Source organism: uncultured Candidatus Thioglobus sp. (genome assembly GCF_963981275.1).
GTDB lineage: Bacteria > Pseudomonadota > Gammaproteobacteria > PS1 > Pseudothioglobaceae > Thioglobus_A.
Map to the genome: position 1 here is coordinate 1 of NZ_CAXCCZ010000005.1, position 49,989 is coordinate 49,989.

At 38.6% G+C, this 49,989-nt stretch carries 49 protein-coding genes and 1 pseudogene; 13 read left to right on the forward strand and 37 right to left on the reverse strand.

Annotation, left to right across the window (positions count from 1 at the left end):
- Window positions 1–243: 243 nt before the first annotated feature.
- The 7 genes from ABNR88_RS01435 to ABNR88_RS01465 form a co-directional block, all read right to left on the reverse strand.
- Window positions 244–414: a hypothetical protein gene (locus ABNR88_RS01435; RefSeq protein WP_291927013.1), complete on the reverse strand. Its 171-nt coding sequence runs from the start codon at window positions 412–414 to the stop codon at window positions 244–246.
- A gap of 76 nt (window positions 415–490) precedes the next feature.
- A complete protein-coding gene (locus ABNR88_RS01440) occupies window positions 491–1,054 on the reverse strand; it encodes a class GN sortase (RefSeq protein ID WP_348669838.1) in 564 nt (187 codons plus the stop codon).
- Window positions 1,051–3,117, reverse strand: coding sequence for a marine proteobacterial sortase target protein (locus ABNR88_RS01445; RefSeq protein WP_348669840.1), 2,067 nt, complete (start codon window positions 3,115–3,117; stop codon window positions 1,051–1,053). Before ABNR88_RS01445 ends, ABNR88_RS01440 begins: the two co-directional genes overlap by 4 nt.
- A 135-nt stretch (window positions 3,118–3,252) precedes the next feature.
- Entirely contained in the window at window positions 3,253–3,657 is a 405-nt protein-coding gene (locus ABNR88_RS01450; RefSeq protein WP_291926995.1) for a hypothetical protein, read from the reverse strand.
- 77 nt (window positions 3,658–3,734) lie between these two features.
- Window positions 3,735–3,881, reverse strand: coding sequence for a hypothetical protein (locus ABNR88_RS01455; protein ID WP_291926992.1), 147 nt, complete (start codon window positions 3,879–3,881; stop codon window positions 3,735–3,737).
- On the reverse strand, window positions 3,862–4,302 hold the full coding sequence (locus ABNR88_RS01460) for a sortase (RefSeq protein ID WP_291926988.1): 441 nt from the start codon (window positions 4,300–4,302) through the stop codon (window positions 3,862–3,864). The genes ABNR88_RS01455 and ABNR88_RS01460 overlap by 20 nt, the downstream gene beginning before the upstream one ends.
- A 122-nt stretch (window positions 4,303–4,424) precedes the next feature.
- On the reverse strand, window positions 4,425–5,057 hold the full coding sequence (locus ABNR88_RS01465) for a TIGR04211 family SH3 domain-containing protein (protein ID WP_291926985.1): 633 nt from the start codon (window positions 5,055–5,057) through the stop codon (window positions 4,425–4,427).
- A gap of 166 nt (window positions 5,058–5,223) precedes the next feature.
- Between ABNR88_RS01465 and ABNR88_RS01470 the strand changes: the two genes are divergently transcribed.
- Together ABNR88_RS01470 and creC are read left to right on the forward strand one after the other, a co-directional pair.
- A complete protein-coding gene (locus ABNR88_RS01470; RefSeq protein WP_291926982.1) occupies window positions 5,224–5,916 on the forward strand; it encodes a response regulator in 693 nt (230 codons plus the stop codon).
- The gene (gene creC / locus ABNR88_RS01475; RefSeq protein WP_291926979.1) at window positions 5,913–7,367 is read left to right on the forward strand and encodes a two-component system sensor histidine kinase CreC; all 1,455 of its coding nucleotides are present in this window, start codon (window positions 5,913–5,915) and stop codon (window positions 7,365–7,367) included. The genes ABNR88_RS01470 and creC overlap by 4 nt, the downstream gene beginning before the upstream one ends.
- A 35-nt stretch (window positions 7,368–7,402) precedes the next feature.
- Here the strand turns inward: creC and sucD are convergent, their stop codons facing one another.
- From sucD to ABNR88_RS01505, 6 genes are all read right to left on the reverse strand, one after another.
- The gene (gene sucD, locus ABNR88_RS01480) at window positions 7,403–8,269 is read right to left on the reverse strand and encodes a succinate--CoA ligase subunit alpha (RefSeq protein WP_291926976.1); all 867 of its coding nucleotides are present in this window, start codon (window positions 8,267–8,269) and stop codon (window positions 7,403–7,405) included.
- A gap of 8 nt (window positions 8,270–8,277) precedes the next feature.
- On the reverse strand, window positions 8,278–9,444 hold the full coding sequence (sucC, locus tag ABNR88_RS01485) for an ADP-forming succinate--CoA ligase subunit beta (protein ID WP_291926974.1): 1,167 nt from the start codon (window positions 9,442–9,444) through the stop codon (window positions 8,278–8,280).
- A gap of 5 nt (window positions 9,445–9,449) precedes the next feature.
- Window positions 9,450–10,862, reverse strand: a complete 1,413-nt coding sequence (lpdA, locus tag ABNR88_RS01490) for a dihydrolipoyl dehydrogenase (protein WP_348669844.1) — start codon at window positions 10,860–10,862, stop codon at window positions 9,450–9,452.
- Between the two features lie 14 nt (window positions 10,863–10,876).
- Window positions 10,877–12,025: a 2-oxoglutarate dehydrogenase complex dihydrolipoyllysine-residue succinyltransferase gene (gene odhB, locus ABNR88_RS01495; protein ID WP_291926970.1), complete on the reverse strand. Its 1,149-nt coding sequence runs from the start codon at window positions 12,023–12,025 to the stop codon at window positions 10,877–10,879.
- Between the two features lies 1 nt (window position 12,026).
- Window positions 12,027–14,753, reverse strand: coding sequence for a 2-oxoglutarate dehydrogenase E1 component (locus tag ABNR88_RS01500; protein ID WP_348669846.1), 2,727 nt, complete (start codon window positions 14,751–14,753; stop codon window positions 12,027–12,029).
- A gap of 379 nt (window positions 14,754–15,132) precedes the next feature.
- The gene (locus ABNR88_RS01505; RefSeq protein WP_291926968.1) at window positions 15,133–15,630 is read right to left on the reverse strand and encodes a DsrE family protein; all 498 of its coding nucleotides are present in this window, start codon (window positions 15,628–15,630) and stop codon (window positions 15,133–15,135) included.
- A 65-nt stretch (window positions 15,631–15,695) separates the two neighbouring features.
- On the opposite strand from ABNR88_RS01505, the gene ABNR88_RS01510 reads away from it, so the two are divergent.
- From ABNR88_RS01510 to ABNR88_RS01525, 4 genes are all read left to right on the forward strand, one after another.
- Window positions 15,696–16,706 carry a 2Fe-2S iron-sulfur cluster-binding protein gene (locus ABNR88_RS01510; protein ID WP_291926965.1) on the forward strand — a complete coding sequence of 337 codons (1,011 nt, stop codon included), beginning with the start codon at window positions 15,696–15,698 and terminating at the stop codon, window positions 16,704–16,706.
- A gap of 322 nt (window positions 16,707–17,028) precedes the next feature.
- Window positions 17,029–19,305 (forward strand): class 1a ribonucleoside-diphosphate reductase subunit alpha, encoded by a 2,277-nt coding sequence (gene nrdA / locus ABNR88_RS01515; RefSeq protein WP_291926963.1) that lies wholly within the window; start codon window positions 17,029–17,031, stop codon window positions 19,303–19,305.
- 18 nt (window positions 19,306–19,323) lie between these two features.
- The gene (gene nrdB, locus ABNR88_RS01520) at window positions 19,324–20,460 is read left to right on the forward strand and encodes a class Ia ribonucleoside-diphosphate reductase subunit beta (RefSeq protein WP_291926960.1); all 1,137 of its coding nucleotides are present in this window, start codon (window positions 19,324–19,326) and stop codon (window positions 20,458–20,460) included.
- A 9-nt stretch (window positions 20,461–20,469) separates the two neighbouring features.
- Complete coding sequence (locus ABNR88_RS01525) at window positions 20,470–20,733, forward strand: 2Fe-2S iron-sulfur cluster-binding protein (RefSeq protein WP_291926958.1); 264 nt, start codon at window positions 20,470–20,472, stop codon at window positions 20,731–20,733.
- Here the strand turns inward: ABNR88_RS01525 and mnmH are convergent.
- From mnmH to ABNR88_RS01580, 11 genes are read right to left on the reverse strand one after another with little or no spacing between them, the layout of a single operon-like run.
- Window positions 20,722–21,822 (reverse strand): tRNA 2-selenouridine(34) synthase MnmH, encoded by a 1,101-nt coding sequence (gene mnmH / locus ABNR88_RS01530; RefSeq protein WP_348669848.1) that lies wholly within the window; start codon window positions 21,820–21,822, stop codon window positions 20,722–20,724. The two genes, ABNR88_RS01525 and mnmH, sit on opposite strands and share 12 nt — an antisense overlap.
- Window positions 21,815–22,858 carry a selenide, water dikinase SelD gene (gene selD, locus ABNR88_RS01535; protein WP_291926952.1) on the reverse strand — a complete coding sequence of 348 codons (1,044 nt, stop codon included), beginning with the start codon at window positions 22,856–22,858 and terminating at the stop codon, window positions 21,815–21,817. Before selD ends, mnmH begins: the two co-directional genes overlap by 8 nt.
- Window positions 22,827–24,260 carry a BatD family protein gene (locus tag ABNR88_RS01540; RefSeq protein ID WP_291926949.1) on the reverse strand — a complete coding sequence of 478 codons (1,434 nt, stop codon included), beginning with the start codon at window positions 24,258–24,260 and terminating at the stop codon, window positions 22,827–22,829. The genes selD and ABNR88_RS01540 overlap by 32 nt, the downstream gene beginning before the upstream one ends.
- Entirely contained in the window at window positions 24,241–24,849 is a 609-nt protein-coding gene (locus ABNR88_RS01545) for a tetratricopeptide repeat protein (protein ID WP_291926946.1), read from the reverse strand. Before ABNR88_RS01545 ends, ABNR88_RS01540 begins: the two co-directional genes overlap by 20 nt.
- On the reverse strand, window positions 24,846–25,796 hold the full coding sequence (locus ABNR88_RS01550) for a VWA domain-containing protein (RefSeq protein WP_348669850.1): 951 nt from the start codon (window positions 25,794–25,796) through the stop codon (window positions 24,846–24,848). Before ABNR88_RS01550 ends, ABNR88_RS01545 begins: the two co-directional genes overlap by 4 nt.
- Window positions 25,778–26,671: a VWA domain-containing protein gene (locus ABNR88_RS01555; protein ID WP_348669852.1), complete on the reverse strand. Its 894-nt coding sequence runs from the start codon at window positions 26,669–26,671 to the stop codon at window positions 25,778–25,780. Before ABNR88_RS01555 ends, ABNR88_RS01550 begins: the two co-directional genes overlap by 19 nt.
- Complete coding sequence (locus ABNR88_RS01560; RefSeq protein WP_291926936.1) at window positions 26,664–27,023, reverse strand: hypothetical protein; 360 nt, start codon at window positions 27,021–27,023, stop codon at window positions 26,664–26,666. Before ABNR88_RS01560 ends, ABNR88_RS01555 begins: the two co-directional genes overlap by 8 nt.
- A complete protein-coding gene (locus ABNR88_RS01565; RefSeq protein ID WP_291926933.1) occupies window positions 27,020–27,835 on the reverse strand; it encodes a DUF58 domain-containing protein in 816 nt (271 codons plus the stop codon). The genes ABNR88_RS01560 and ABNR88_RS01565 overlap by 4 nt, the downstream gene beginning before the upstream one ends.
- 8 nt (window positions 27,836–27,843) lie before the next feature.
- Entirely contained in the window at window positions 27,844–28,782 is a 939-nt protein-coding gene (locus ABNR88_RS01570; RefSeq protein WP_291926931.1) for an AAA family ATPase, read from the reverse strand.
- An 18-nt stretch (window positions 28,783–28,800) separates the two neighbouring features.
- Complete coding sequence (locus tag ABNR88_RS01575; protein ID WP_291926927.1) at window positions 28,801–29,448, reverse strand: dUTP diphosphatase; 648 nt, start codon at window positions 29,446–29,448, stop codon at window positions 28,801–28,803.
- Window positions 29,449–29,508: 60 nt separating this feature from the next.
- Window positions 29,509–30,426: a DUF808 family protein gene (locus ABNR88_RS01580; RefSeq protein ID WP_291926924.1), complete on the reverse strand. Its 918-nt coding sequence runs from the start codon at window positions 30,424–30,426 to the stop codon at window positions 29,509–29,511.
- Window positions 30,427–30,466: 40 nt separating this feature from the next.
- On the opposite strand from ABNR88_RS01580, the gene pxpA reads away from it, so the two are divergent.
- From pxpA to ABNR88_RS01595, 3 genes are read left to right on the forward strand one after another with little or no spacing between them, the layout of a single operon-like run.
- Window positions 30,467–31,141: a 5-oxoprolinase subunit PxpA gene (gene pxpA, locus ABNR88_RS01585; protein ID WP_291926921.1), complete on the forward strand. Its 675-nt coding sequence runs from the start codon at window positions 30,467–30,469 to the stop codon at window positions 31,139–31,141.
- Window positions 31,134–31,817 (forward strand): 5-oxoprolinase subunit PxpB, encoded by a 684-nt coding sequence (gene pxpB, locus ABNR88_RS01590; protein ID WP_291926916.1) that lies wholly within the window; start codon window positions 31,134–31,136, stop codon window positions 31,815–31,817. Before pxpA ends, pxpB begins: the two co-directional genes overlap by 8 nt.
- Entirely contained in the window at window positions 31,814–32,725 is a 912-nt protein-coding gene (locus ABNR88_RS01595; RefSeq protein ID WP_348669856.1) for a biotin-dependent carboxyltransferase family protein, read from the forward strand. Before pxpB ends, ABNR88_RS01595 begins: the two co-directional genes overlap by 4 nt.
- Here ABNR88_RS01595 and rnt read toward each other — a convergent pair.
- Entirely contained in the window at window positions 32,698–33,303 is a 606-nt protein-coding gene (gene rnt, locus ABNR88_RS01600) for a ribonuclease T (protein ID WP_348669858.1), read from the reverse strand. The two genes, ABNR88_RS01595 and rnt, sit on opposite strands and share 28 nt — an antisense overlap.
- Entirely contained in the window at window positions 33,303–33,728 is a 426-nt protein-coding gene (locus ABNR88_RS01605; RefSeq protein WP_291926905.1) for a GNAT family N-acetyltransferase, read from the reverse strand. Before ABNR88_RS01605 ends, rnt begins: the two co-directional genes overlap by 1 nt.
- Window positions 33,729–33,807: 79 nt before the next feature.
- Here ABNR88_RS01605 and ilvD point away from each other — a divergent pair, with 79 nt between their 5' ends.
- On the forward strand, window positions 33,808–35,502 hold the full coding sequence (gene ilvD, locus ABNR88_RS01610; protein WP_291926902.1) for a dihydroxy-acid dehydratase: 1,695 nt from the start codon (window positions 33,808–33,810) through the stop codon (window positions 35,500–35,502).
- A gap of 14 nt (window positions 35,503–35,516) precedes the next feature.
- Here ilvD and ABNR88_RS01615 read toward each other — a convergent pair whose 3' ends face one another.
- Genes ABNR88_RS01615 through hflK form a run of 6 tightly spaced genes read right to left on the reverse strand, consistent with a single transcriptional unit; the run spans window position 35,517 to window position 42,542 of the window.
- A complete protein-coding gene (locus tag ABNR88_RS01615) occupies window positions 35,517–35,999 on the reverse strand; it encodes a GNAT family N-acetyltransferase (protein WP_291926899.1) in 483 nt (160 codons plus the stop codon).
- Between the two features lie 35 nt (window positions 36,000–36,034).
- Window positions 36,035–38,200 (reverse strand): ribonuclease R, encoded by a 2,166-nt coding sequence (gene rnr / locus ABNR88_RS01620; protein WP_291926897.1) that lies wholly within the window; start codon window positions 38,198–38,200, stop codon window positions 36,035–36,037.
- Between the two features lie 3 nt (window positions 38,201–38,203).
- Window positions 38,204–39,523, reverse strand: a complete 1,320-nt coding sequence (locus ABNR88_RS01625) for an adenylosuccinate synthase (RefSeq protein ID WP_291926895.1) — start codon at window positions 39,521–39,523, stop codon at window positions 38,204–38,206.
- Between the two features lie 37 nt (window positions 39,524–39,560).
- Window positions 39,561–40,514: an ATP phosphoribosyltransferase regulatory subunit gene (locus ABNR88_RS01630; RefSeq protein ID WP_291926892.1), complete on the reverse strand. Its 954-nt coding sequence runs from the start codon at window positions 40,512–40,514 to the stop codon at window positions 39,561–39,563.
- A 7-nt stretch (window positions 40,515–40,521) separates the two neighbouring features.
- Window positions 40,522–41,379: a protease modulator HflC gene (gene hflC, locus ABNR88_RS01635; protein ID WP_291926890.1), complete on the reverse strand. Its 858-nt coding sequence runs from the start codon at window positions 41,377–41,379 to the stop codon at window positions 40,522–40,524.
- Window positions 41,379–42,542, reverse strand: coding sequence for an FtsH protease activity modulator HflK (gene hflK / locus ABNR88_RS01640; protein ID WP_291926886.1), 1,164 nt, complete (start codon window positions 42,540–42,542; stop codon window positions 41,379–41,381). The genes hflC and hflK overlap by 1 nt, the downstream gene beginning before the upstream one ends.
- A gap of 135 nt (window positions 42,543–42,677) precedes the next feature.
- Between hflK and lptD the strand changes: the two genes are divergently transcribed.
- Genes lptD through rlmB form a run of 3 tightly spaced genes read left to right on the forward strand, consistent with a single transcriptional unit; the run spans window position 42,678 to window position 46,520 of the window.
- Window positions 42,678–44,867: an LPS assembly protein LptD gene (lptD, locus tag ABNR88_RS01645; protein WP_348669861.1), complete on the forward strand. Its 2,190-nt coding sequence runs from the start codon at window positions 42,678–42,680 to the stop codon at window positions 44,865–44,867.
- Window positions 44,827–45,765, forward strand: a complete 939-nt coding sequence (locus ABNR88_RS01650) for a peptidylprolyl isomerase (RefSeq protein ID WP_291925878.1) — start codon at window positions 44,827–44,829, stop codon at window positions 45,763–45,765. Before lptD ends, ABNR88_RS01650 begins: the two co-directional genes overlap by 41 nt.
- 11 nt (window positions 45,766–45,776) lie before the next feature.
- Window positions 45,777–46,520: a 23S rRNA (guanosine(2251)-2'-O)-methyltransferase RlmB gene (gene rlmB, locus ABNR88_RS01655; protein WP_291925875.1), complete on the forward strand. Its 744-nt coding sequence runs from the start codon at window positions 45,777–45,779 to the stop codon at window positions 46,518–46,520.
- Here rlmB and ABNR88_RS01660 read toward each other — a convergent pair.
- The 5 genes and pseudogenes from ABNR88_RS01660 to ABNR88_RS01680 form a co-directional block, all read right to left on the reverse strand.
- Window positions 46,512–46,826, reverse strand: coding sequence for a rhodanese-like domain-containing protein (locus ABNR88_RS01660; RefSeq protein ID WP_291925872.1), 315 nt, complete (start codon window positions 46,824–46,826; stop codon window positions 46,512–46,514). The genes rlmB and ABNR88_RS01660 overlap by 9 nt on opposite strands.
- Before the next feature lie 2 nt (window positions 46,827–46,828).
- Window positions 46,829–48,172, reverse strand: a complete 1,344-nt coding sequence (locus tag ABNR88_RS01665) for a VWA-like domain-containing protein (RefSeq protein WP_291925868.1) — start codon at window positions 48,170–48,172, stop codon at window positions 46,829–46,831.
- Window positions 48,169–48,612, reverse strand: a complete 444-nt coding sequence (locus ABNR88_RS01670; protein ID WP_291925866.1) for a hemerythrin domain-containing protein — start codon at window positions 48,610–48,612, stop codon at window positions 48,169–48,171. The genes ABNR88_RS01665 and ABNR88_RS01670 overlap by 4 nt, the downstream gene beginning before the upstream one ends.
- Window positions 48,612–49,793: an NnrS family protein gene (locus tag ABNR88_RS01675; protein WP_291925863.1), complete on the reverse strand. Its 1,182-nt coding sequence runs from the start codon at window positions 49,791–49,793 to the stop codon at window positions 48,612–48,614. Before ABNR88_RS01675 ends, ABNR88_RS01670 begins: the two co-directional genes overlap by 1 nt.
- An 11-nt stretch (window positions 49,794–49,804) precedes the next feature.
- A pseudogene (locus ABNR88_RS01680) lies at window positions 49,805–49,989 on the reverse strand (ATPase); the annotation flags it as partial.

Consider the following 49,989-nt stretch of genomic DNA (forward strand, 5'->3'; position numbering starts at 1 on the left):
GTATTAATACAAAAAACATTAGGACGTATAGTGTTACAAAGGTATTAGATATTGGCTCTTTCATCCAGCCCTCAATTGGGTAGAATCGGGCAGAAAGTTCTGGAATCCAGATGCATGCAAATAGAACGATTAATGTAATTGTATTTTTCATGATAATGCCTGTTGTTAAAAACCACCATTATCAAAAATAAATGCTAACTAAAAATGAAGATTGAATGTTTTATTACTGAAGTTTGTTGAAAGCTAAATGTGTGTCAATCCACCGATTAACCCACCAAACATAACAAATAACAGCCATAAAATGATAATTGCTGGAATAGAGGCAATTGCCCACTTAACCATAAACCACACCATTGATAAAAATGGCATTTTAATGTCTGTAACCTCTACTTTTGAAACCTCTGAATCCATCATTCACCCCTGCCTAAATCAACATAAAATATAGCCAACATAATAACGATAATCTGGCTAAATATCAAGCCAGGCCATGTTATGATTTTTGCACTAAGTTTGCAGTCACCACATATCTAAGCGACCCTCCTGCAACTACTGCGTTAAACGGATAACAAGTTACTAATTTGAGCTCTGCTTGGTTGCTGCTAATATTTATATCTACTTTGTCAGAATCAATTATTTTTATGGTGCTTACTTGGTATTGGTAGTTTTGTTTGGTATAGATTGAATCCACTTCAAATTGATCACCTATTGCAACATCTTCTAAAAAATCAAAGTGCGTATCTCGATGAGCTGATATGATTGTTGTACCCGCTCTCCCCGGATGTCTTGATTCAATATTGCGCCCAGGGCCAAAGGCAAGCACGTTGCCCGTGTCTCCCTCAAGCACGATTAAATCTTGATTGTGCTTGGCTGATTTAAGCCTTATGACAGGGTGTGAATCCATCCAGTTCCAGGGTTTTACTTGATAGCCTGTTTTGTTAGCAACATTCCAGGCTGATTGAATCATATATTGGGCAGCTTCAGCTTTAATCGGCATGTAGGCGCCGTAAGCAAAAGTACTAATGCCGATAATTGCCAGTAGTATTGATTTATTCATGATGTTTTCCTAGAGCGAGTAACAACTGACAATAGAATAAGAGCAAGCCCTAGCATCATCCATAGCTGTGCATTGGTCGCTGTTTTAGCGGCTTTAACCTTATTAGCAACCACTTGGGTGGTTGTGGCTTGATTGCTCGGTTTTGACGGTGTTATGTCCACTGCAACTAATGAGGTAAATTTTGAGACCAGATGATGCTCAAGCGCAATATTGGTGATATCGGCTTGCACCTTGTCTCGATCAATGCGTCTATTTTGCGCTCGGTATTGATGCATCATTTGCTCGATTTTACGTCTAGCCCAAAGCACATCAATGCCAGTTGTGTTGTTATTGGCGCTAATATCAATATCTTTGGTGAATACACCGTTAGCGGTATCGCCACTAATACTGAGCTTGCTAGGGATGGCGTTGAGTTTGTAAACTGCTGTGATCACCTCACCTTTGTATAAATCAGAGATGGATCCTAATGCTTGCTCAGCATTAATATCCATCGGGAAGTTGATATTAATATTTGTCATTGCTGGAGATTCAAGCTTGTCAAATAGCTCCAGCATTTTAGTTTCTACTTCATCGATATTACCAATGAAAGTATAAGTGCCTTTACCGTATTCAGACAAAGTAGTCATTAGATGAGAGTTTGGTGCAGATCCGATACCAATTGTAAACAGACGGTCTTCATCAATATTTTGACGAACGACACGGAATATCTCATCTTCATTGCCCACCTGTCCATCAGTTAAAAAGATGATTTGGCGTAGGTAGTTATCAGCACTAGATTCTCTTGAATCAAAAGCATATTTAATCGCCTCAAGTGGCTCTGTGCCACCATCAGCACTTAAAGCATTAGCAAAACGAACACCATGCTTCTTGTTCATATTAATGGCGGGCATGGCGCTATCAAAGAGTGGGTCAAAGCCTGAGTCAAAATCAATAATATTAAATCGATCAGTTGGGTTAAGTCTATTGATTGCCTGAACCAATGCTTTAGATGCTTGTAGCATAGATGATCCAAGCATAGAGCCTGATGAATCAATAACAAAGATAAGCTCTCTTGGGGTGTTTGATTGCTTAAACACTTTATCTGCTGGCGGTGTTGCCATGAGCATTAGATAATGATCATTGCCCTTTTGCTGGGTAAATAAAGCCAGTTCAGGTGTTAAAGAATTGTTTGCTTGCCATGCCAATTCAAAATCACGATCGGCTTGGTTATTGCCCTTAGTATTATCCAGAGTGATATGTTTAGTTAGCTTATCAATATTGATAATATTAATGTCGTGATAACTTGCATTAATACTAGATGTATTAAATCCTGCTTTAAGGTTAATAGCGATGCTAACAGGTCTGTGAACATTGCTACTGATTGATGGGGTTATTTTAGAAGCGTCTTTAACACGGTGTGTATTACGAGCCGTGCCCAAAGTATTCTTTGGAGTTGATATAGGCTTGCCAGGAATGTATCTTTCCCCAATGGTCATCGGGAATCTAATAGAGAATTTGTCATGATCAAGCTTAACAGCCTGCTGATATTCAATGGCAATTTTGATGGTTTCACCTGGGCCGATGTTGGCCACTTTAGTGGTAAATATATTAGGACGCTGCTGCTCAACTAGTGAAGCTTTCTTGCCTGCCTTTTTAGCCTTGTCATAAATCTTCTTAGCTTCTTTACGCTCCTTTATTTGCCCTTCAATGGTTTTATTGCCCACATACATAGTTAGATGATCAACGGCTGAGTCTGTTGGTAGTGGAAACACATACACACCCTCTACCCAATCATTTGATGGATTGGTAAAGCTTTGCTCAAGCTTCACCCTATTAATCGTACCTGTGACATCCATCTGCACCTCGGTGTCTAATGCCATTTGAGTAAACTTAGATTTGTCACCTAGTGTGTAGATAATCGATCCGAACTCAACTTCATTAATAGGATTAAGTGTCGGTGAAGAAACTGGGGCTCTAACTGGCTTCTGTGCAAATGATATATCTGCTTGAATAAAGTGCGAATAAGTGAGGCTAGCTAGAGCAACGAGTGTAGCAACTGCACCAATGGGCTTGATGTATGACATAATGACTTCCGATTATTTGAAAGCTGTTATTATCTAAAACGAAGGTGAAGCTTGAATGTGGTTTGAATGGTTTGTTTATGAAGATAAAAAAAAGACCGCTTATGCGGCCTTTGATTTATTCTTTAATTACTAGGATTATTGCCATTCAGTGCAGCTAATCACCTCGTCAACATTGCCAAAACGATCTGATTGACGCTTGGTGGTGCAGTTTCTTTCTTTTGGCTTGATATAAACTTTTTGGATGATTTCTCTGTCAACATAAACAATTTTCTCAACTGGAACCTCTTTAGTAATTGTTATAGGCTTTTCACAGATTTTATCTTTTAACTCTTCAACCTGTCCTACTGTCCAAACTCTTGTGTCTTCTGGTAAGTCACCAATAGCTATTACAGTATTTACTATTCCTTTAAAGCCATCATCAATAACACCGCCAATAGTGCCACCTAAGTGCTCAAGGTTTTTAAACCCTTGTGTCTCTGCTGAAACATTTGTGATTGATAAAATAGTTGCTACTGATATTGCTAATATGTGCTTTTTCATATTTTTTTCCTATTATTTGATTGAATTATTATATTATTATATTATAAAGATCATTATGATCTATTAGAGTGGAATATTTAAGATTTTTTAAGTGAGTGGATATTAGTGTGTTTGGCGCTTTTATACCAAGCTTTAGCTTGTTTGAATTGTTGCTCAGTAATATCCATGTCCATCATTCTGAATAGCTTTACTTTATTGTTGGATTTAGTTTTGATAGGTTTCATACTTTCTAGCGGTAACAATGTAGCGCAGTGTGTTGTCTTTAGTAAATCCATCAAACGGCCAAGGGGTAACAAGCTTTAGTTCATCGATATTAGAAACTTTAATCTGCTCTTGATCGATGTCCATAATGCTAACATCGAGTACGCAATATTGGTATTCCATACCCATTTGATCGCTCAAGATAACCTGGTCATTAAGGTTGATGTTTTGTAAGAAAGTAAAATGATGATTAGCATGAATAACAACGGTAGAGCAATCACCCGGAAGATAGCTGTCCGATGATCTTCCTGGGCCAAATAACAATGTATCGTTTGAATGACCCTCCAACACGACAAAATCTTGATTTTGTGCTGGAAAATTTATCTGAAATACAGGGAATACATTTGATTGTGACCAGTGTCTTTGTTTGACAATTTTTCTCATTTATCATCCTTGAATAAAAAAACTACCGCTAATGGAAAGAGGAGTAACCATTAGCGGTAGAAAGTACCTCAACTATTAACAAAAAGGGAGGAATTAATAGTTGGTTGAGGTTCGTTAAAAATCTATAGTGTGTACATCTTGCTGTTTCTGCTGCTGCCCGCCCTACTCATACCCATGCCAACGCCAAACCCTAAAAACAAGGTAACGGCACTGATGATGGTTAAAAAGTCAGTTGTGTGTAGTGAACTATTAATAGATTGCAGAGAGCTAACTTGTGCAGATAGGTCTGTATTTATCTCATCTAGATCAAACAACTTATTTTGTAATTTGTTAAGCTCTAGTGATTGTGAATTATTATTTAGAATTTCAATATTAAGTCTTGATATTTCAGTTTCATGGGTCTCAATTTGTTTTCTCAAATCTTCTGCCAATTTATACTTAATTTTATAAATTCTATTCTTTTGATCTAGTTTGGTTTGTAGCTTGCTAGCCAATTCATTAGTTGGCTTTTTATCCGTTAAATATCTTGAAATCATAAAGCCTTGTTTGCCATCATGCTTAATCTGACTCCAGCCATTAGCTTGTTTTTTAATCAAGGTGACTGGTGTATTAATATTAAGCTGATTGATAACATTGTCTTTAGCAATCGTATCGTTAGCGCGCATTGGTATTTTGACCTGATCACCCACGTAAACCGTAGACTCAGCCATAACACCTGTTGACAACAACATAACAAGGAGGAGGTTTTTGCGCATATCTAAGATCCAATTAACTAAAAACAATGAGCACAGTATGGCCCTTGAAAATGAATCCACAATGTTTTAAAAATGTAGAGTTAATGAAGTTTGAATGAAGTTGCTTTTAAGCTACTTATTTATAATTTACAATACGCACTATCTGAACAAAATATACAGCCCTGCCATGCCCAATATTCTCCTAGTTGAAGATGACAAAATAATTGCTGAAGGCATTACTTTTTCATTAGAAAATGACTCATTTACAGTCAATTGGTGCGAGATGGGCAATGATGCGCTTAAGCAATTAGATGAGGCTAATATCGATTTAGTGTTACTAGATATCGGCTTGCCAGATATTAGTGGCTTTGATGTTTTACGCAAGATTAGGAAAACCTCAGAAATACCTGTGATTATTATTACCGCTAGAGGTGCAGATGAGGATATTGTATTAGGCCTTGAGGGTTTAGGTGCTGATGATTACGTTACTAAGCCGTTTAACAACCGTGTATTAATTGCTCGAATCCGTGCACAACTGAGACATGTTAAAGTTCAACCTGAAGCGTCTATAGTAATTCAAGATACGCCTTCTGAGCAAATATTTGAAATCAATAAAGATCTTCACCAAATCCTGTTTCATGGAGAGGTTGTAGGCCTTACTAGAGCCGAGTGCAAAATCCTAATGCATCTAATAGAAAAGCCAAACCGAATTCATTCAAAAGAGCACCTGCTTAACATCATGCACGACAGGCCAACAGGCGCTGGTGAAAACACAATCGTAACCCATGTTAGACACATCAGGATGGCGCTAAACAAGATTGATGTAGATAATGAGCATATCAAAAACCACAAAGGCCTGGGATACTCTTTAACATTATGAAACTAACCATTGGCGTTAAGCTGTTTATCACCTACTTTGTTATTACCAGTGCCATTGTTTGGTTTGTTACTGACAAGGTGTCTTTACGTGTCACTAAAGGTATTGATGAAGCTGCTGAAGATGTTATGGTTGATACGGCAAATCTCTTAGCTCAAGTGGCAGGTGAAAATATTATAGATGGCCATATCAATACTGACAAAATGCATAACTTAGTTGATAGCTATCTTAATCGAGAGCTAAATGCCAAAATTTATTCAGTTACTAAAAATAATCCTAACCTTCAAGTCTATATAACCAATAAAAATGGCATTGTTATTTACGATTCAACTGGTATTCGCAAAGGTAAAGATTACTCTCTATGGAATGATGTCTACGACACATTAAGAGGTAGATATGGCAAGCGCTCAAGTGCAATTGACCCTTCTATTAAGAATCCTAGCCCAGAGCAAAAGGCCATGTATGTGTCAGCGCCAATTTATCACAATAAAGAGATATTTGGCGTACTAACCACCATCAAGCCGACTGCTGATCTTAAGCCTTACATCATGGAGCAGAAAAAACATATTGAAGAATATGCCATCTATCTATTTCTGGTTTCATTATTATTTGGAGCAGGTGCAAGTTTTGTAGTGTCTAGAGGTACTGGCAAATTGGTTAAATACACCACCGCCCTGTCCAAGGGGGAAAATGCTGTAGCACCCAAGATTCGCCAAGTCGAGTTTTCAGAATTAGCTCGAGCGATTGAAAAATTGCGTGTTGATCTTGAAGGTCGAGAATATGTAGAAGAATACATCAACACCATGGCACATGAGCTAAGAACACCAATTACAGGCATTAAAGCTACTGCTGAGAACTTACTAATGCCGATGAGTAGTGCTCAGCGTGAACACTTTGTTAATAATATTCTTGATGCCAATAAGAGGATGGACATGCTGGTTAATCGCCTACTTAACTTGTCTCGCATTGAGCGTAGAGATCAGCTGGAAAATATTGAAAAAATTGACGTTAAAACTCTAATTAAAGATGTTGTTCAATCTCCTAGTCGCAAAGGTAATATCACTCGAAGAGGGATTAATGTTCAATACACGATTGAACGTAAATTTACGATTAAAGCTGAGAAGCTTCTTGTTGAGCAAGCGTTAGCCAATATTGTTGATAATGCCATTGATTTCACCCCGATAAACTCAATAATTGGCATTAAGGTTAGTGAGTCAAATACGCACGTAATTATCCAAGTATACGATCAAGGAAAAGGTGTGCCAGAGCACGCCAGAAAGCAAATATTTAGACGCTTCTTTTCTTCTTCAAGACCTGATACAGGTAAGCGTGGTAACGGCCTAGGGCTTAGATTTGTAAAAAAGATTATGAACCTTCATAATGGCACAGTCAGCCTAAAGAATCGCTTTATGGAAGATGGTGCTGTGGCGACTTTAAAGTTCCCGATAAAGTAACAACTAACAACTCACCCCTTGGCAATAATCTAAAGTTAATACACTGATTTTATCGCTTCACCTAGTTCTGCAATTGACTTAACGGTTCTTACACCGGCTTTTTCAAGCGCGTTGTATTTGCTTTCTGCTGTGCCACCACCACTTGTGATGATCGCCCCAGCGTGCCCCATTCTTTTGCCTTTTGGTGCGCTCACTCCAGCAATGTATGCAACAACTGGCTTTGTGACATTGTTTTGAATAAACTCTGCCGCTTCTTCTTCTGCAGTTCCGCCGATTTCACCAACCATGATAATAGACTTTGTTTCACTATCTTTTTCAAACATATCTAGTGTGTCAATAAAACTTGTCCCGGCAATAGGATCTCCTCCAATGCCAACACAAGTGCTTTGCCCGAGTCCTGCAATAGTGGATTGATTAACCGCTTCATAAGTCAAAGTTCCAGAGCGAGAAACGATGCCAACAGAGCCTTTTTTGTGAATATCTCCAGGCATAATTCCAATCTTGCATTCCCCTGGTGTTATGATGCCTGGGCAATTTGGGCCAATCATTCTGGCATTGTTATATCTAAGAGCGGCTTTTACTTCTATCATATCCATAACTGCAATACCTTCGGTGATGCAAACTATAAGCTCAATTCCAGAATCTGCTGCTTCGATAATACTGTCTTTGCAAAAAGGAGCGGGAACATAAATAACACTAGCATTTGCACCTGTGTCATTAACCGCTTTCTCAACGCTATTAAATACTGGCAAGTCAAGGTGGGTTGTGCCACCTTTACCTGGTGTTACCCCGCCTACCATTCTTGTGCCGTATTCTATTGCTTGAGTTGAGTGAAATGTGCCTTGCGCTCCAGTAAAGCCTTGGCAAATAACTTTTGTGTCTTTATTAATTAATATGCTCATTTTTATTCCTATAACGCAGCGCTTTCAATTGCAAGTTTGGTTGCTTTTGTAAGGTCTTTTGCAACCAATATATCTAAATCTTCATCTTCTAATTTTTTCAGCCCAAGTTCGGCGTTATTGCCTTCTAAGCGCACAACAAACTTAACATCAGTTTGAATCTTCTTGAGCGCCTCAATTATGCCGTCAGCAATAATATCGCAACGTACAATACCGCCAAAGATGTTAATCAAAATACTTTTAACGTTTTTATCGGATAGGATTATTTCCAAAGCTTTAGTAACCCTTTCAACTGTTGCGCCACCACCAACATCTAGAAAGTTTGCAGGGTCTCCGCCATGTAGCTTGATAAGATCCATGGTTGCCATAGCAAGTCCTGCACCATTTACCATGCAACCAACATTGCCATCAAGCGCAACATAGTTAAGCTCAAAGCTTTCAGCGTCTATTTCCCTTTCATCTTCTTGAGTAAGGTCGTGCTTTTTCTCTAATTCTTTTTGTCTATAAAGTGCATTACTATCTACTGAAACCTTGCCATCAAGACATAGTAAATTGTTTTCTTTGGTTAAAACTAAAGGGTTTACCTCAAGGAGTGATAAGTCGTTTTGCTTAAACATTGTTATCATATTTACAAGCATGGATTGTAATTCTCTATACAGGTCTTTTCCTTCTAGCCCAAGCGTGGTAAATATTTTTCTTACTTGATAAGGCATAATGCCAATTGCAGGATTTATTCTTGTAGTAATGATTTTCTCAGGGGTGTTTCTTGACACCTCTTCAATTTCCATGCCACCTTCAGTTGATGAGATGATTGCAATGCTTTCACTGCCCCTATCGACAAGCATACTTAAATAGAACTCACTAGATATATTGCAGACTTCTTCTATTAAGATGGTGTTTACTTGTTGCCCATTTTTATCTGTTTGATAGGTCACAAGGTTTTTACCTAAAAGGCTTTCTGTAAACTCTTGCGCTTCATCAACAGACTCTATAAGCTTAACACCTCCAGCTTTACCCCTGCCTCCAGCATGAACCTGAGCTTTAATAATCCACTTATTTCCTTTGAGTTGTTTTATGGCATCTGCTATTTCATGTGTTTTTGTAATAGTTGTACCAGTGGAGCAAGGTATATTAAAACTTCTAAATAAATCTTTTGCTTGATATTCGTGTAAATTCATATTGCCTACTTTTTGTTAATGGTGTGTATTGCTCTTTTGTCTACTGCAAGTGCTGCCTCATGAATACTCTCAGACAAGGTTGGATGAGCAAAAATCATCCTTGATAGATCTTCACTTGTGCCTTCAAATTCCATGGTTATTACTCCATTTGCAATTAGTTCTGATGCATTGTGTCCAACGATATGCATGCCTAATATTCTGTCAGTATTGCTATCTGCAAGTACTTTAACGAAGCCGTCAGTTTCACTTGCACTTTTTGCACGGCCATTTGCCATAAAGCTAAACTCTCCAACTTTATAGTCAACCCCACTTGTTTTTAGATCTTTTTCAGTTTTACCAACCCATGCAATTTCTGGATGCGTATAAATAACCATAGGCACTAAGTCATGGTTTATTTGGCTCTTTTGTCCAGCAATTCTCTGTGCAACTACAACCCCTTCTTCTGATGCTTTATGGGCAAGCATTGGGCCTTTAACAATATCGCCAATTGCATATACACCCTCTACACTTGTTTGGCAAAAGTCATCCACTTCAACCCTACCGCTATCGTTAATTTTGACGCCAGAATCTTTGTCTATACACCCTTCTAAATAAGGTTTTCTTCCTACTGCAACGATAACATTATCAAATTTTTCTGTTATTTCTTCTTGCGCTTTTTTATACTTAACCGTTGCAAATTTACTGGTTTCACTGACACTGATAACTTCAGCCCCGGTAAAAATGTTTAATCCTTGTTTTTTAAAATACGAAGCAGAGGTTCTAGATACCTTGCTGTCTGCTGTTGTCAAAAATCCATCTCGCTCTAAGATAACAACTTCACTACCAAGCCTTCTCCATACGCTTCCTAGCTCTAAACCAATAGCACCCGCTCCTATAACGCATAGCTTCTTTGGGATTTTGTCTAAATCAAGAGCACCTTCTGAATCTATAATTCTCTTGCCAAGTTGCATATTAGGGGGTATGACAGACACTGATCCAGTTGCTAAAACAATGTTTTTTGCCGTAAGAATTTCTTCATTATTTTTGCCATCTATGAATGACACTTGTTTGTTTTTAAGCAGTTTTCCTGTGCCTTGTAGCCAGGTGATGTTGTTTGCTTTAAAGAGTGATGCTATGCCACCGGTGAGCTCACCCACTATTTTATCTTTGTTGGCCAGCATTTTCTTTACATCAATTTTGGCGTTGGCTTTGATGCCTAGATGCTCACTATTTTGTATGTTTTTAAATAAATGAGAACTTTCAAGCAGAGCTTTTGATGGAATACAGCCAACATTTAAACAAGTCCCGCCTAAAGATGGGTTGTTGTTTTTGTCAATCCATTTATCAATACACCCAACTTTAAAACCTAATTGTGCGGCGCGTATAGCGCTCACATAACCACCAGGACCGCCACCTATAATTATGATATCGTAGTTCATATTATTGCCTAAAGTTATAAATCTAAAACTATGCGAGTTGGATCTTCTATTGTGTCTTTAATATGACTCAAGAACATTACAGCATCTTTACCATCAATAATGCGATGATCATAAGATAGCGCTACATACATCATATCTCTAATGACAATTTCATTGTCTATCACAACCGCTCTTTTTTGGATGTTATGCATACCCAAAACCGCACTTTGCGGCGGGTTGATAATTGGAGTTGACATGAGGCTACCAAAAGTACCGCCATTGGTAATGGTGAATGTTCCACCGCTTATTTCTGATAATTCTAATTTTCCAGATTTAGCTCTTGTTGAAAAATCAATAATTTTGTTTTCAACATCTGCAAGCGATAATTCTTGAGTATCTTTTAAAACAGGCACAACCAAGCCTCTGTCTGTTGATACAGCAACACTGATATCACAATAGCCGTGATACACAATGTCATCTCCATCAATAAATGAGTTAACTGCAGGGAATTTCTTAAGGGCGTTTGTGGCTGCTTTGACAAACAAAGACATAAAGCCTAATTTAACACCGTGTTCACTTACAAATTTTTCTTGGTGTTTTTTGCGCATAGACATAATACTTGTCATGTCTACTTCATTAAAGGTAGTTAGCATTGCACTTTGGTTGGTTGCATCCAGAAGCCTTTTGGCGATAGTTTGGCGCATTCTACTCATTGGTACCCTTTCTTCTAGCCTTTCTCCAGCTCTCATAGGGGTGTCTTCTACTGGGGTTGTGGTGCTGCTTTTGTGGCTTGTAACATCTTCTTTTAGTATGCGGTTGTTTTTGCCAGAGCCAGCCACCTCTTCTTTTGATAAATCGTTGTCTATTAGCGCTTGTCTTACAGCAGGGCTTGTTTGAGGGGTTTTGTTGTCTTCTGCCACTGCAGCTTCCTTTTTGTTGACGCTAATATCTTTAATCTCAAGTTCTGCAAGTAGCTGACTTTCTATTACAGTATCGCCATTTTTGACAGAAATTTTTGTAATGACTCCGCTTTCTTCACTCACCACATCTAATACGACTTTATCAGTTTCTAGAGAAAACACAGTGTCGCCAGTCATTACTTCATCGCCAACATTTTTATTGATTTCTACTACAACAGCATCTGTAATGGATTCTGGAAAAACGGGTACTTTTATTTCTTTCATTTTATTGCTCCTCGCTTACTTCTTGCAAGCCTAACGCTTGTTCTATAATTATATTTTGGTTAATTTTATGTAGTTTCATATTGCCTTCTGCAGAAGCTGCAGAGGCGTTTCTGGCGACTGCATTTATAGTTAAGTTGTGAGCTTTAGCGCAATTATTAAATTGATGTCTGCTGGTGTACCATGCGCCTTGGTTGATTGGCTCCTCTTGACACCATATAAGCTCCTTAGCGTTTTTAAATACTTTTAGCTCTTTACTTAGATCGTCTCTTGAAAAAGGATACAGCTGCTCAATTCTGATGATTGCAACATCTGTAATTTTTTCCTCTGTTCTTCTGGTTAACAATTCGTAAAAAATTTTTCCACTACAAATAACGATTCTTTTTACTTTTTGTTTAACAATTTCTTCATATTGCTCGCCTATTATGGTTTTAAAACTCCCGCTGGTAAATTTCTCAATAGGAGAGTTTGCTAGAGGGTTTCTCAGTAAGCTTTTTGGTGTAAATATAATAAGTGGCTTGCGGTAGTCGCGTAGCATCTGCCTTCTTAACAAATGAAAGATTTGTGATGCACTTGTTGGTACACAAACTTGCATATTGTAGCGAGAGCAAAGTTGTAAAAATCTTTCTATGCGTCCGGATGAATGCTCTGGTCCAGCACCCTCAAGTGCGTGAGGAAGCATCATAACAAGCCCTGACAGACGCCCCCATTTCACCTCAGCAGATGAGATAAATTGATCGATCACAACTTGAGCGCCGTTGGCAAAATCTCCAAATTGCGCCTCCCAAATTGTTAATGAATTGGGGGCCGTGCTAGAGTATCCATATTCAAAGCCAAGAACAGCCACTTCTGATAGTACTGAATCCACAACGGTAACCGCCCCTTGTTTTTTGCTTATATGCTGAAGCGGGGTGTAAGATTCGATTCTTTTTTGGTTGTGCAAAACTGCATGACGATGGAAAAACGTACCCCTGCCAGAATCTTGCCCAGAAAGCCTGATAGAAAAGCCATCATTTGCCAAAGAGGCGTACGCTAGATTTTCTGCACAACCCCAGTCCATAGGAGTTTCTCCATAGGCCATTTTCTTTCTAGTATCTAGGGTTTTTTTAACAATAGGATGAAGTTCAAAATCTTTTGGAATTTTTAGTATTTTGTCGCTTAGTTTTTCAATATTTTCTTTGCTGAGTGAAGAAGTGTAGGGATCTTGCCAAGTTTTATTTTTAAACTTATCCCAGACATTTTCTCCTGTGCCTTTACTTGTCGATACGACCGACTCACCTTTTTTAAGCCTGTTGTAATAACTATTGACTATGTCATCTGCATCATTTTTATTAATGACACCTTGTGAAATTAATTTATCAGCATAACTTTGTCTCGTGGTTTTAAGGGCGCGTATTCGTTTGTACATATCTGGCTGAGTAACCGATGGCTCGTCAGCTTCATTGTGCCCATTGCGACGATAGCATACTAAGTCAATCACTACATCTTTTTTAAACTTCATCTTATAATCAATTGCCAAGTTTGTTGCAAAAACAACAGACTCTAAGTCTTCCGCATTGACATGAATAATTGGCGCATTAATCATCTTAGCGATGTCTGTGCAGTGCAGTGTAGAGCGGGCATCGTTCTGATTGCTGGTGGTAAAGCCAATTTGATTGTTGATCACTATATGTATTGTGCCATGAGTTCTATACCCTTTTGACTGCGACATGTTAAGGGTTTCCATTACCACGCCTTGGCCAATAAGTGCAGCATCACCATGGATGAGTATAGGCACAACTTGCGAGCCATCACTATCACCGATCACTTCTTGGTGGTAGCGAGAATACCCCTCTACCACAGGGTTTACAATCTCTAGGTGTGATGGATTAAAAGCAAGGGATGCATGAATTTTTCCACCACTTACGTTAATGTCAGAAGAGAAACCCAAGTGATACTTAACATCTCCAGTTTGGTCTTCTGATAAGTCAAAATCGTTATTAAATTCTTTAAATAACTGGTCTACTTTTTTGCCAAAAACATTAACCAAAACATTGAGTCGGCCACGATGAGCCATGCCCAAAGATATTTGTTTGGTTTTATAGTTGTCATTACAATGATTAATGATTTGGTTGAGAACGACGATAGTGCTCTCCCCGCCTTCTAAGGAGAATCTTTTTTGCCCAGTATATTTATTGTGTAGAAATTTTTCAAAAGTTTCTGCTGCACTAAGCTGCTCTAATACCCACTTTTTCTTCTCCTTTGTTAAATCAAACCCAGGGTAGTCTTTTTCTATTATTTCTTGTAAATATCTTTTTTCTTCAACGTTAACCATATGCATGTAATCAAAGCCCATGGTTGATACGTAGGTCTTTTTTAGCTGACTTATAATGTTTTTTAACGTGGTTTTATTTAAGCCAAAAAAAGAGCCTGTTTTAAACTCTGTGTTTAGATCATCATTTGTGAGTCCGTAGCTTTCGGTATTTAAATCAAATGTAGTAATATTACTGTTTGCCCTACCCAAGGGATCAAGATTGGCAAAAAGATGTCCAGTAAATCGATAAGCGTTAATTAATTGTAGAACAGACTGTTGCTTTTGATGGTATTTATCTGTATTACTATTTGCAGTGTAATTTTTACCATTTTGGTTAAAATTATTTTTGCCGTAATTTATAAAACGATTATTTATATCAGTTAAATCATCGTCTAAATAATTAAGATTTGCCGGATGTACTAAATATTCTTCTTTCATTTTTTTGATATTTTTTTTGTATTAAGAGATTTTTTTCATTCTATTGTACCCCCAGGATGATTGAGAATATGGAGGTGGTAAAAATAATAATGATAGAAATTCATAATATGATGTAGAAAGTTTTAACTGTTAATGCTAATAGTGTTGTACTTAATTTTTGAATTCAAGGAGTTGATTTACCCCCTATTACAGCAGTATTCACAGGTTTTTTTAATATCAGGCTAGCTTGATAATTGAGTCTCATTTTAGCTGCTAAAAATAGATATTTGATTTGTGAAAGAAATATGAGCCAATATTGTGGCCAAAGAAACCTTGAAATTTGATGGTATTTTAGGTTTCTGATTCAACTTTATTTTTAAAGTGATAATGTTGTTTTTTATTATTCAGATGGTGAGTAATTATTAGGCTTGTGCAGTTGAATAGGCTGATAGCCTAAATTAATATAATCATTAATCTTGGCAGGGCCACTAACAGCAACATCAACAATATCAATATAGCCATCTGGATTTATACCGAACCATGAAGAATGTGTGCCACAAACGTGTAAGTCAATATTTTCTTGTTGCACAAGACCCTCTAAGATAGCTATTGCTTTTTGTTGGCTTTTCACTCTACTTTTCAAGAGTTGAAATTGTTCACGACCATGAGACACGACAGCAATCTCTATATTTGGATATTTTTCTTTCAACTGTATCTTTAGGTCTTTAATCATGGGTGCGGCCCATTTCCAAGTTTTTTTATCACTTTCAATTAGCTCAAATACAACCCCCTCGGGTTCATTATCAGACTCTAGAAGTTGATTAACATAAGGGTTGGAATAATTCGCCATTAGAGTGCTACTTAATAGTAATAATATTAGCGCCTTAAATTTGATCATGTGCGATATCCCCATCTTCCCCTGTTCAACTACTATTGTAGTACTTACGCTTTATAATGGCAAATATGTCTAATCAGATTTTTAATGTTCAGCTAAATAAAAATAAGCAAAATTTTGAATGTCCAGAGCACAATTCAATTCTTGAAGGTGGTTTGCGTCATGGTTTGGCAATGCGTTATGAGTGTAGCAATGGCACTTGTGGGGTGTGCAAGGCTAGGCTTATTAACGGTGATATCAAAAAAATTAAGCACCATGATTACGCACTAAGTGCTGATGAGCTGGATAATCAGGAATTTTTAATGTGCTGTCATGCACCAGGTTCTGAGCTTGAACTTGAAGTTGATTTGATTGGCGATGTACGCTCAATTCCTGTCCAAGAGATTCAAATCAAAATTAAAAATATTCATTTTGTTAGTGATGATATGGCCATTGTTAGTGTGCGCACGCCTAGATCTAAAACCCTGCAGTTTATGGCAGGCCAGGATGTTGAGTTAAGCTTCAAGGGTGTGGTTTCTCGTTATCCTATTGCTTCTTGCCCTTGCCATGGTATGGAGCTTGAATTTCATATTAGAAATATTAAAGCTAATAAATTTTCTCAATTGGTTTTTTCTAAACAGATTAAAGACAAGAGTAAGCTTGACCTTACTGGTCCTAAGGGGGTGTTTGTACTTAAAGAGACATCTACTAAGCCCATGGTATTTATTGCATGGGATGGCGGCTTTGCGCCTATTAGAAGCTTAGTTGAGCATGCTTTTTCATTGGAAATGTCAAATCCAATGACTTTTTATTGGGCCTATCCTGCTAGCGACCCTGCGCCCTATTTTGATAATCATGCACAATCTTGGCATGCGGTGATGGATGACTATCATTATCAAACCGTTGCTTGTGAGTTTGATCGATCAAACGAAAATGATTGTCATAAAGTCGCCAAACAAATTTATGATTCGCTGGATCATGATATGGTTAATCAATCAGAAGTCTATATTTCAGCGCCGGCAGAAGTGTTAATTTATCTAGGTGAATTTCTACTTGAAAATGGTTTGAATGAGTCCCAATTAATTGCCTCACCAATTTAGTCAGTTTTTAGAGAAAACAAGCTTGTTTTTGTTGAATTTTTAGCTAATTATTTTTGATGTTATTGTCACATCAGGCTTTGCGCTTTTTATTATAAAAAAGTAATATTATCACATCATAAATTAATGATATTTTTTAGCAAAAATGACTAAAAATTATTTTATTTTTTTTTAATCTCGCAATCCCTTTTGCACCAATGAGTTTGGCTATTTAGAGCATTTTTTGAGACTTTTGCCTCTTGCAAAAAAACCCAAAACACACTATATTTAGTTGCAGTTATCTTTTACGAACACTATATGTAGTGTTTCATACTCGGGGGAGCAAATGAACCAAAATATTAAAGTCACTAAGCGCAACGGCCAGCAAGAGCTGATCGATATGGAGAAAATCCATCGGGTTGTGCATTGGGCTTCACAAGACCTAAAAGGGGTAAGTGTGAGTCAAGTTGAGATCAACGCTCAGCTGGCTTTTTTTGACGGAATTAAGACCGAAGATATTCATGAAACCATTATTAAATCAGCTGCTGATTTAATTTCAACAGAAGTGCCAGATTATCAATATTTAGCAGCTCGATTGGCTATTTTTCATTTGCGTAAAAAAGCCTTTAAATCTTTCACGCCACCTGCCCTTTTTGATCATATTAAAAAGTTTACTGATTTGGGTATTTATGACCAAGACATTTTAAATAAATACACGCAAACTGAAATCCAGGAGCTGGATGAGTATATTGATCATTGGCGTGATATGAAGTTTTCATACGCTGCGGTTAAACAGCTTGAAGGTAAGTACTTGGTGCAAAATCGAGTGACGGGCGATATTTATGAATCACCTCAACAGCTTTATATGTTGGTGGGTATGTGTCTATTCCAGGAGTATGAAGCAAAAGCTAGAATGTCTATTGTTAAGCGTTTTTATGACGGCGTTTCAAACTTTAAAATTTCACTGCCAACGCCAATTATGGCGGGTGTACGTACGCCAACGCGCCAGTTTTCATCATGCGTACTGATTGAAGCGGACGATGATCTTGATTCCATTAGTGCAGCAGCAGGTGCGATTGTTAAGTATGTTTCTCAGCGTGCCGGTATTGGCGTTAATGCGGGCAGGATTAGAGCAATTGGCAGCCCAATTCGTAATGGTGAGGCAACCCACACAGGTTGTATTCCTTTTTATAAACATTTTCACACGGCTGTTAAGTCTTGTTCTCAAGGTGGTGTTCGTGGCGGTGCAGCCACCCTTTTCTATCCCTTGTGGCATTTAGAAGTTGAAAGCTTATTAGTGTTAAAGAATAATACAGGCACAGATGAAAATCGTATTCGTCACTTGGACTATGGCGTGCAATTTAATGGCATGATGTATCAGCGCTTTTTAGCGGATGGAGATATTACTTTATTTTCTCCGCACGACGTACCAGGTTTGTACGACTCCTTTTTTGAAGATCAGGCTGAGTTTAAGCGTTTATATGAAATGTATGAGCAGGATGATTCCATTCGCAAAGAGACAATTAAGGCCAGAGATTTATTTGCCAAATTTATGCAAGAGCGTGCCAATACCGGGCGTATTTACTTGCAAAATGTTGATCATTGCAATACCCATGGTGCTTTTGATCCAAAAGTTGCGCCAGTGCGTCAGTCTAACCTTTGTATGGAAATCACCCTACCAACTAAACCTTTACATTCGGTTCAAGACGAAAATGGTGAGGTGGCTTTGTGTACACTATCAGCAGTAAATTTAGGCGCATTAGACTCTATCGATGAGCTAGAGGATATTACCGACATCATTGTACGCGCTTTAGACTCACTATTAGATTACCAAGATTATCCGCTTAAGGCAGCAGAGATTGCCAGTATGAACCGCCGAACTTTAGGTATTGGTGTCACTAACCTGGCTTATTACCTGGCAAAAAATAATGCTAAATATTCTGATGGATCGGGTAATAATATGGTTCACGATACCTTTGAGGCTTTGCAATATTACTCGCTTAAGGCATCTAATATTCTTGCCAATGAAAAAGGCGCTTGCCCTTCTTTTAATGAAACGCACTATGCGCAAGGCATTATGCCAATCGACACTTATAAGAAAGATGTAGACGGCTTTTGTGATTGTGAGTTGAAGCTAGATTGGGAGCAGTTGCGCCAAGATATTAAAGCAACGGGGTTACGAAATTCAACACTTACTGCGCTGATGCCGTGTGAAAGCTCTTCACAAATCTCTAACTCAACTAACGGTATCGAACCACCAAGAGGTTTTGTATCAGTTAAGCAATCTAAAGACGGTATCTTAAAGCAGATTGTGCCCGATTATGAAGCGCTTAAGGATAAGTACGAACTACTTTGGGATATTAAAGATAACGAAGGTTATTTGCAGTTATGTGGCATTATGCAAAAATTTGTTGATCAATCGATTAGTACCAATACTCATTATGACCCTGCTCAATTTAGTGGCAATCGAGTGCCAATGAAATTGTTCTTAATGGATCTTTTAAAGGCTTACAAGTACGGTGTTAAAACACTTTACTATCATACAACACGTGATGGTGGCGGTGATGATATGCTTGAAAAAGAAGATGATAACGCCTGTGCTGATGGCGTTTGCAAGTTGTAAAGTATTTAGGAATTAATTATGTCATATTCTATTTTTAGTAAAAAAATTGTCAATACTTTAACCCAGCCAATGTTTTTTGGTGATTCGGTTAACGTGGCGCGCTTTGATAAGCAAAAGTTTGAAATGTTTGAAAAACTGACTGAAAAACAACTGTCATTTTTCTGGCGCCCTGAGGAGATTGATGTCTCTAAAGATAAGATGGATTTTGCAAAACTATTACCTAATGAAAAGCATATTTTCTTATCTAATTTACAGTATCAAATTCTATTAGATTCGGTGCAGGGTCGTAGCCCTAATATTGCTTTTTTGCCAATTGTCTCTTTGCCGGAGCTAGAGAATTGGATTGAAACTTGGAGTTTTTCTGAGACTATCCACTCACGCTCTTATACGCATATTATTCGCGCCATTGTGAATGAACCAGGCGCAGTATTTGATGACATTATGAAAACCGAGCAGATTATTGAGCGTGCTGAGAGTGTCTCTAAACATTATGATGAGCTAATCAAGTGTTCACAAGCATATTTGCTTCATGGTGCGGGCACGCATGACTTAAATGGCGAGCAAACTACGATTGATCTCAGATGCCTAAAGCGCAAACTGTACTTAACCATTATGTCGGTTAATATCTTAGAAGCGGTTCGTTTTTATGTATCGTTTGCTTGTTCATTTGCTTTTGCTGAGCGCAAAGTGATGGAGGGAAATGCCAAGATTATCAAGATGATTGCTCGAGATGAAGCGTTGCATTTAACTGGCACTCAACATATGATTAACCTTATTTGTGATGGTAAGGACGATCCGGAGATGGCTACTATTGCTGCCGAGTGCGAAGAAGAAGTGATAACAATGTTTAAGGAGGCTTGTGAACAAGAAAAAAATTGGGCTGAATACTTGTTTAGAGATGGATCTATGATTGGTCTTAACGCTGAAATTTTAAAACAGTATCTTGAATATATTACCAATATTCGTATGAGCGCCATTGGCCTTAAGCCTCTATTTGAGGAGCGCACCAATCCATTGCCATGGATTAATCATTGGCTTGATTCTGATAATGTTCAAGTTGCCCCTCAAGAGACGGAAATCACCTCGTATTTAGTGAGTGCGATCGATAACACATTGGATGAATCAGATTCTGATTTTGGAGAATTTGAACTGTAGTTTGATTGTATGTTTAAAATTGATGTTGAGAATGTTAATGGTAAAACCGAATCGCTCTATGTGTATGGCGAGCAGTCGATTTTAACGGAGCTCGAAGAGCACAATGTGCTGGTTAATTATTCGTGTCGCCAAGGGCATTGTGGCTCTTGTGTATTGCAACTACTTAAGGGGGATGTGATACATCAAGAGAGTCTAGTGCCTTTGTCCCAAGGTGAGATTCTGGCATGCCAAGCCAAGCCTATTACTGATATTAAAATTACCTCAAGAAATTGACAGACTGTTGAGATAGTCAAGCACCTCTGATTGATTCCCTTTAAAGACAACTCGATTTAATTTCTTTTGAATTTGATAGCTGTACATTGGATCGTAATAATCAACCAATAATGATTCAACCACAGGGATGAACCCATCAAAGCTATTGGTATTTTGATGTATCTCTAAAGCCTTCTCGACTTGCAGTTTCATTACTTTATAGCGCTCAAGCCCCAATCTTTTTTGAATTTTTTCTAAACTTCTTAGCCAATAACTAGAAAAATTATTAAAACCATTGATGTGATCTTGGGCGAGAAAGTTTTGACACATGTTGATTACATAGGCGTCCATGCTTACTTGAATGCGCTCCTCTGTTGTCGCATCAAGCAAGATCAAATCTGCCTGTGAGGTTTTGTTTTTGACACAATCTGGAATGTGTACTGTACCCACATTAGCACCCTCATCCTCAAACACCAAATGAGAATAATTTTGCTTTTTAATCAGTTCGCTAGCCAATGCATTTTCAAAGGCAATTTGGGTGGGTTGAGCGGTAGTTGTGTTGCCAAATGCAGAGCCTCGATGGTTGGCCAATCCTTCCAAATCAATCATGGGTTTAATATGCTCGAGCAGTAAAGTTTTGCCGCAGCCTGTTTGGCCACCAATAACAATAGGGGATACTTGATTCATGATGCGCTCAGTTTCATCGATTAAATATCGACGTAACGCTTTGTATCCCCCTTTTAGGCGTGGATAGTCAATACCTGAGGCTTCAAAGATCCATTGCTGTGTGATTTGACTACGCAAACCACCACGAAAGCAATATAACGCACCATTCGGATTATTTTTTATAAATTTAAGCCATGCATCAACTCGCTCTTGCTTAATATCGCCTTGCACTAATTCATGGCCAAGCTGAATGGCTTGCTCCTGGCCTTTATTTTTATAACACGTGCCAACCTGATCGCGTTGCTCATCGCTCATTAGTGGTAGGCTTTGTGCATTGGGAAAGGCGCCTTGTGCGAATTCAATGGGTGCACGTGTATCAAATAAAGGAGTTTGGTTGACGATTAAAGTATGAAAATCTTCAATTTGAGTCAGCGTCTTAGGCATTGATTTTAACCGTGGTTTGTTTCTGGGCAATGATCTCGCCAATCGCCTCAAGTGTAAATCCTGCTGAGCGCATGGTATTTTCAAATTCAGTTTGGGCTTTATGATTAACCATAATGAGTAAACCACCACTGGTTTGCGGGTCACAAATGATAGATTGCACTTCGCTACTCATTGAGCTTAGGTGGTGCCCATAGCTATCAAAATTTCTTTGAGCGCCACCTGGAGAGCACCCGTCAGCTAGATAATCTTTAATATTTGGTAAAATTGGTACTTTTTGATAATCAATAGTTGCAGAGACTTTAGAGCCTTGACAGACCTCAACCAAGTGCCCACCTAGGCCAAACCCAGTTACATCAGTAATGGCGTTGACACCGTCAATTTTTGCCAGTTTGGCGCCAATATCATTCAGCTCACACATAGTATCAATAGCTCGAGTTTCATCCTCTTTGGTGATTTTCTTTTGTTTTTGCGCTGTGGTCAAAATACCAATACCTAAAGGTTTGGTTAGATAGATTTTGTCACCCACTTGTGCTTTTGAATTTTCTTTAAGATGTTTGATTGCCACCCTGCCAGTAACCGCCAAGCCAAAAATAGGTTCTGGTGCATCAATACTATGCCCCCCTGCCAGAGAAATGCCTGCTTCAATACAAACGCTGCGCCCGCCTTCAATAACTTGTTGGCCAACTTCGGGTGGTAGCTTGTCTAGCGGCCAGCCAAAAATTGCAATGGCCATAATGGGCGAGCCACCCATGGCATAAACATCACTAATGGCGTTAGTGGCTGCAATACGACCAAAGGTATAAGGGTCGTCAACAATTGGCATAAAGAAGTCAGTGGTAGAGATAATGGCTTCGCCATTGCCTAAATCATAAACTGCAGCATCATCACGAGAAGCGTTGCCCACCAATAAATTTTGATCGTTAATATCTGTGAGTGATGACTCTAGAATGGTGTCTAAAACTTTAGGCGAGATCTTACATCCACAACCTTGTCCATGGCTGTATTCAGTGAGTTTTACGTTCAGATTTGATGACATTGATAATATCCTTTTTCCTAATTTTGTGCTGGGCGTTTTTATAAATATTCGCCTCTAATTGTTGTAATATCTCAGCTAACTCAGCCATATTCAGTGGCAAAAGCAAGTTAAACAAAGCTTTATCGCCCCTAGCAAGCTTGATTTGATTGGTTAAATTTTTGTCTGTATTTGGCTTTTTATGTTTAAACCAGATAAGCAAGGTGCTGATAAGTCCGCCAATAACAACACCTAGCAACAGATAGATGTATTTTAAATTGTTAGCCGGTAAATTGCCAGCCATGTTTACTGTCTTTTTAACTGTCTTGTTGGCGATCTTTTGCACAGCTTGAGCGCCCTCAACTTGAACGTCAATAGACTGGGTGGTAACGCTCTTTTTGCGTTGAGTATTTTTGTCAAAATAGTCTAGTGTAAAGCTTGGAATGGTGAAATTTTGATCTGCAACAATGGCAAATTTTTGTTGCCATTGGTTGTAGCTAAATTCAGATTCGTCGCTATAAACAGTAGTATTTTCAATGTCAAGATGGTATTTTTCAATATCTTCAAAATTACCCTGACCATAGATTGTAATGGTTAGGTTGAGTGCCTGTCCTTGCTTGATATTGGCTTTGTCAATGTTGGCTTTTATCTTTAGATTGCCAAATATTCTAAGCGCCTCTGGCAGTGGCTTAACCTTTAGAGTTAGTGAATTGGAGTGTATTTTTTTAATTCGATCAGTCTGGCCTAGTGAGGAAAATCCGCCAAAGACATTGTTACTACGCTTAGCGATATTGGCCACCACACTTGGAATGGTAAAATTGCCAAAGTCATCAGCACTGACTCGATAAATTAATGTATGAATGTTGTAATCTTCATCAGTAGTTTGATTAGACTTGGGTTTTTTTATGAACAACAAGCCTTTAACTTCTGGCATGATAATACTGACTTGATCGCCCATTGAGGGTGACTTTCTCTCTTTAAAGGTCACTTTCAGTTCGAGCTCATCTCCTAAAAACATCGTTTGTTTGTTTGTTTCAATTTCTAAGATGTGATCATCCCCAGCTTTGGTTTGAGTGGGTTGTTTAAGGGTGATTTCAATTGGTTGAGTGGTTTGCTCGCTACCATCTACCATAACTGTGTAGGCGGGTATGGTTAAGCTTTCATGGGGTTTAATAACAAATGATTTGCTACTTTGCCTGGAGCGCTGGTTATTTATAATGCTAATTTTTTGAGCATTACTCGTATATAAAACAGGATTTTCTTCAATTGCTTGAATACTAGGAAAGATAATATTATTGCCATTTGAACTAATGGTTAAAACCACTTGATCGCCTGGATAAAACCACGATTGATTGACGCTTGCTGTACTAAGGCTGAGTACAGGTGCACTAATCAATAAGAGCAGACTACCAAGGATTTTGTGCATTTTTATCATGTTGTTTGGTTAGAGGAATCATAAGTGTTCTAAGTTCTTTATTGAGTGATTTTTCCCAGCGTTGTTGTTTGATTGTATTGAGTTTCTTTCTTTGTTGTTGCTTGTTTTTTGGCTTTTCTTTGGTTTTATTTTTTTGAGAATTTTTCTTCTGTTTGTTATTTTTCTTGTTTTTATCTTTGTTATTTTTTTTACGCTTTCTTTTTTGTTTTTTGAGTAGCTCTAGGTTAAATAAGGCGTCTTCATCTTTTTTGATTGTTAGTGCTTCCTGGTAGCTTTCAATCGCTTCATTGATTTTGCCTGATTTGGCATATGCATTGCCAGAATTATATAAACGATCAAAGGTTAAATCTGTTTGCTTAATATCTTGGTATTTTTCTAGCGATTGTTTATATAAGCCTTGTTTATATAGGCTATTCGCCTGATTTAATAGCGCAGCATCATTGTTTATTTTGCTAAATTTATCCCCTGCAAGTTGATAATTTTGATCTTCATAGGCTTTATTAGCTTGATGAATGCTAACAAAGTCAAACAGTCCGGCTTGTGTGTTAATTGATAGTAGTAGTAACAATAGAAATTTCATGATTTTTTCGGTAATGAGAAAAAAGCAAAAAACAGCAAAAACAGCGCAAGTAACAAGGGGTAGTAGAATAATTGACGTTTTTGAATTATGCTTGTTTTTTTACTGCTTGAATGTTGTTTAAAGTGGTTGATAAATACTGACAAATCATGCTTGTTTAGCGTGTACTTTAGGTAATCTCCCTGGGTTTTTTTAGTCAGATTTTTAATCTCTAGATTCTCCTTAACAATCACCAGATTGCCATGAGTATCTTTCAAACTGCCTGTTTCAGTTTGAATACTACTGCCACGTTCGGAGGAGATGTCAAATACAAACACCTGTATATTATTGTCGATTGCATAGTCAATTTCATCTTCAAAATTGTTACTATCACCACCATCGGTCAATAATAATAATTGCTTGTTGCTGCTATTGTCAAACAAATCATTGGCTGAGTTTAGAATGTTAGCTACACTGGTTCCGGTGAGGCTGATGCTGTCTAAGCGTAGATTTTTAATTAGAAATTTAAGACTATTTAAATCATCTGTTAGTGGCGATATTAAAAATGCCTGATTGGCAAATCCTAAAATTGCCAGACGAGTGTTTTCAATATTATCAAGGCTTGCTAGTAGTTTGTTTTTGGCAAATTCAAAGCGGTTTGGGTAGATGTCGTTTGCAAGCATGGATTTTGACATATCAATAGCAATCACCACGTCACTAAGTTGTTTGTTTAGCTTTATCTCTCCAGCTTCAAGTGTTGGTCTGCTAAGTGCTAATAAAATTAGCAACATGCTTAATAGTAGTAGCCTTAAGCGTGTTTTGGTCGATATTTTATGATTATTAAGGCTGATTTTGTTCAGCACTTCTGCTGAGAATAAGTCTTCAATATGACTATTCTTGCTATGAATAAAAAACCATAGAAAGGACACAGGAATGGCTAAATATAGCGGCGCTATTTGTTCAAATTCCATGTATTTTTCCGCCAAAAATAAATCCACAAAAATATCAAAGCTAGGCTAAGTGGGTAATGAAAATAGTAGATTTTTTTTTCATATTTGTTGATATTGATCTCACTTTTTTCCAGCTGGTTAATTTGCTTGTAAATATCTTCAATGCTTTTTTGACTATTTGCTGAGAAGAATTTGGCACCTGTGCTATTAGCAATGTGCGACAAAATATCGACGTTATAGTCACGCTGATCACCCACGGCAACAGTGTAAACCTTGATCTTGTTTTCTTTAGCACGCTCAATGGCCATCTCGAGAGGGACACTATTTGTATTATCCTTGCCATCGGTTAACAAGATGGCAATTCTCTCCTTGGATTTAGAATTATTAAATAGTTTTGAACTTAAGAATAACGCCTCATACAGTGCGGTTTTGCGCTTACCCGCAACACCAATTTCGATATTACTCAGCATTTTGATAACGCTTTTTTTGTCATAAGTTAGCGGTACAACCGTATAAGCAAAATCTGCAAAAACACTCAGCGCTATTTTGTCAGTTTTTCGTTTTGAGATAAAGTCAACCATAATGGCTTTAACAATTCTAAATTTGTCTAGATGCGCCATAGAGCCGGAGGCGTCTAAAATCAAGGATATTTCATGACCTTTTGAGTTGTCCAATATGATTTGCTGAGTTTTGATCGGACTTGATAGGCCGATGATTAACAAGCTAAGAATGGCCAGTCTTAGTGTGTTGAGTAACCACTGTCTAGATCTAGTTAAACTGCCAAGCAACTCAGTATTTGGAAAATAAATAGCCCGTTTTTTTTCTTTACAAAACAACACGCAAGCAACCGCCAAAACAAGCAGTAGCAAAACATAAGGATATTCAAAGCTAAACATGAATAAAGCCTTTGATTGTTTGTATTAAATTCGCATCAAGACTGCCCACTTGCTTTTTGTATTTATAAGCTTCTAGCTCATGATTGATTTGCTCAAACTGAGCTTGATTGTCATCATTGCATAGGTATTGCGCGTACTTTTTAAAGTGGTATGCGGTGATTTTACTATTTGAAAAATCAAGATTTTGCAATTGTTCTAGAGCGAATTTTTTATCTTCATTGCGCCTAGATTTAGACATTAGCCAATAAGCCCAGGTAATGACTAGCAGTACGATAAAAACCACCACTAAAAAATAGATTAACGAATCATCGGCAATGGTAACAATTGGCTTGATATCTTTTAACTGACTCATGAGCGTAGAATTTGGCTTAACTTGATAAAGGCATTATCACAAGTATAGAGTTTGCCAGCATTGATGCGATGCTTGGCAAAATGTGAGAAAAGCTTATTATCCTGATTGTGCAGTTTAGTCTGATACTTTAAAGCCAATTTTTTGCCAATATTTGCTTTAACACAGCCTCCATGCTCGGGATTAATTAAATCTAGCTCAGCGCCAAAGTTAGGGTTTTCCTCGAGTTTATCTCGCACAATTATGGCGTTTGCCTGATGTTTGTGTGCAATTAATGAATAGTCATGATCATGATAAAAATCGCCAATAATAAAGGCCATTGATTTTTTCTGTTGCAGTAAGTAGTGGCTAAGTTCTTGAAAATCAAACTTGGTTTTTAATAAATCCCAGGACAAAATTGCCTCAATAGCTCGAAGCGCATCACCGGTATTGTTAAGCTGGAATAAGGATTGAGTTTTGTCAGCAAAAAAGACCAGCTGAGTCTGGTTTTGTTGTTTAATGGATGAGCAACCTATAAGGGCAATAATCTCGGCAATGGCCTCACTTTTAAGCCGTTGAGAGCCAAAATGCAAGCTGCTCGATAGTGCAATACAAATCACCACATTGATTTGCTTGTTCTCATTAAAGATATTGGTTTGCAATTCGCCCGTTTTACCACTGGCCGAGAAATTAATTTTACGAATGTCATCGCCAGCCTCATACGGGCGTATTTCGCAAAAATCTAATCCCTCACCACGTATTTTTGATAACTCTCCAGCTGACTTGTTGGTAAAAACATGTTTTTTAGCGCGTAGTAGTATCTCTTGAGCTAGCATGGTAATGTCTAGGGTGTTTTTATCGCCTTGAGTATTTTTTGGATAATCGAAGCTGCACTAATGTTGTCTGCTTGAGCTTGATAGCTAAGCACAATTCGATGCTGTAAAACTTCGGTCACCATGCTTGCCACATCGAGCGGCGTGACAAAATCATTGCCACGTATGAGCGCTTTAGCACAGCTGGCTTTGAATAAGTCAATACTGGCTCTCGGGCTTGCGCCAAATTCAATGAGATCTTTGATATCAGTCAGACCATAGTTTTCTGGATAGCGTGTTGCAAATACAATTTCAATAATGTATTGTTTGACCGCCTCATCCATATGAACCTGTTTGTATGACAATCGAAGGGCGCTAATATCTTCTATATTTGCCACCTGATTAACCGCCTCAAATCCATTAACAGCTACGCGATTAACCACTTCTAACTCTTCATCTGGGGTGTTATAGTCTAGAACAGTTTTTAGCATAAAACGGTCAAGCTGCGCCTCTGGTAGTTGGTATGTGCCCTCTTGCTCTACCGGGTTTTGTGTGGCCATAACCAAAAATGGCTCATCAACTTTAAAGCTCTCATTGGCAATGGTTACTTGTTTTTCAGCCATTACTTCAAGCAGTGCAGATTGTACTTTGGCAGGCGAACGATTAATCTCATCAGCCAGCAAAAGGTTGGTAAAAATTGGCCCTTGCTTGATGCTAAATTCACCGCTTTTTGGGTTGTATATTTGAGAGCCTGTAAGATCACTAGGCAGTAAGTCTGGGGTAAATTGTATGCGCTTAAAATCAATACCTAAGGCTTTTGCCAATGTATTAATAGCGGTGGTTTTTGCAAGTCCTGGCACACTTTCTACCAGGATATGCCCACCTGTAATTAAACCGATGAGCAGGTTGTCAACCAAATTATCTTGACCGATAATAACTTTTTGAATTTCAGTTTTAATTGTATTGATCATAATTAAAAAATTATTGCTTTATGCTGGGTAGGCGCTTTCTAATTTTTCGTAGAGCTGTTCAGGAGTTAGATCGGGATTATCATCCATGATTTTAAAGGCGATAACGTTATCCTCTACCTCACCCCACATCTTTACATAAGAGCCATCTTTGTAGCCGTGGTCTTGTCTGAATGTATTGAGCTGATTTTTCACCAGATAGCGCTTGTACAGTTCTGGTACGTCCATTTCCATGTGTGCGATTGCTTGGAAGAATAATGCAAATAATTGGTATAAAGAATTTTGAGATTGATCAACATTGGCACTGGCAGAGATGGCTATAATTTTTTCTAAAATCTCAACTAATTTTTCAGGATCGGTGTCGCGCTCAGGCTTCATGTCGTTATAGATTTCAGCAAAACCCGCATCACCAAAATGAATGGCTTCAGACATTAAAAAATGCCAAATATCAACCAATTCAACTTTGGCATTTTCAAGGTCTGGCTTTGCCTCTAAATCTTTCCAATGCTTCCAATTAAACGAGTCAATTGCCTCAGCAGCCTCCATATAGATACAGCGTAACCACGAAATCTGACGCCCTTCTTTAGTAGCACCTTCGGTCCAGATGGTGCCGTTGGTTGCATCATTAAGCTTTTGTTGAAGTTCGAACATTTGTTTAATTTGATTCATGTTATTTCTGTATCTTTGAGTTGATAATTAATAATTATTATATAGTGACAAGCTTTTGATTTAAGCTTGAAATGGGCTGAGTTTTCTAATGGCTATAATTAATACACCAACTGTCATAGCAAGGCTAATTGGGGTAACAACATACATCATGATAATCGGCAATAAGAATGGCAATTCTCGACCAAAATATGTCAAAAAATGCAGTTGATCAATGTTGTGCATGATGATGCTACCACCGACCATGAGCATCGCAATCATACCAATCCAAGCTAGAGTTGCCAATACTCTTGGCATGCCTTTGATCAGTAAAGATCCGATACCTTGATAAAGGCTATTTTGCTTTTCTTTTAAATAAAAGCCCACATCATCCATTTTAATAATCATGCCCACAATGCCGTAAACAGCAAAGGTGGCAATTAAACTAACAATGATGAGTACGCCTAGCTGGGTTGAGAGTGGCTCGGTTGCCACAGATGCAATAGTAAGCGCGATAATTTCAATGGATAAAATGGTATCCGTTCTTACTGCTGAATTCACTGTTACATCCTCTGCTGCGCTTAAATCTTGCGTGTCTGGTATAGAGTGTTCATGTGCGTGGTCATGCTCTTTAATGAAGCCTAATTTCTCACCAAGTGATTCTGTGCCCTCATAGGCTAAATATGAGCCGCCTAGTACTAATATTGGCGCCATAATCCACGGCGCAAAATAAGTAATAAGTATGGCGATTGGAATCATGAGGGATTTGTTGCGTAATGATTTTTTGGTAATTTTCCAAATAACCGGCAGTTCTCGTTTTGCCGCTGTATTGCTTACGTATTGCGGAATGGTGGCCGTATCATCAATCAAGATACCTGCTGTTTTAGATAATGATTTAGCCGTTTGATTTGCGATATCATCAATAGCACCCGCTGAAACCTTAGCGGCAACTGCGGATAAATCATCTGCTAAGGCGCCGATGTAGCCAATTAATCCTGCCATATTTTAGCTCTTCATTACTTTATAATTTGTACCTATGTTAATGATTAATTGTGACCTTGGGGAGTGTTTGAGCCCTAATCCAGATACACAAGTAATGCCGCTTATTGCGATGGCAAATATTGCTTGTGGCGGACATGTGGGTGATGATCACAGCATGATTAGCGCGATTGAGCTGGCGCTAGAAAATAACGTTAAAATTGGTGCTCATCCTAGTTATGATGACCAAGAAAATTTTGGGCGTGTTAGCCAAGGTTTGTCAGATGAGGCATTGTTTGATTTGATACATACTCAAGTGACTCATTTTCAAAATCTTTGTCATCAGCACGGTGCAACGCTAGACTACATTAAGCCACATGGTGCGTTGTATCACGACATGACACACCAAAGCTCGGTTTTGGCTGTTATTTGCCGAGTGATTAAATCAATTGATACTAAATTATCTTTAGTGATACAAGCGGGCAATGAGGCGCATTTTAAAAATTTCGACAATATTGATAATGGCGGTTTTTTGCATGAAGTTTTTGCAGATCGAGCCTATAGCGGCGTGCACATGATACCTCGTAGTGGGCAAAATGCTGTTTTGGAGGGTGTGGATGCCATTATTAAGCAATATCATCGATTTTCTGATGATAAATCTTTCAAAATTGATACAATTTGCTTTCATAGTGACAATAAGGCCTCTGTCGAGGCGCTAAAACGGCTTAAAAATGCATAAAATCATTCTAGCAGGGGAAAACTCGATACTGATTTACTTTGGTGATAAGATCGATAATTCACTGCCTAAAAATATCGCAAATTTTGCAAATGCGCTCAAAAATCAGTTTTCTGATGTTGTTATTGATCTAACACCCTCTTATACTTCGCTTTTAGTAAGCTACGATTTGAGCAAAGCTAGCTATTTTAAATTTTCAGCTGACGTGCAAGCCATGCTTGAGGGTTTTGAGTTTTCAGACTCAAATCAGCAGTCAAACTTGATTCACATTCCAGTTTATTATGGTTTTGAAACAGGATTGGATTTAGAAAGGCTATTGGCTGAAAAAAATATCTCACTTGATGAGTTTATCCAGCTTCATAGCTCAAATGAATATTTGGTGCATGCAATTGGCTTTAGTCCAGTGTTTGCTTTTTTGGGCGAGGTTGATATTCGCATTCAAGCGCCGCGCTTGGCAACACCAAGAATTAAGATTCCTGCAGGTAGCGTGGGGATAGCCGATAGCCAAACGGCTGTCTATCCTAGTGATTCTTCAGGTGGATGGAATATCATTGGCAGAACTTTGCTTGATCTGTCACTCGACAAGCCTGAAAATTTAGAGAAATTTAAAACTGGCGATCGGGTTAAGTTTTATTCAATTACTCGAAATGAGTATCTTAAATTTGGTGGCGAACTATGAGCTTTAAAGTTATCAAGCCAGGGTTTTTATCCACCATTCAAGACTATGGGCGTCTGTGTCATGGCGCTTATGGCATGAGTCAGTCTGGGGTGATGGATGAGCATGCCTTTAGTTGGGCTAATTATTTACTTGAGAATAACTTTAACAATGCGGTTTTGGAAATTACGTTTGGAGGGGTTGAGCTTAAAGCACTTGATGATATGCTTATTTGCGTTTGTGGTGCCGATCTTGGCTTTAAAATCAACGGCCAACTGGCGCCAATTTGGCGCAATATCCAGATTAAGAAATCAGATGTATTAAGTTGGAATTTACCCATTCACGGTATACGTACTTATTTAGCTGTTAAAGGAGGGTTTGAGACACCCGTGTTGTATGGCTCAAGATCAATTAATTTGCGTGAAAATATTGGCACAAAATTAGCCAAAAATGACGTATTGTCTTGCCAGCCTTCGAGTGGTCAATTGGCGCGTTTTATGGTGCCACAATATCTTCCTAATTATGATCATGATATTGTTTTAAGGCTGTTACCCAGCTATCAGTATGACACCTTTAGTGACTCTCAAAAAATCTTATTTTTTAGTCAAAGCTATCGTGTTAGTCAGGCCAATGATCGTACTGGGTGTCGGCTAGATGGTGCGCCTATTGCGATTAAAAAAGACAAAATGATCTCTGAAGGCATGAGCTACGGCAGTGTTGAGATTGCCACTAACGGTTTGCCTATCATCCTATTAAAAGATGCGCCAACGATTGGTGGCTATCTAAAGATTGGCACGGTGTTTTCGTTAGACTTGGCAAAGCTTGCACAAAAACAGCCAAATGCAAAAGTTAAGTTTGAGTTAATGGATATTCATCAAGCGCAAAAAGAGCGAGTAAAGTTTAATCAGTTTTTTGAAATCTCAGCAAATTGATGGTTGTTAAAGATCTGGCAGAATAGCTCTGCAGTTTTAACTGTGTCATATAGTGCTGAATGCGCCTGGGTGTTGTCAAATTCGATGCCGGCTTTAGCAATAGCCTTGGCCAAAACTGTTTCACCATAAACCAATGCCGACAAGCTAACTGTATCAATGGTGGAGAATTGGTGAAAAGGGTTTTTAAGTTTTGATCTATCACTAGCAGCGTATAAAAATCCTAAATCAAAAAAAGCGTTATGCCCTACTAAAATTGAACGTGTGCAATTCTCTTCTTTCATCTCAGTACGAATGGTTTTAAACATATCGTTTAATGCCAGCTTTTCACTAATAGCGCCACGTAGCGGATTATCTACATCAATGCCGTTAAATTTTAAAGCAGCAGGCTCAAGATTTGCGCCTTTGAAAGGCTCGGTGTGAAAATGCTGAGGCTCTTTTGAGTAAAATTTACCAGCTTCATCGATGCCGATAATGACCGCGCAAATCTCAAGCATTGCATCAGTTTGATGATTAAATCCTGCTGTTTCAATATCGATAACAACTGGCAAGTAGCCACGAATACGCTCGTTAATTTGCATTAGTTTACATCCTTAAAAAAGATTGAAGAGTTGCGATCGTGATTAAAATATTGTTGGCGCTTACTTGGAAGATCGGATATTTGCATTTGGGTAAAGCCATTTTTTGTAAACCAATTTGTGCCAAATTTAGTCAGTGCAAAAATTTTGGCAAATTGTCTTTGTTTTGCACTTTCTAGTATCTTGGTTAGTAGTTTCTTTGAAAGCCCCTTATTTTGGACATTCTGAGCTACAGCAAGCGAATAAATCTCACCCACAGCACCTTCTTGGCAATCTTTAAGCCCTGCGCAGGCAATGAGCTGGTCATCATTAAATAACAAGACAAAATCATTAATATTTTGCTCAATCTCATCTTTGCTTCTAGATAAAATTTTGCCCTCGTCAACAAAAGGCTGGATTAAATTTAAAATTTGACTGACCTTATCCACAATATACGCATCTAAAACTTTAATGAGAGACGCCTATTTTAGTCTAAAATTTAAATTTTATTTATTCGAAAACAAGAAAATGAGAAGTGATACAGTAAAAAAAGGGTTTGATAAAACACCGCACCGTTCTTTATTAAGAGCAACTGGGCTAAAAGATGAAGACTTTGACAAGCCTTTTATTGGTGTTGCCAACTCTTTTATTGAGATTATTCCTGGCCATTATTTCTTGGATAAAGTGGCAGCCATCATTAAAGATGAGATTCGTGCTGCCGGCTGCGTGCCATTTGAGTTTAACACTATTGGTGTGGATGACGGTATCGCCATGGGACATGACGGTATGTTGTTTTCATTGCCTTCAAGAGAGCTCATTGCCAATTCGATTGAAACGGTGATGAACGCACACAAGCTTGACGCAATGATTGCTATTCCAAATTGCGATAAAATCGTACCCGGTATGATTATGGGCGCTCAACGTGTTAATGTGCCGACAGTATTCGTCTCAGGTGGCCCGATGAAAAAAGGCCATACAAAAGACGGTACAGCAATTGATTTAGCCACCGCTTTTGAAGCGGTTGGCAAGCATGAAACAGGCAAAATTTCTGATGATGAGCTTAAAGATATTGAGTGTAATGCTTGCCCAAGTGGCGGTAGTTGCTCGGGTATGTTTACTGCTAATTCTATGAATACGCTAATGGAGGCAATGGGCATCGCCCTTCCAGGTAACGGCACTATTTTGGCACTGACACCTGAGCGTGAAGTGCTTTATCGTCAGGCGGCTCGCCGTGTTTGTGAAATTGCCTTAATGGAAAATCAGGAAGATCGAGATAAATTCAACATGCAAAATATCTTAAATGATAACGCTGTACGCAATGCCTTTGCTGTTGACATGGCCATGGGCGGTAGCTCTAACACTGTGCTTCATATGTTGGCTATTGCGCAAGAGGCAAATTCTGATTTTCAGCTTAGTGATATTAACAAAATTAGTAAAAACGTATCGCATATTGCTAAGATCTCTCCTTCGCTTTCAACTGTACATATGGAAGATATTAACACTGCCGGTGGCGTTAATGCGGTGATGCACGAGATGAACAAACGTGGCGAGGTGTTAATCGACAACCCAACCATTAGTGGCGAAACTTTGTATGAAAAAATCAGTGGTGCCGAGATTAAAGATACCAATATTATTCATACCATTGACAATCCATATTCTAAAGTAGGCGGTTTGGCAATTTTGTATGGCAACTTGGCAGAGCAAGGTGCAGTGATTAAAACCGCCGGCATTACCGGTGATCGTGTATTTACTGGTAGTGCGGTTTGTTTTGACTCTCAAGATGATTGCATTGATGGCATTAAGGGTGGCAAAGTTAAAGCTGGAGATGTGGTAGTTATTCGTTATGAGGGGCCTAAAGGTGGACCTGGTATGCAGGAAATGCTTGCACCTACATCGCTAATTATGGGTATGGGCTTGGGTGATAAAGTCGCCCTTATTACTGATGGTCGTTTCTCAGGTGCGACACGTGGCGCTTCTATTGGGCATGTTTCTCCTGAAGCTGCTGAAGGCGGCATGATTGGCTTACTTAAAGATGGTGATAAAATTCACATTGATGTGGATGAATACATCCTAAGTGTTGACTTATCAGAAGATGAGATTGCTACTCGAAAAGCTAACTTCAAGCCAATTAAGAAAACTCTAAGCTCTAAGTGGTTACAGCAATATCGATTACTAGTTAGAAATGCTAGTAACGGTGCAATGCTCAGAACCGAGCTGGATTAGTTTTTTATACTAAGTTAAAGTGTTTTTTGCCAGAACAGGGCGCTCCCTGTGTCTGTGTCTAAATGGTAATCTGAAAATCCAAACTTTGTATAGGCAGCTTTTGCGGTCTCGTTTTTGCTAAGAACTTCTAACGTGACCTTGCAACAACCTTTTTCTATTGCTATGTCTTCTATTTTTTGCAAAATCATCTGGCTTATGCCTAGCCCCCTGTGACTGTCGATGACAGCCAAGTCGTGAATATTTATTAATGGCTTGCATAGAAATGTTGAGAACAATTCAAAACAATTGGAAAATCCTACAGCCTTGCCATCGGCATAGACAAGTACACTAAAGGCATGACTAAGCTTTGATAATTCAGTTACAACATTACCTACAATATTCTGCTCAAGAGGTCTTCCGCCACCCATTAGATCTTTTGCATACATACTAAGTAACGACTGCAAATCAGTTTTATGTGATTTATTAAGGTAGTCTGCTGTTACGATTTCTATATGCATGCAGTCTTATTGTAGCAATCTGTTTATGATATTTATTAGTCGACTGGAATAAACACCATTTGTCTGTCATCCAAATTAACCGAGGCAATTTGGATTTTAATGGTGTCACCTAAGCGGAATACTTTACCAGTGCGATCACCTTTTAGCTGGTGATGAACGTCATCAAAATTGTAGTAATCATCTTGAAGATCTCGTACTGAAATCATACCTTCGACAAATACTTCAGTTAGTTCGATAAAAATACCAAAGCCAGCAACGCCTGAAATAACACCGTTGAATGTTTCGCCAACTTTGTCACGCATGTATTCACACTTAAGCCACTGTTCAACATCACGAGAGGCTTCATCAGCACGGCGCTCAGTAACTGATAAGCTTGCACCCAGCTCGACCATCTTTTTAGAAGGTTTTTTCTCTTTGTTGCCAATTACTTTTTTGACCAATTTACCAACAAATGATGGTTCTTTTTTGTTCAGCACACGATTAATAGCGCGGTGTACTAGTAGGTCTGGATATCTTCTAATTGGCGATGTAAAGTGAGTGTAATCATCAAATGCCAAGCCAAAGTGACCTTCGTTAGCCGGTGTATATACCGCTTGCTTCATGGTACGAAGCACCACCGTTTTAATGATATTTTCATCATCTCGCCCTTTGGCGTCCTCTAGCACTTTAGCAAAGTGTTTAGAGTCTGGCTGATCGCCACCTTCAAGTGTTAATCCAACGGCCGTTAAGAATTGGCGGGTTACTTCTACTTTTTCAGCGGTTGGTTTTGGATGGATTCGGTATAAGAAATCTTCTTTATTTTCACCTAAGAATTTTGCTGTAGCCTGGTTGGCCATAAGCATGCATTCTTCAATTAGTTTGTGTGCATCATTTCTTGAGCGAGCAATGATGTTATCAATTTTTCCGTTATCATTAAATAGGATTTGCGATTCAATGCGGTCAAAGTCCATTACACCACGTTTGGTTCTAGCAGCTTTTAACACTTTGTAAAGATCGTAAAGATCGTTTAAGTTGTCTAGTACAGGCTTAAATTCAGTTTTCAATTCTTGATTGTCATGCTCTAAAATGTCACTTACTTTGGTATAGGTTAAGCGCGCATGTGAGAACATAACTGCTGGGTAGAATTTATAATCAAGCAAATTTCCGTCTGCATCAATGTTCATCTCACAAGTCATACATAGACGCTCTACACCAGGATTAATGGAGCATAGGCCATTTGATAAGGCTTCAGGTAGCATTGGTACTACTCGACGCGGGAAGTAAACTGAATTACCTCGTTCAATAGCATCCGCATCTAGTGCCGTACCTTCAGCAACATAATGAGAAACATCAGCAATAGCGACTACTAACTTCCAACCGTTGGCAGTAGATTCGGCAAATACTGCATCATCGAAGTCTTTAGAGTCTTCACCATCAATCGTGACTAGCTTCATGTCAGTAATATCAACACGACCTGCCTTATCTTGCTTGGTTACTTCAGCTGGGATTTTGGCAGTTTGCGCTAAGGCTTCGTCTGAAAAATCAATCGGAATACCGTTACGATATAAAGCTGCGTCAGTTTCCACACCTTCATCCATGTATGAGCCTAGAATATGGACAATTCTGCCTTCTGCTAATGATTTGAATGTTGGTGATTTGGTGATCTCAACGACAACAATTTGCTCATTGGTGTTTTCATCACTAATCTTTGGAATATTGATGTTATTACGAATGCGCTTGTCATCAACCACGGCGTGAGCACCCTCTTCAGTAATGTGCAATCGAGCCACAACAGACTTAACACTTTCTAATACTTCAATAATTTTTGCATCACCACGCTTGCTGATTAAGCGCGCCTTAACCTTGTCACCATGAAAAACTAGCTGCATTTGGCGTGAGTTTAGTCTTAAATCTTTACCACCTTCTTCTAGCTTTAAAAAACCAAAACCTTTAGGATTAGCAACTACCGTACCAATTTTAATACCTGCATTTGGATCGAAAATGATAAAGTCCCCGTCTTTGTTATAATCCAGCTGCTCATCTCGAACCATGGCTTTTAGGCGGTGTGTTAATGGTTTTTTTTGTTTGCCTTCTACTTCTAGTAAGTCGAATAAGTCATATTTTGATAATGGCTTTTTCTTGAAAAAAGACAGGATGTGCTCCCTTGATGGAATGGGATTATCGTACTTCTTTGCCTCTCTTTTTTGGTGCGGATCGCTCATAGATTACTCTGCAAATGGGTTGTTAAGGATCAGTGTTTCGTTACGATCTGGTCCTGTTGATAAAATATCGATTGGCAAGCCTGAAAGCTCTTCAATTTTACGAATATAGTTTTGCGCTTCAATCGGTAGAGAGTCAAAAGAATCGGTGCCAATGGTTGATGCATTCCAGCCAGGCATTTCAATATAGATTGGATCTGCATCGGCATAGCCTTGTGCATCGTATGGCGGTGTTGTTGTTAGACTGCCATTTAAATTATAACCAGTACAAATTTTAATACTGTCTAGAGAATCAAGCACGTCTAGTTTTGTTAGGCAAATTCCGGTTACTGCATTAAGCTTTAATGAGCGATTAAGGGTTACCATGTCTAACCAACCACAACGACGCTGACGTCCGGTAGTTGCACCAAACTCATGGCCAACAGTGCCTAGCACTTTGCCAATTGCATCGCCTTTATCGATTGCAACATCGTAAACCAACTCTGTTGGGAATGGACCACCACCAACACGTGTGGTGTAGGCTTTAACAATACCGCATACATAGTCAATGTCTGTTACACCAACACCAGAACCAGTTACTGCACCGCCTGAAGTGGTGTTAGATGAAGTTACAAATGGGTAAGTGCCTTGATCAATATCTAATAGTGCGCCTTGCGCACCTTCAAATAAGATGTTTTCGTTATTGGCAATATGCTGATGAATTTGCTCGGTAACGTCTGTAATCATTGGAATTACAACTTTGGCTTGCTCTAATGCTTGTGCCAATACTGTATCAAAATCTAGTGCGGGCGCATTGTAGTAATTCGTTAGTGCAAAATTATGGTATTCCATGACATCTTTCAGCTTCTCTGCAAAAGCTTCAAGATCAAGTAAATCACCAACTCGTAACCCGCGACGCGCTACCTTATCTTCATAAGCTGGGCCGATTCCATTACCAGTTGTGCCGATTGCAGCCTTACCACGTTTTGCTTCACGAGCATTATCAAGGGCTACGTGATACGGCATAATGAGTGGACAACCCGGAGCAATCTTTAAGCGTGATTGCGCATCCACACCAGCCTCATCTAACTCACCCAATTCTTTAATAAGAGCTGACATAGATAAAACAACACCATGGCCAATTAAGCACTCTACGTTATCACGCAAGATGCCAGAGGGAATTAAATGTAGTACTGTTTTTTGACCGTCAATTACCAAGGTGTGTCCTGCATTGTGTCCGCCTTGAAAGCGCACAACACTAGATACTTTATCTGTAATTAAATCAACAATCTTTCCTTTTCCTTCATCGCCCCATTGTGTGCCGATGATCACTACATTTTTTGACATATTAATTCCTAACTGTTTAATTTGTTTTTAATGATAACTATTTTGATTGAGATAAAAACTTCAAATCAAATGAAAATCCTGTGGCTGCTCTTGACTGACCAAAAGACTCGCCAATACCGTTATAACGCCCACCTTGTGCTAGAGCTTTAGAGTATTTTTGACTGTAAGCTGAAAATACAACCCCGGTATGATACTCATAGGTTTGTAACTCAGCCAAATCATAGCTTGCTTGTATGTTGATATTCTTCAGTGCTTGATCGATTGCTTGTAAATCTTCAATTGCATTGAGTGCATCTGGAAAATTTGCAAATAATTCTGTGGCTTTTGCTAGTGCGGTGTGATCACCCTCTAACTTAATTAGGGATTCAAATAAGGCTGCATTGACCAGTGTATATTTTTCAATAAACACTTGCAAGTCCGGAGATGAGCGATGTGCAAAAATATGACGCAACTCACTTGCTTGATCTGAATTTAGCGATTCTTGCGCAATAAGCGCATCAAAGATAGCAACATTACCAAGACTAATAACGATTGAGTCAATTGATAGAATTTTTAAGCTTTCTAGCATTAACTCAATCACTTCAACGTCAGCTGAGGTTTTATCAGATCCGTATAGTTCTGCGCCCGCCTGAATAGGTGATCGTGAATCATAAAAATCATCCGCACTGGTTTGCAGGATGGCGTTAATGTAGCAATATTTTTCAACATTATTGCTAGCTCTTCGCGCATCAATACGGGCAATTTGTGGAGTAATGTCTGCATGTACGCCAAGCATCTTGCCACTAACAGGATCTAAAAATTTAAAGGTTTTCTCATTAACCGAATCACTGGTTAAAAGCAGTGAATCCACATGCTCTACCATAGGTGGAATAACTAAGCCAAAACCCTTTTTAGTATATAGGTCTATTAGTTGACGTCGCAATATTTCAAAATTGAGCGCTTGCTCGCCACTCAACTCGTCAATACCTTCAGGTAGCTGCCAGGTATTCATAAATTCGTTATTTAACCTCTGGATTAAAGTGACGGAAGAACTCTGTATTTGGGTTTAACACCATAATATCATTTTGATTAGAAAATGATTTTTTATAAGATTCTAATGAACGATAGAATGAATAAAAATCAGCATTTTGACTATAAGCTTGCGCATAGTTTCCGGCTGAGATTGCATCGCCCTCACCTCGAATTACTTCAGAGTCACGGTAAGCATCAGCCAAAATAATAGTTCTTTCTTTATCTGCTGCTGCACGAATAATTTCAGCTTCTTCAGCACCTTTAGATCTAAACTCTTTTGCTACACGCTGTCGCTCTGCTTGCATTCGACGGTAAACCGAGTTTGAAACCTCTTGAGATAAGTCGATACGTTTAATACGCACATCCACAATTTCGATACCAAATTGACTAATATCATTTTTAGCAAGCTTTACAATATTTGACATAATTTCACTACGCTCACCTGAGACAACATCGGCAATAGTACGTTTTGAAAACTCACTCTTTAACCCTGTTTTGATAATTTGTGCAAGACGATTATTAGTACGGGCTAGATTACCACCGGTTGATTTGTAGAATTGCTCTGCGTCACTAATACGCCATTTAACATATGAGTCAACAATAACGTTTTTCTTTTCACCGGTTAAAAAACGCTCAGACGGTGCATCAAGGGTTTGTACACGATCGTCAAACTTAACCACGTTATTTACAAATGGCATTTTCAGCTTTAGCCCTGCCTCTTTCTCAACACTAACAATTTCACCTAGACGAAGCTTGATGGCTGTTTGAGTTTCATCCACAGTATATAACGCCGAACTAAGAACGAAAAATAATGCGGCAACAATAATTAATCCAAATTTTTTCATTATCTTACTCCTCTATTACGAAAAACATTTCTTGCATCATTAGGCGTTTGCGCCTGCTCCTGACTTGATTGAGAAGTTGCTTGGGTGGTATTTTGCTTACTGTTGATTAGCTTGTCGATTGGCAGATACATCATTGAGTTGGCTTTTGAATCGACCACGACTTTACTAGTAGTTGCTAACACGCCTTCCATTGTTTCACGGTAAAGACGCTCTCTAGTAACCTCTGGCGCCTTTTCATACTCTGCTAAAATTTGTTTAAATCTTGAAGATTCACCTTCAGATTTTGAAACAACTTCTGATTTATAGGCTTTAGATTCTTCAAGTAATCTTGCTGCTAAACCACGAGATTTTGGCAAGATATCGTTGGCATAAGTTTGCGATTCGTTGATTAAACGCTGCTTATCCTCACGAGCCTTTACTGCATCAGAAAAAGCCGCTTGAACTTGCTCAGGTGGCTGAGCATCCTGCATGTTAACTGTAGTAATTTGCAAGCCTGTTTGGTATAGATTTAGCAACTCTTGAGATCTTTCTTTAATGTCATCAGCAATGCTAACTCGACCTTCTGTTAAGATGAAATCCATGGTATTTTTTCCAACCATTTGACGAATGGCACTTTCAGATACTTGACGTAACGTTGTATCTGGATTGGCCACATTAAATAAATAAGCTTGAGCGTCATTAATTTTGTATTGAACCGCAAACTTAGCGTCAATCATATTTTCATCTTTAGTAAGCATGAGTGATTCCGAAGAAACATTACCGCCAAAGTTTCGACTGCCTTTAACTACATTACGGTAGCCAATTTCTGCTGTTCTAATTTGCTCTACGTTAACTCTGTTTAAAGTTTCAATAGGAAATGGTAGGTGCCAGTGAGGTCCTTGGGCTGTTTCTTCTTGGAAAGCACCAAAACGCAAAACAACACCTTTTTCAGCGGGATCAATAATATAAATGCCTGATAACGTCCAAACTAGTAGTGCAACAATAATGATAAATTTCACACTGCCTTGTGGCGCAGTGGGAGCTGCTGTTGATCCAGTGGGCTTATTGCCACCAAATATACCGTTAAATTTACTTTTAAATTCTTTAATCACCTCGTCTAATTCTGGTGGTGTTTGATTGTTGCCACCCCAAGGGTTTTGATTGTTGTTGTCGTTCCAAGCCATTTAAATGCTTCCATTATTGTTAAAAACCTGAGTTATTTTACCCAAATAAAGTCCTAGCTATGTAACTAATATATGCAGGCTATTTGCTATTTAGTTGATGTTAAAATAAATGAATTTTAAAAAAACATGATTAGTATGAAAAACTCACTTGTCCTTTGTTCATTTATCTTATTCTCAACAACTGCTAGCGCCCAAGGGTATTCACTCAGCTGTGAGGATAGTCGCTTGCTTTTCCCTAAACAAACTCTTTCAACTGACAAAAACTTAGATGTGGTTGCTGATCATAGTGAGATTACCAAGGGGGATACTTACCTATTAACAGGTAATGTCGCGCTCAATTCCAGTGCTTATTATCTAAGTGCTGATGAAATTCAAATTAAAAAATCTAGCAAAACTTCAACAGCCAAGGGTCAAGTTAAATTTCAAGATGACGAATTGATGTTTGTGGGTAAGAGTGCTGTGATCAAAAAACAAGATGAGATTACACACACTACGTTAAACCAAGTTCAGTTTCACTATCCAGATACCAAGATGAATGGTCAGGCCAGTCAGGTTGTTAATGATGGTACTCAGCAGGTTTTTGACGACGTTAGCTATTCTTTGTGCCCCTTGGGAAACACTGATTGGCAAATGAAGGCTGACCAAATTACACTTAATTCAGATACTAATCGTGGTGTTGCGGATGATGTCGTGGTGGAGTTTTTAGGTGTTCCAGTATTTTATGCACCTCATCATGAATGGGTGCTTGAAGGACGAGGTTCTGGTTTCTTAGCGCCTGGGTTTGGTAGCTATGATGAGTCAGTTGCTGGCGAAGAAAATAACTACCAAATTAGAATTCCATATTATTTTAACATCGCCCCAGATCGCGATTTCTTACTAACGCTTAACCAGCTTTCAAGTCGTGGCAGTGTGGTGGAAGGTAAATATCGTCAGTTGATTGCTGGCAATAAATACTTAGATGATGGTCGTTTTGAAATCGAGGGTCATTACTTAAATGAAGATGACATTACAAGCAATAAGCGTTGGTTGTTAAATTCTACGGTTGATTTATCACTTAATGATAAAACCGAATTAAGCTTAGTAGCTAATCGTGTTTCTGATCAAAACTACTTTAAAGAAATAACTCATGGCGACACCTCTGACTCTGCGCTATTTTCGCACCTTGACCTTAATTATGCGGACACCGAGCAGAACTTAGAAATTGCTCTATTTGCAGAAAATGAGCAGTTAATTAATAATGGCACTGCCACTTATACACGTGCACCTGAGATATCAATCTCTAAAGCCTTTGAGGGTATGGATAACCGAAAAATTGACCTCTCACTAGTTAGTACTAACTTTAAGCACCAAACCTCAACTGATACCGGAGTGCGTACTCATGCTCAAGCTAATTTCTCTCGTCCAATAACAACAAATGCTTATTCTCTAACACCTAAACTCAATCTCTCCACCACAGATTATGCATTAGATAATGCAGCGGATGAGTCTCGCTCTATTTATAGTTTTGGACTGGATTCAAAATTATTCCTTGAAAGAGAAACCCACTTATTTGGTACGGATTTAATTCAAACACTTACACCTAGATTGGCTTATAACTACACACCTAAAAAAGACCAAAGCGCTCTACCAAGTTTTGATTCTGCTGATAAAAATGACTCTTACGAGGGTTTGTTTTCAGGACAAAAATTTACTGGTATTGATAGAATCAGCAATGCCAATAACTTTACTTTAGGCCTTGAGTCTGATTTTATTGATGAAGAAACCGGTGACACCTATTTAAGTCTTAAGGCGGCACAAACACGTCACATTGATGATACTGATATGGATAGCTCTGGCGTGTTGGTTAGTCGTAGAAAATACTCTGATATTGCCCTTTCAGCTGATGTTTCATTTGACAATTTTACTTTTAACAATGCATTGCAGTACGATCCAGAAACCAATAAAATTGATAAGCGTGACAGTTCAATGAGCTACATTTTAAATCCAAGAAAATTCTTAACACTGGCACATCATGATGACAATACCATCAAGTCAGCTGAGCTTTACGGTGCTTACCCTATCACCCAACAAGTGCATGTATTTGCCGGTATCAACCGATCTATTACTGACTCAATTACCAATAAAGAAACCACTGGTATTGCCTATGAATCTTGCTGCTGGGCATTGCGTTTAGCGCACTTTAAAAAGCACGTGAGTGGCAATGATTATGACTATGTTACCAATTTTGAGCTGGTACTTAAGGGGCTCGCCACCACTTCGCCAAGCTTATATAAGCGCTTAGAAGATGAAGTGCCAAACTACTTGGCTAATTTGGATGACTTTTAACATGAGCAAACTACCCTTATTGGCACTGGTTATTTCACTTGGTGTCTCATCTGCACCAAATAGTATTGTTGCCATTGTTAACGACCATCTCATTACGCGTGATGCGCTTAACACGCAAAGCGATATCAAACAGTCTAAAGAGAGCAAGTTAAAAACACTTAATCAACAAATTGACATCCTTTTGCAAATTGAAAAGGCAACGCAATTGGGGGTTAAGCCCAAATCTAGTGCCATTAACAATATGCTCAGTCGAGTTGCCAAGCAAAATAAGCTAACCCTTAAACAACTGCAAACAAGACCTGAATTTGGGCAAATTATGGATAGTATCCAACAAAAACTTTCTTTAAACGGATTAAGGGAGTTAATTAGTAGCAAGGCTAAACTTTCTTTAAGTCAGGCAGAAATTGATCAAGCCCTAAAGGATAATCCAGCAGCCACTCAGGCGCTGGAAGATCAAGTTCGCATTGCTCAAATTGCGATTAGCACAATCGACAAAACCGACTCCTTGTTGCAATCTCAAGATGATTTAATTCAAGAGTTTTTGACTGATTTAGCCAGCCAAATTCAACAAGGCGCGTCTTTTTCAGCCTTAGCAAAACTTCATTCTCAAGATGAGTCTTATAAAGATGGTGGGGAGTCTGATTGGCTCGTACAAAAACGACTACCTAAAGCCTTCATGCAAGCGCTAAAACCTCTAAAAGTGCAAGAATTATCAGCACCTTTTAAAGCGGGCAATGGCTGGAGATTAATCAAGGTTATTGAAAGACGTCAGGTTAATAACCACTTAAAAGTGATTAAATCAGCCTTAATACGCCAAAAGAAAAACTTGTACTTTCGCAACTGGACTAAAAAACTTAGAAAAGATGCTTACATCGAAATTTTTGATCACAAACTCTAGCTTAATCACCCATGTCTAAAACAATTGTTATTTTTGGCTTTCACGCCATTCAGGCTCAGCTTGATTCAGCCCCAGAAGGATTTGTTAAAGTTTTAACTCTTGATAATCGTAACGATAAGAGAGTTGCACAAATCACCTCGCAGCTCAATCAACTAGATATTCAAACCGTTAAATCTAATAAGCAACAGCTTGATAAGCTAACTAAAAATCAAACCCATCAAGGAATCGCTGCTGAAATTTTACTCCCCACCCTACCCAACCAAGATGAGTTAATCGGGTTTGTATCAAGACTAGAAGGCTCGCCACTAATTCTAATTTTGGACTCTATTCAAGATCCTAGAAATCTTGGTGCTTGTTTGCGTAGTGCTAATGCGGCTGGTGTGGATTGTGTGGTGATCAATAAAGACGGCTCTGCACCGATTAACGCTTTGGTGCATAAAACCTCGGCAGGCGCGCTAAATCAGCTTAAGATTTTTCAGGTAACCAATCTTGCTCGAACTATCAAAGCTTTGCAAAAAGAAGATGTTTGGGTGGTGGGTTTAGATGGCTCAACCGAAACCTCTATCTACCAAATTGATTTAAAAACACCTACCGCATTAATTATGGGTGCAGAAGGCACAGGACTTCGTAAGCTTACTAAGCAATCTTGTGATCAGCTAGCTCTAATTCCAATGCAGGGCAATGTTGAGAGTTTAAATGTATCGGTAGCTACAGGAATTAGCTTATTTGAAGCGAGCAGACAGCGTCTAGTATAAAGCCATTGAATGATCAATCGTTTTAGCCCAGGCATCGATACCGCCACGTAGATTAATCATGCTTGTAAAACCAATCGATTCAAAATAACGCACGACTTGCATAGAACGAATACCATGATGGCAAATAACAACCATTTCTTGGTTTTTGTCCAGGGTATCAATATTGGCCATGATTTGCCCCATGGGCAATAGCTTTGCCTCATCAAAATGGCACTTATCCCATTCCCACTGCTCTCTAACATCGAGTAGTAACGGAGTGTTAAACTCTAGGTACTCTTCTAGTGCTTCAGGGGTTAAATCTTGCATAATTAATTAAGCTGAATTCGCGATCCCCAAGGAATAGACTCTTTGCCTTTCACCAGCCACATGACGGGGTAATTAGGTTCAAATTCTGGAAATTTACCTTTGGCATCAGTAAAATAAATCAGTACGCTAGAGGCAGAATCTTGCTGATCTAGATAATCAAATACAGGATTAAAGTTAGTTCCTTTGCCGCCCCCGAGTGAAGCTGGAAACTGTAACTCATCCCAAGCCTCAAAGCGCCAAATTAGATTTGGATTTACCTTTTCATCACAAGCAATGAGTGTGATTGAGGCGCGCATATTGCTTTTAATGGCGTTAATTTCTGAGACAAATTCATCGATTTCATCCTGGGAAATGGATCCTGAAGTATCAATCGCCACAGTCATGTCAATTTGACTAGATCTGAGCGAAGGTAAAATCGCATCACCACTTCTTCTAGAAGCTCGAGCATAGGAAAAATCATCCCTAGCAAGACTAGACATGTATTGTGCCAAAAGTGATTGCCAAGAGAGTTGAGGCTGCAAGAAAAAGTCAATCAGCTTGGCAAACTCGCCATCGAGCTTACCGGCTTGCTGTGCCAGCTGAGCACTTGATGCAAGATTTTTTTGCCACTGACTGGCTAAAGATTGCATTTCATCTGGGGTGAGTGGCTCAGGCTGCTCTGCTAAGTCATCAGAATGTGTGCCTACTGATGATTGTTTGCTACTTCCATCCTTGCCTGTCGAGTTATCTTTCTCGCCGTCCAGGGCATCTTCGCGCATGCCGCCATCGGATTCATTAGCATCTTCTTTGGGATTATCATCATACAAATGCTGATCCATTGGTTCAGTATCAATGCTGTCATCAATCATTGGGTAGATTTCTTCCGCAATCATGCTTTCATATTTACTAAAAATAGGCACATCTAAAGGCGGGCGAAACCCTTCCTTAACCAGCAAGGGGTTAATGGCAAAATCACAGGCTAAATCCCATTTATGTTTGTCTCGATTTTTACGACGAGCAAAGTGCGTCAGTGCACAATGAAGTGCCTCATGTATGAGTACAAATTTAACTTGATGATTGTCTAATTTGTTAATAAAGCTAGGATTGTAATAAAAGCTTTTAGCATCAGTGGCACTGGTTTGACACCAAGACCCAGCTGCTTTTAAAGGGAGCCTTAAAACTAGATTACCCAAAAAAGGCTTATCAAGAATAAGCTGCGTACGCGCTTTGGTAAGTTTTGCCTCAACTACTTTAAGATCAACTCGATCTTCATTGTTATCATAAACAACATCCTCACCAATAACATCGACTTTTTTATCAGCTGTGAGCGCTGAATCTTGCCAATATTGATAGTCTGATTCACTCATACTTTGATAGCGGATGCGTGTTGAGTGCTTGAGTCAAGAATTGCTTGCCTTTGAGAAGAGCTTAAAAGTTCAATATTAGGAAATAGTTGTCGATCTTCTGTTCTAGCATGTGATTTTAATAATTTGCCAAATTTTTCTAAAGTTTGAGGGTTTTTAGGAAGATTTTCGGCTAAATCGTATAATTCTTGATGTTCTTGGGTTAATTGTTCGCATAATTGCGTTAATTCGGTTGATTTGTCGCTTAAAAAGACAAAAATAGTGCTTTCTTCAGTGTCAAAATGCTCATGAAAATCCATTTTGAAATTTTCTGAAATTTTTAAACATAATTCAGATATTTCTTGTTGATCATTTCTCTTAGCACTATTGACACACTTATTACCCAATGAGAGCGCCGTGTGATGCTCTCTGGTCAAGATGAGTAATTCGCTGGCGATCTTCATTAGCCAAACTGCCCATCAACACGAGCCTGAAAGTACATCGGCGCATAGAGTGCAACAAACCATGAAAAGGACAAAATCCACAACAACTGTGAGGCAAAAATAAGATTGACATAATATTCAGGGAAAATTGAAACAAGCAACACCCGCGTAACAAAAGCCAGAGTAAGCAAAATAAACATAAAGTTAATTTGTTTTGGCGGTTGAAAAACATTACGCCCTGTATGTCCCAAAGAGACACGTGCCATCATACTGAGTGTCATCAGTGCCATGCCAAAGGCAAAACTGTGTGTACTGATATTTGGCATTAAATTAACAAAATACGAAGCAACATGAAGTCCAAACCCTAGAGTGAGCAAGCCATAAGCAAGATAGATACTCCAAAGCAAGGACTTTTTCCATATACCTTGGTGATACCAGTTAACAAGCTTGATTGAGTGAATGATAAACAATAGTCCGGCCAATATGGTGGAGATAATGGTTTGAAAAAAGACTTCAGCAATAATAAAAGCTAAGAACAAAAACAGTGAAGATAAGTCTAAAAACTTAGAATTTTTAAGTTCAGTTTTTAAGCCTAAACCGCGTTCAATGAAAAAAGGCAATAGTCGTCTAGACATCATAAATAGCAGACTAATGATCAAATAAAATCCAAGGTAAATACCCATGTAAACCCCTTGGGAGACCATGCCCAATAACCCTAAATAAAACAGAATATGCGCAATGGATAGTAGTGCTAATTTGGCAACAATGCTAACATTATTCCAATTTTTAGCTTTAATAATTGGCCAGGCAATAGCCACTGTAGAGAAAAGTAAAAAGCTAACATCTACAGCAGCTTGATACACTAAATATTCACCACCAATAAAGGGTAAAAATCGCCCCGCAACCCATATAATTGCTAAAGCCAGTAAAGGCTTGTTATAGATGGTTTGTACGCCTGTCCAGTTTTTGCTAGCGGTTAATAAAAAACCAACTGTTACTGCTGCAGCATAGGCAAAGATCATTTCATGCGCATGCCAATCAATTGGGTTGGCATTGTTGATTAAGATGAGTGACGGATAAAACACCATCCACATCAGCATAGCAGCTACAGCGATAACGCCTGAGACAAAGAAAAAGGGTCTAAATCCCAATCTTAATATGGGTTTGGTTGTGTACTCGGTATTTTTATTTAAATTAATCATGATTATTAGTTTTAGTCGAAAAGAGTGTCTGCTATTTTTCCTGCCCAATTGGCAAACTCAGGAATGGTAAAGATTTCACTACCAATTGCTCTTTGCATGTCAGAAACTAGCATAACGCCCAATTCTTTTTGTGGAAAGTCTCGTGCAAAATTAAGGATATTTCCCCAGATTTGTTGCGCATTATCCCCTTCTTTGG

Coding starts and splice junctions, on each gene's coding strand:
- ABNR88_RS01435 (WP_291927013.1), bottom strand. CDS start 414: ATGATGGATTCAGAGGTTTCAAAAGTAGAGGTTACAGACATTAAAATG.
- ABNR88_RS01440 (WP_348669838.1), bottom strand. CDS start 1,054: ATGAATAAATCAATACTACTGGCAATTATCGGCATTAGTACTTTTGCT.
- ABNR88_RS01445 (WP_348669840.1), bottom strand. CDS start 3,117: ATGTCATACATCAAGCCCATTGGTGCAGTTGCTACACTCGTTGCTCTA.
- ABNR88_RS01450 (WP_291926995.1), bottom strand. CDS start 3,657: ATGAAAAAGCACATATTAGCAATATCAGTAGCAACTATTTTATCAATC.
- ABNR88_RS01455 (WP_291926992.1), bottom strand. CDS start 3,881: ATGAAACCTATCAAAACTAAATCCAACAATAAAGTAAAGCTATTCAGA.
- ABNR88_RS01460 (WP_291926988.1), bottom strand. CDS start 4,302: ATGAGAAAAATTGTCAAACAAAGACACTGGTCACAATCAAATGTATTC.
- ABNR88_RS01465 (WP_291926985.1), bottom strand. CDS start 5,057: ATGCGCAAAAACCTCCTCCTTGTTATGTTGTTGTCAACAGGTGTTATG.
- ABNR88_RS01470 (WP_291926982.1), top strand. CDS start 5,224: ATGCCCAATATTCTCCTAGTTGAAGATGACAAAATAATTGCTGAAGGC.
- creC (WP_291926979.1), top strand. CDS start 5,913: ATGAAACTAACCATTGGCGTTAAGCTGTTTATCACCTACTTTGTTATT.
- sucD (WP_291926976.1), bottom strand. CDS start 8,269: ATGAGCATATTAATTAATAAAGACACAAAAGTTATTTGCCAAGGCTTT.
- sucC (WP_291926974.1), bottom strand. CDS start 9,444: ATGAATTTACACGAATATCAAGCAAAAGATTTATTTAGAAGTTTTAAT.
- lpdA (WP_348669844.1), bottom strand. CDS start 10,862: ATGAACTACGATATCATAATTATAGGTGGCGGTCCTGGTGGTTATGTG.
- odhB (WP_291926970.1), bottom strand. CDS start 12,025: ATGAAAGAAATAAAAGTACCCGTTTTTCCAGAATCCATTACAGATGCT.
- ABNR88_RS01500 (WP_348669846.1), bottom strand. CDS start 14,753: ATGAAAGAAGAATATTTAGTACATCCGGCAAATCTTAATTATTTAGAC.
- ABNR88_RS01505 (WP_291926968.1), bottom strand. CDS start 15,630: ATGATCAAATTTAAGGCGCTAATATTATTACTATTAAGTAGCACTCTA.
- ABNR88_RS01510 (WP_291926965.1), top strand. CDS start 15,696: ATGTCTAATCAGATTTTTAATGTTCAGCTAAATAAAAATAAGCAAAAT.
- nrdA (WP_291926963.1), top strand. CDS start 17,029: ATGAACCAAAATATTAAAGTCACTAAGCGCAACGGCCAGCAAGAGCTG.
- nrdB (WP_291926960.1), top strand. CDS start 19,324: ATGTCATATTCTATTTTTAGTAAAAAAATTGTCAATACTTTAACCCAG.
- ABNR88_RS01525 (WP_291926958.1), top strand. CDS start 20,470: ATGTTTAAAATTGATGTTGAGAATGTTAATGGTAAAACCGAATCGCTC.
- mnmH (WP_348669848.1), bottom strand. CDS start 21,822: ATGCCTAAGACGCTGACTCAAATTGAAGATTTTCATACTTTAATCGTC.
- selD (WP_291926952.1), bottom strand. CDS start 22,858: ATGTCATCAAATCTGAACGTAAAACTCACTGAATACAGCCATGGACAA.
- ABNR88_RS01540 (WP_291926949.1), bottom strand. CDS start 24,260: ATGCACAAAATCCTTGGTAGTCTGCTCTTATTGATTAGTGCACCTGTA.
- ABNR88_RS01545 (WP_291926946.1), bottom strand. CDS start 24,849: ATGAAATTTCTATTGTTACTACTACTATCAATTAACACACAAGCCGGA.
- ABNR88_RS01550 (WP_348669850.1), bottom strand. CDS start 25,796: ATGGAATTTGAACAAATAGCGCCGCTATATTTAGCCATTCCTGTGTCC.
- ABNR88_RS01555 (WP_348669852.1), bottom strand. CDS start 26,671: ATGTTTAGCTTTGAATATCCTTATGTTTTGCTACTGCTTGTTTTGGCG.
- ABNR88_RS01560 (WP_291926936.1), bottom strand. CDS start 27,023: ATGAGTCAGTTAAAAGATATCAAGCCAATTGTTACCATTGCCGATGAT.
- ABNR88_RS01565 (WP_291926933.1), bottom strand. CDS start 27,835: ATGCTAGCTCAAGAGATACTACTACGCGCTAAAAAACATGTTTTTACC.
- ABNR88_RS01570 (WP_291926931.1), bottom strand. CDS start 28,782: ATGATCAATACAATTAAAACTGAAATTCAAAAAGTTATTATCGGTCAA.
- ABNR88_RS01575 (WP_291926927.1), bottom strand. CDS start 29,448: ATGAATCAAATTAAACAAATGTTCGAACTTCAACAAAAGCTTAATGAT.
- ABNR88_RS01580 (WP_291926924.1), bottom strand. CDS start 30,426: ATGGCAGGATTAATTGGCTACATCGGCGCCTTAGCAGATGATTTATCC.
- pxpA (WP_291926921.1), top strand. CDS start 30,467: ATGATTAATTGTGACCTTGGGGAGTGTTTGAGCCCTAATCCAGATACA.
- pxpB (WP_291926916.1), top strand. CDS start 31,134: ATGCATAAAATCATTCTAGCAGGGGAAAACTCGATACTGATTTACTTT.
- ABNR88_RS01595 (WP_348669856.1), top strand. CDS start 31,814: ATGAGCTTTAAAGTTATCAAGCCAGGGTTTTTATCCACCATTCAAGAC.
- rnt (WP_348669858.1), bottom strand. CDS start 33,303: ATGCAAATTAACGAGCGTATTCGTGGCTACTTGCCAGTTGTTATCGAT.
- ilvD (WP_291926902.1), top strand. CDS start 33,808: ATGAGAAGTGATACAGTAAAAAAAGGGTTTGATAAAACACCGCACCGT.
- ABNR88_RS01615 (WP_291926899.1), bottom strand. CDS start 35,999: ATGCATATAGAAATCGTAACAGCAGACTACCTTAATAAATCACATAAA.
- rnr (WP_291926897.1), bottom strand. CDS start 38,200: ATGAGCGATCCGCACCAAAAAAGAGAGGCAAAGAAGTACGATAATCCC.
- ABNR88_RS01625 (WP_291926895.1), bottom strand. CDS start 39,523: ATGTCAAAAAATGTAGTGATCATCGGCACACAATGGGGCGATGAAGGA.
- ABNR88_RS01630 (WP_291926892.1), bottom strand. CDS start 40,514: ATGAATACCTGGCAGCTACCTGAAGGTATTGACGAGTTGAGTGGCGAG.
- hflC (WP_291926890.1), bottom strand. CDS start 41,379: ATGAAAAAATTTGGATTAATTATTGTTGCCGCATTATTTTTCGTTCTT.
- hflK (WP_291926886.1), bottom strand. CDS start 42,542: ATGGCTTGGAACGACAACAACAATCAAAACCCTTGGGGTGGCAACAAT.
- lptD (WP_348669861.1), top strand. CDS start 42,678: ATGAAAAACTCACTTGTCCTTTGTTCATTTATCTTATTCTCAACAACT.
- ABNR88_RS01650 (WP_291925878.1), top strand. CDS start 44,827: ATGAAGTGCCAAACTACTTGGCTAATTTGGATGACTTTTAACATGAGC.
- rlmB (WP_291925875.1), top strand. CDS start 45,777: ATGTCTAAAACAATTGTTATTTTTGGCTTTCACGCCATTCAGGCTCAG.
- ABNR88_RS01660 (WP_291925872.1), bottom strand. CDS start 46,826: ATGCAAGATTTAACCCCTGAAGCACTAGAAGAGTACCTAGAGTTTAAC.
- ABNR88_RS01665 (WP_291925868.1), bottom strand. CDS start 48,172: ATGAGTGAATCAGACTATCAATATTGGCAAGATTCAGCGCTCACAGCT.
- ABNR88_RS01670 (WP_291925866.1), bottom strand. CDS start 48,612: ATGAAGATCGCCAGCGAATTACTCATCTTGACCAGAGAGCATCACACG.
- ABNR88_RS01675 (WP_291925863.1), bottom strand. CDS start 49,793: ATGATTAATTTAAATAAAAATACCGAGTACACAACCAAACCCATATTA.